The sequence below is a fragment of the Burkholderia latens genome (genome assembly GCF_902499045.1).
GTDB classification, from domain to species: Bacteria; Pseudomonadota; Gammaproteobacteria; order Burkholderiales; family Burkholderiaceae; genus Burkholderia; species Burkholderia latens.
The window spans coordinates 1-56995 of sequence record NZ_CABVPL010000038.1 but is presented as its reverse complement, the minus strand read 5'-3'; the positions used below and the strand labels follow the sequence as shown (position 1 = coordinate 56995).

Genomic DNA, 56995 nt, shown 5'->3' with positions numbered 1-56995 from the left:
TTCTGCTGGTGCTGCCAGTAGATCGCGTAGCGGTCGCGGTGCGCGAGCCGGTCGTCCGGCAGGTAATTGGCCGTAAACGTGCCGGAATACGACGGCGACAGGTAGCGGAACGTCGCTTCCGTCTGCACGCCGCGCCGCGAGATGATGCGCGGCGTGATCGTCAGGTCGCGGTTCGGCGCGATGTTGAAGTAGTACGGCAGCGACAGCTCGAACCCGTTGTTCGAGTTCATCGAGAACGTCGGCGGCAGCAGGCCGCTGCGGCGCTCGCCCGACAGCGGGAACGTCAGCCACGGGCTCGCGAAGATCGGCACGCCCTGGAAGAACAGCACGCCGTTGCGCGCGGTGCCTTCGTCGGCGCCCGTATCGAAGTCGAAGCGGCTGCCCTTGATGTACCACGCCGGATTCGTCGCGCACTGGCACGCGGTGTAGGTGCCGTTGACGAACACCGAGCGCTCGCTGTCGAGCAGGTCGACGCGCTCCGCGCTGCCGGAACCGCCCGTCACGTTGAAGTGATACTTCGGCGCCGTCATGAAGCCCTGGTTCGCCTCGATCTTCAGATGCGCCTCGGGGCCCGCGAACGACGTGCCGCCGTTGACCACCTTGACCTGGCCGTACGCGTCGGCCATGTCGGTATCCTGATCGTAGTGGATCGCGTCGGCCTTCACGACCGCGTCGCCGCGGCGCAGCTCGGCCGAGCCCTTCGCGGCCAGATCCTGCTCGGCCGTGCCGCTCGTGTGGTCGGCAATCACGAAGGCGGCAGGCTTCGCGCCGTCGTTCAGCGGATGATCCTCGAGCTGCGGCGCGAGGCGCAGGTCCCACGGCGAGTCGAGCGGCTGCGGCTGCGCGGCCGCGCCCGACAGCTGCGCGTACGACACGGCCGGCACGAGGCCGGGCACGGCCAGGAGCGCGAGCGCGAGCCGCCGTTTGCGCGGCGCCCCGTCACCGGGGAAGACATTCGGGAATAGCGGTTTGGGCGGCATCTATCGTTTGGCGAATCGCCCCTTGTCAACCGCACCTGCACGGTACATCCGCGCACGGCGGGCCGCACCGTCGAACCGCGACTGCGGCTCTTCGCAAACCGGGGAGGCGATCGGGCGGGCCGCGCGGCAGGCCACGGGCCTGCACGGCGGAAGCTGACGCGGGGCGCGTCAAAAAAGTCGTGGGGTATTATATGGCAAGACGTTCCCCCCTCCGCCGAGTTTCATGACGCCCCCATCCGCCGCATCCCAGCCCGACGCCCGCCTCGAAGCGCTCACCGCGTGGCTGCGCCCGCTCGCCGAGCGCCACGCCCTCGACCTGTCGACCCTCGCGCCCGCATCGTCGGACGCCAGTTTCCGCCGCTATTTCCGCGTCGCGTCGGCCACGAGCCCCGGCGGCTCGCTGATCGCGGTCGATGCGCCGCCGCCCGAGAAGTGCCGCGAGTTCGTGCAGGTCGCGCAGCTGCTCGCCGCGGCCGGCGACCACGTGCCGGACGTGCTGGCCCACGATTTCGACGCGGGCTTCATGCTCGTGACCGACCTCGGCCGCACGTCGTACATCTCGGTGCTCGATCCGGCCGATCCGGTCGCCGCCCGCCCGCTGATGCGCGACGCGCTCGACGCGCTGATCCGCTTCCAGCTCGCGTCGAAGCCCGACGTGCTGCCGCCGTTCGACGAGGCGTTCCTGCGCCGCGAAATGGAGCTGCTGCCCGAATGGTTCATCGGCCGGCACCTCGGCAAGCCCGTCACCGATGCGATGCGCGGCACGCTCGACCGCACGTTCGCGCTGCTGGTCGCGAGCGCGCACGCTCAGCCGCAGGGCTTCATGCTGCGCGATTTCATGCCGCGCAACCTGATGGTGTGCGAGCCGAACCCCGGCGTGCTCGACTTCCAGGACGCCGTGTACGGGCCGCTGACGTACGACGTCGTGTCGCTGCTGCGCGACGCGTTCATCAGCTGGGACGAGGAGTTCGAGCTCGACTGCTTCGCGTACTACTGGGAAAAGGCGAAGAAGGCCGGCCTGCCGGTCGAACCGGATTTCGGCGAGTTCTACCGCCAGCTCGAATGGATGGGGCTGCAGCGCCACATCAAGATCCTCGGCCTGTTCGCGCGCATCAACTACCGAGACGGCAAGCCCCACTACCTCGCCGACCTGCCGCGCTTCCTCGCCTATGCGCGCAAGGTCGCGCTGCGCTACCGCCCGCTCGTGCCGTTCGCGAAGCTGCTCGACGAGCTCGACGGCAAGGGCGCGCCCGACGTCGGCTATACGTTCTGACCGCCTTCACCGTCTTCACCTTCAGCCGAACATGAGCACTACCCTGACCACGGCGATGATCTTCGCCGCCGGCCGCGGCGAACGGATGCGCCCGCTGACCGACACCCGCCCGAAGCCGCTGCTCGAAGCCGGCGGCAAGCCATTGATCGTCTGGCAGATCGAGGCGCTCGCGCGCGCGGGCATCGGGACGATCGTGATCAACCACGCGTGGCTCGGCGAGCAGCTCGAGGCGACGCTCGGCGACGGCGCGCGCTGGGGCGTGCGGCTCGCGTATTCGGCCGAAGGCGAAGCGCTGGAAACCGCGGGCGGCATCGCGAAGGCGCTGCCGCTAATCGAGCGCGACGGGCAGCCGACGGTGTTCGCCGCGGTGGCCGGCGACGTGTACTGCGGATTCGACTACCGGACGCTCGCCGCGCGCGCCGCGCAGATGGCCGCGCTCGACGCACCCGCGATGCATCTGGTGATGGTGCCGAACCCGCCGTTCCATCCGGCCGGCGATTTCGTGCTGCGCGACGACGGCCGGCTCGCGCTCGCCGGCGCGCCGCGCGTCACGTTCGGCAGCATCGGCGTATACGACACGCGGATGTTCCGCGACATCGAGCCCGGCACGCACCGCGCGCTGTCGCCGTACTTCAAGGCGGCGATCGAAGCCGGCCGCGCGACCGGCGAATTGTATGAAGGCATCTGGGAGAACGTCGGCACGCCCGCGCAGCTCGGCGAGCTCGACGCGCGGCTGCGCGCCGCGGGCTGACCAGAGGCGACCGGCGGCGGCACACGGATCGTGCCGCCGTCGCGCTGCGCGCCCTCGGCATGCAGCACGCCGCCGGCCGTTACGCGGCCTCGGCGGCTTCCCCGCCCGCGGCCGCACGCTGCTGCTGCAGCGCCCACATCTGCGCATACAGCCCGTCCGCACGCACGAGTTCGTCGTGCGTGCCGCGCTCTACGATCCGCCCGTGATCCATCACGAGAATCTGCTGCGCGTGCACGACCGTCGACAGCCGGTGCGCGATCACGAGCGTCGTGCGATGCCGCGCGATCTGGTCCAGCTCGTGCTGGATCGCGCGCTCGGAACGCGAATCAAGCGCCGACGTCGCCTCGTCGAACAGCAATATCGGCGGATCCTTCAACAGCGTGCGTGCGATCGCGACGCGCTGCTTCTCGCCGCCCGACAGCTTCAGCCCGCGCTCGCCGACGGGCGTGTCATAGCCTTTCGGCAGGCTCTCGATGAAATCGTGGATGTGGGCCGCGCGCGCGGCCGCGATCACTTCGTCGCGGCTCGCGCTCGGCCGGCCGTACGCGATGTTGTAGTAGATCGAATCGTTGAACAGCACGGTGTCCTGCGGCACGATCCCGATCGACGCGCGCAGCGAGTCCTGCGTGACGTCGCGAATGTCCTGGCCGTCGATCCGGATCGCGCCGCCCGTCTGCCGGTCGAGGTCGTAGAAGCGGAACAGCAGCCGCGACAGCGTCGACTTGCCCGAACCGCTGTGACCCACCACCGCGGTCGTCGTGCCGGCCTCGATCGTAAACGTCACGTCGTGCAGGATCGGCCGCGACGCGTCGTACGAGAAGTTCACGTGCTCGAAGCGCACTTGCGCGCCCGTCACCGCGAGCGGCCGCGCGCCGGGGAGGTCAGCGACTTCCTTCGCGGCCGACAGCAGCCCGAACATCCGGTCCATGTCGGTCAGGCTCTGCTTCAGCTCGCGATACACGACGCCGAGGAAATTCAGCGGAATGTAAAGCTGCAGCATGAACGTGTTGATGAGCACGAGATCGCCGAGCGTGAGCTTGCCGGCCAGCACGCCCTGCGTCGCGCGCCACAGAATGAACACGAGCCCGGTGCCGATGATCGCCTGCTGGCCGAAATTCAGCACCGACAGAGAGTTCTGCGACCGGATCGCGGCCTTGCGGTAGCGCTTCAGATTCTCGTCGTAGCGCTGCGCTTCCCACTCCTCGTTGCCGAAGTACTTCACCGTCTCGTAATTGATCAGTGAATCGATCGCCCGCGAATTCGCGCGCGAATCCAGCTCGTTCATCGTGCGGCGAAAGTGCGTGCGCCAGTTGGTGACCTTCACGGTGAACACGATGTACGTGACGAGCGCCGCGAACGTCACGTACGCGTAGTACGCGTCGTACTTGACGACGAAGAAGCCCAGCACGAGCCCGACTTCGACGAGCGTCGGCAGGATGCTGTACAGCGAATAGGAGATCAGTTGCTGGATGCCGCGGGTGCCGCGCTCGATGTCGCGCGACATGCCGCCCGTCTGCCGCTCGAGATGGAACCGCAGCGACAGCCCGTGCAGATGCCGGAACACCTGCAGCGCGAGCTGGCGCACCGCGCTCTCGGTGACCTTCGAGAACAGGATCTCGCGCAACTCGGTGAACAGCGACGTCGACAGCCGCACGAGCGCATACGCGACGACCAGCAGCCCGACGCCGCCCGCGAGCACGATCCCGGCCGACTGCTCGGCGCGGCCGAGCGCGGTGAGCTGCTGCACGGCGGACAGGTGATCGACGATGCGCTTCATCACGACCGGCACGCCGAGGTTCGCGACCTTCGCACCGATCAGGCAGCCGAGCGCGAGCGCGACGCGCCATTTGTAGGTGGCGAGGTACGGCAGCAGCGACCGGATGGTCTGCCAGTCGTTGCGAGGCCCGGTCGGAGCCGGCGCGGGCTCGCCGGAAGCGGAATATCGGCGCATGGGGGAAGGATCGGCGGCGGTGCGAAGCGCGTGCTGCGGCGCTCGACTCGCGTGCTTTCTCGTACAATTCGCGAACGTTGTATTGTCGCAGAAGCCGCTACGCGCCGCTGCCGGCGGCCTCGCCGGCCGGGCTGCGCGCGGAGGCGCATTTATTACAGGATGAAAGCCCCGCCATGACCGATTCGACCCTCGAACTCCCGCAGAAGCAGCCCGCGCTGCGCGTCGTCCCGCAACCGCACGACGCGAACGTCCACGGCGACGTGTTCGGCGGCTGGATCATGTCGCAGGTCGACATCGCCGGCTCGATCCCCGCGAGCCAGCGCGCGAACGGCCGCGTCGCGACGGTCGCGGTCAATTCGTTCGTATTCAAGCAGCCGGTATTCGTCGGCGACCTGCTCAGCTTCTACGCGACCATCACGCGCACCGGCAACACGTCGATCACGGTCGACGTCGAGGTATACGCGCAGCGCATGCGCCTGATGGGCGAAGTCGTGAAAGTGACCGAAGCGACGCTCACCTACGTCGCGACCGGCCCCGACCGCAAGCCGCGCCAGCTGCCGCCGCTGTAACCGCGCGCGGCGGCGCTCCCAGGGCTCGTCAGTGCGTGGCCGTCAGCCCGAACTCGCGCATCGCCGGCACGAAGTCGTGATTGAGCGCCGGCTTGCGCGACAGCTTCGTCAGCACGTAGCGCTGGAACGGCGCGAGGCGCTGCCACTGCGCGAGCGTCGGCGCCGGCAGCCCGGCCAGCGCGCTCTGCTGCACGAGCGCGTCCGGCACCGTGTCGGTCGCCCGCCAGCTCGGCTGCTCGTCCGGCTGGAACCACGCCGGTTCGACGTCGGCATGCGTGCGCAGCATTTCGAACAGCGCATGATCGAAATTGGGCTCGATCGCGGTGTCGTCGTCGGCCGGAAAGCGCGCGAGCAGCTTGCGATCCTCGAGCGGCAGCAACTGCCACTGCTCGAGGGAAATCCGCAGGCCGAAGCGGTCGAGATTGAAGCGCACGATCATCGGGATGTACGTCAGGTTTTCCGACGAATCGTGTTCGAAATTGAATAGCAGCGGAGCGTCGCTGAGTCCCATGGTCGTTACCCGAGTGGCGGATGCCGGCGCGGCCGGCCTGCCTGGGTTATTTTAGAACCTCTGCGCGCAAGCGGCGCACGCGATCGCCGCCGCTGCTGCGTCGAATCAACGGGAGTGCTCGTGAATCCGACCGAAACAGAAGAGCCGCGCGGCGCGATCGAGCTGTCCGTGCGGCGCACGCGCGGCGGCGCCGTCGAAACCGCGCACGATTACGTCGGCCAGGAGTGGCCGGTCGCGCTGGTCTTCAACGGCATCTCGCATGCGGTGATGATGTGCACGCCGCGCGATCTCGAAGCATTCGCGGTCGGCTTCGCGATCTCGGAAGGGATCGTCGAGCGCGGCAGCGACATCAAGGACATCGACGTGGTCCTGCACGCCGACGCGCCGCTGCCGCACGCGGAGGTGCATCTCGAAGTCGTCCAGCAGGCGTTCGCCGCGCTGAAGGACCGGCGCCGCGCGCTCGCGGGGCGCACCGGCTGCGGCGTGTGCGGGATCGAAAGCATCGATCTGCTCGATCTCGCGCCCGAGCGCGTGCCCGACACCGGCTTCCTCGCGCGCCTCGCGCCCGACGCGCTCGCGCGCGCCGCTCATGCGCTGCCGGCGCACCAGGCGCTCACGCAACTCACCGGCGGCCTGCACGCGGCCGCGTGGTGCGATGCAACAGGCGCGATCCGGATGGCGTTCGAGGACGTCGGCCGCCACAACGCACTCGACAAGCTGATCGGCTCGCTCGTGCTGTCGCGCGCGGACGCGACCGACGGCTTCGTGTTCCTGTCGAGCCGCGCGAGCTACGAGCTCGTGCGCAAGTCGGCGCGGGTCGGCATTCCGATGGTCGCGACCATTTCCGCGCCGTCGTCGCTCGCGATCGCGATCGCGAAGACGGCCGGCCTGCGGCTCGTCAGCTTCTGCCGCGAGACCGGCCACGTGGATTACGGCACGGCCTGATACCGTCCGTGCCGGCGCGCCGGCGTGTAAGCTTTGACCGCCGGCGCGCCGCGCTGCGTCAGTCGAACTGACGGAAATCCGGCTTGCGCTTCTCGAAGAACGCGGTCATCGCCTCGCGCGCCTCGGGTGCGCGCAACATCGCGGAGAAGTGCGCGGCTTCGTCGGCCATCCGCTCGGCAACCGCCACGCCGCCCGTCTCCTTCAGCAGCGCCTTCGTCACACGCAGCGACGACGCCGGCAGCGCCGCGAGCTTCGCGGCCTGCTTCGCCGCGAACGCGTCGAGCTCGGCTGCCGGCAGCACGCGATTGACGATGCCGATCCGGTGGGCTTCCAGCGCGTCGAACGCTTCGCCGAGCAGCAGCTTTTCGGCAGCGATCTGATGGCCGGCCAGACGCGGCAGCAGCACGCTCGACGCGGCCTCCGGGCACAGCCCGAGCTGCGCGAACGGCAGCGAGAACGTCGCGGTGTCGGCCGCGTACACGAGGTCGCAATGCAGCAGCATCGTCACGCCGACGCCGACCGCGATGCCCGGCACCGCGGCGACGATCGGCTTGCTCGCGGTGCTGATTCGCGCGAGGAACTGGAACACCGGCGCGTTCTCGTCGTTCGGCGGCGCCTTCAGGAAATCCTCGAGATCGTTCCCCGCGCTGAAATTGCCGTCGCCGCCGCGCAGCAGGATCACGCGCGTCGCCTTGTCTTCCTGCGCGTCGGCGAGCGCATCGGCCATCGTCTGGTACATCGCCGCCGTCAGCGCGTTCTTCTTCGCCGGGCGCGCGATCGTGATCGTCATCACGCCATTGGCGCGTTCCACTTGAATGTCGGACACCACCGTCTCCTTGTCTTGCCCCTACCGGAATGAAAAACGGTGCGCGAGCTCGCGGCCCGCGCACCGTCGTCGCGTCCCGCTTACAGGCGTTCGATGATGCCCGCGGCGCCCATGCCGGTGCCGACGCACATCGTGACCATCCCGTACTTCAGGTTGCGGCGGCGCAGCCCGTGCACGACGGTCGCCGCGCGGATCGCGCCGGTCGCGCCGAGCGGGTGGCCGAGCGCGATCGCGCCGCCGACCGGGTTGACCTTCGCCGGGTCGAGGCCGAGATCGCGGATCACCGCCAGCGACTGGGCAGCGAACGCCTCGTTCAGCTCGATCCAGTCGAGATCGTCCTGCTTCAGGCCCGCGGCCTTCAGCGCGGCCGGAATCGCTTCCTTCGGACCGATGCCCATGATTTCCGGCGGCACGCCGCGCACTGCGAAGCTCACGAAGCGCGCGAGCGGCGTCAGGTTGAATTCCTTGAGCACCTTCTCCGACACGACGAGCAGCGCGCCCGCACCGTCCGACGTCTGCGAACTGTTGCCGGCCGTGACCGAGCCCTTGTTCGCGAACACCGTGCGCAGCTTCGCGAGGCCTTCGAGCGACGTATCCGCGCGCGGACCTTCGTCGAGCTTGATCTCGCGCGTCTTCACGTCGATCTCACCGGTCGCGAGGTTCGGGAAGCGCTCGGTGATCGTGTACGCGGCGATCTCGTCGCCGAACTCGCCGGCCTGCTGCGCGGCGAGCGCCTTGCGGTGCGATTCGACCGAGAACGCGTCCTGGTCCTCGCGGCTCACCTTCCACTGCTCGGCGACGCGCTCGGCCGTCAGGCCCATCCCGTACGCGATGCCGAAGTCTTCGCTGCGATCGAAGATGTGCGGCGACATCGACGGCTTGTTGCCCATCATCGGCACCATGCTCATCGATTCGCAGCCGCCCGCGAGCAGCGCGTCCGATTCGCCGACGCGGATGCGGTCGGCCGCCATCGCGAGCGCGGTGATGCCCGACGCGCAGAAGCGGTTGACCGTCACGCCGCCGACCGTCTGCGGCAGGCCCGCGAGCAGCGCGCCCATGCGCGCGACGTTCAGCCCTTGCTCGGCTTCCGGAATCGCGCAGCCGATGATCGCGTCCTCGATCACCTTCGTGTCGAGGCCGGGCACCTGCGCGACCGCCGACTTGATCGCGTGAACCAGCAGCTCGTCCGGGCGCGTGTTCTTGAAGACACCGCGCGGGGCCTTGCCGATCGGGGTGCGGCTGGCGGCGACGATGTATGCGTCTTGCAATTGTTTGCTCATTTGAAGCTCCTTATGCGCTCGCTCAGTTACGCACCGGCTTGCCGGTCTGCAACATGCCCATGATCCGTTCCTGCGTCTTCTGCGTGCCGAGCAGCTCGACGAACGCGCGGCGCTCGAGCGCGAGCAGCCATTCTTCGTCGACGAGGCTGCCGGCTTCGACGTCGCCGCCGCACACGGCTTCGGCGATGCGGCTCGCGATCAGGAAGTCGTGATCGCTGATGAAGCGGCCGTCACGCATGTTGACGAGCTGCGCCTTGATCGTCGCGATCGCCGAGCGGCCTGCGACCGGCACGTCCTTCGCGCGCAGCGGTGCGCGGTAGCCGGTGTCGGCCAGCGCGCGCGCTTCCTTCTTCGCGGTGTCGAGCAGTTCGAACACGTTGAAGACGATCGTGTCGGACGGCTTCAGGTAGCCCATCGCGCGCGCATCGTGCGCGGACGACGAGACCTTCGCCATCGCCGCGTTCTCGAACGACTTCGTGACGAACTTCAGTATGTCGGTGGTCGCGTTCGCAGCCGTGGCCGCTTCCGCCGCGCGCAACGCCGCCTCCTTCAGGCCGCCGCCCGCCGGCACGAGGCCGACGCCCACTTCGACGAGACCGATGTAGCTCTCGACGTGCACGACGCGCTTCGCGCTGTGCAGCATCAGCTCGCAGCCGCCGCCGAGCGCGATGCCCGACACGGCCGCCACCACCGGCACGTTCGCGTACTTCACGCGCAGCATGCCTTCCTGGAACTTCTTCACGAACGGCTCGATGCCTTTCGCGCCGCCCATCATGAACGCGGGCATCGCCTCCTCGAGGTTCGCGCCGGCCGAGAACGGGCCGCCCGGCGTGCCGAGCTTCAGCGACGTCGGCTGCCAGATCACCACGCCCTTGTAGTCCTTCTCCGCGAGTTCGATCGCCTGCACGAGGCCGTCGATCACGCTCGGGCCGATCGTGTTCATCTTCGACTTGAACGACACGATCACGACGTCGTCTTCACCGGCACGATCGTCGACCCATGCGCGCACCGCGTCGGTTTCGAACAGCGTCTTGCCATACGTCTTCGGATCGGCGCCGGCTTCGCCGATGAGCGGCGCGCGGAACACCTGCTTGCCGTACACGGCCAGGTCCGAACGCGGCACGAAGCGCTTCGACGCCGGCGCCCACGAGCCTTCGGCCGTGTGCACGCCGCCCTTCTCGGCGACCGGGCCTTCGAGCACCCACGACGGCAGCGGCACGTTCGCGAGCGCCTTGCCGGCCGCGATGTCTTCCTGCACCCACTCGGCGACCTGCTTCCAGCCGGCGGCCTGCCAGCCTTCGAACGGGCCCTCGTTCCAGCCGAAGCCCCAGCGGATCGCGAGGTCGACATCGCGCGCGTTGTCGGCGATCGATTCGAGATGCACGCCGATGTAGTGGAACACGTCGCGGAAGATCGACCACAGGAACTGCGCATGCGGATGGTTCGTCTCGCGCAGCAGCTTCAGGCGCTCCGCCGGCGGACGCTTCAGGATGCGGCCGACGGTTTCGTCCGCCTTCGCGCCCGAGTCGACATAGGCGCCCGTCTTCGCGTCGAGCACCTTGATCGCCTTGCCTTCCTTCTTGTAGAAGCCACCGCCCGTCTTCTGGCCGAGCGCGCCCTGCTTCACCAGTTCGGCGAGCACGGCAGGCGTCTGATAGACCGGGAAGAACGGATCGTCGGCGAGGTTGTCCTGCATCGTCTTGATCACGTGCGCCATCGTGTCGAGGCCGACCACGTCAGCGGTGCGGAACGTCGCCGACTTCGCGCGGCCGAGGCGGCTGCCCGTCAGGTCGTCGACTTCATCGAAGCGCAGGCCGAATTTCGCGGCCTCGGTGATCACCGCGAGGATCGAGAAGATGCCGACGCGGTTCGCGATGAAGTTCGGCGTGTCCTTCGCACGCACGACGCCCTTGCCGACGACGCTCGTCAGGAAGGTTTCGAGCTGGTCGAGGATCTCGGCACGCGTATGCGCGGTCGGGATCAGCTCGACGAGGTGCATGTAGCGCGGCGGGTTGAAGAAGTGCACGCCGCAGAAGCGCGCCTTCAGCTCGTCCGAGAAACCTTCGGACAGCTTCGTGATCGACAGGCCCGACGTGTTGGTCGCGAAGATCGCATTCGGTGCGATGTGCGGCGCGACCTTCTTGTACAGATCGTGCTTCCAGTCCATCCGCTCGGCGATCGCCTCGATCACGACGTCGCATTCGGCGAGCTTCGCGATGTCGTCTTCGTAGTTCGCCGCTTCGAGGTATTTCGCGTCGTCCTTCACGCCGAACGGCGCGGGCGACAGTTTCTTCAGGTTCTCGATCGCCTTCAGCGCGATCGCGTTTTTCGGGCCTTCCTTGGCCGGCAGGTCGAACAGCAGCACCGGCACGCGTGCGTTGACGAGGTGCGCGGCGATCTGCGCGCCCATCACGCCGGCGCCCAGCACGGCGACCTTGCGAATCAGGAAATTGCTCACGGGATGTCTCCGGATAGTGTCGTGCAGCGCGGCATGTGAGGGCTGCACGGCGAAGTGAGTACCAGGAACCGTTGCGTTCGGGCGGTGCGCGGCGCGCACCGCCCGGACTTGCATCAGAACAGCGATTCGTCGACTTCCATCAGCGTCTTCGACCCGGCGCGCGCGGCGCGGATCGTCGCGGCCGTTTCGGGCAGCAGGCGCGCGAAGTAGAAGCGGGCCGTCGCGAGCTTCGACTTGTAAAACGGGTCGCCCGACGCTTCCTTGTCGAGCGCGATGCGCGCCATCCGCGCCCAGAAGTACGAGAACACCAGGTGGCCGACGGTGCGCAGGTACGGCACGGCGGCCGCGCCGACTTCGTCCGGGTTCTGCATCGCCTTCATGCCGATTTCCATCGTCAGCTTCTGCACCTTTTCACCGATGTCGGCGAGCGGGTTGATGAACTCGGCCATCTCCGGCTTCACGCCTTCGGCTTCCGCGAATTCGGTGACGAGCTTGCCGAACTTCTTCAGCTTCGCGCCCATGTCGCCGAGCACCTTGCGGCCGAGCAGGTCCAGCGACTGGATCGAGTTCGTGCCCTCGTAGATCATGTTGATCCGCGCGTCGCGCACGTACTGCTCCATGCCCCACTCGGAGATGAAGCCATGGCCGCCGTAGATCTGCATCGCGTGGTTGGTCGACTCGAACGCGTTGTCGGTCAGGAATGCCTTGATGATCGGCGTGAGCAGCGCGACGAGGTCGGCCGCCTCCTTGCGCACGGCTTCGTCCGCGTGCGACAGCTCCTTGTCGATCTGCAGCGCGGACCAGTACGTGAACGCGCGCGCGCCTTCCGCATAGGCCTTCTGCGTGAGCAGCATGCGGCGCACGTCCGGGTGCACGATGATCGGATCGGCCGGCTTGTCCGGCGCCTTCGGGCCCGTCAGCGAACGCATCTGCAGGCGTTCCTTCGCGTACGCCAGCGAGTTCTGGTACGCGACTTCCGTGAGGCCGAGGCCCTGCATGCCGACGCCCAGACGCGCGGCGTTCATCATCACGAACATCGCGTTCAAGCCCTTGTTCGGCTCGCCGACCATCCAGCCCTTCGCGTTGTCGAGGTTCATCACGCACGTCGAGTTGCCGTGGATGCCCATCTTGTGTTCGATCGAGCCGCACTTGATGCCATTGCGCTCGCCCGGCTCGCCCGCTGCGTCCGGAATGAACTTCGGCACGATGAACAGCGAGATCCCCTTCGTGCCTTGCGGCGCGTCCGGCAGACGCGCGAGCACGAGGTGGATGATGTTCTTCGACATGTCGTGCTCGCCGCTCGAGATGAAAATCTTCGTGCCGCTGATCGAGTACGAGCCGTCGCCGTTCGGTTCGGCCTTGGTGCGCAGGATGCCGAGGTCGGTGCCGCAGTGCGGCTCGGTCAGACACATCGTGCCCGTCCATTCGCCCGACACGAGCTTCGGCAGGTACTGCTTCTGCAGTTCCGGCGCGCCGTGCGCGTGCAGGCATTCGTACGCGCCGTGCGACAGGCCCGGATACATGGTCCATGCCTGGTTCGCCGAGTTCAGCATTTCATAGAGGGCGTTGTTCACGAACGCCGGCAGCCCCTGGCCGCCGTACTCCGGATCGCAGCCGAGCGCCGGCCAGCCGGCCTCGACGTACTGCTGGTACGCTTCCTTGAAGCCGGTCGGGGTCTTCACGACGCCGTCGCCTTCATACGTGCAGCCTTCGCGGTCGCCGACCTGGTTCAGCGGGAACAGCACCTCGGAGCAGAACTTGCCCGCTTCCTCGAGGACCTGGTTGATCGTGTCGGCGTCGAGGTCCGCATGCTTGGGCATTTGCTTGACTTCGGCTTCGACGTTCAGAAGCTCGTGCAACACGAATTGCATGTCGCGCAGCGGCGCGGCGTACTGTCCCATGACTCTCTCCAAAGGTGGGCAAACGGCTCGAGCTCCTGGCGGGCGGATCACGCGCCGCTAACGGCTCTCGCTCTGATACGAAACGATCGTCTTTTCCAGCGCGGCCCACGTGAGGCGCACGGCATCCGGCGAATGCAGGAAACGTGCGTCGTGATGCAGGCCGAGCGTGAAGCTGTACAACTCGAAGAGCATCAGGTCCGGATCGGTATCCGCACGCAGATGGCCTTCTTCCTTCGCCTGCGAAATGGCGCGCAGCAACGCGGCACGCCAGGCGGTCACGCTCGCGATCAACTGCTCGCGCACGGGGCTGTCAGGCCGGTCGTCGTACTCGACGGCACCGCTGATGTAGATGCAGCCAGTCGTCACCTCCTGGATGCGCTTTTCGATCCAGCGCGCCAGCATCGCCCGCAGGCGCGGCAGACCGCGCGGCTCGCGCAGGCTCGGAAAGAACACCTCGTTCTCGAAACGATGGTGATATTCGCGGACGACCTCGACCTGCAGGTCCTCGCGCGATCCGAAGTGCGCGAACACGCCGCTCTTGCTCATCTGCATGCGCTCGGCCAGCAGGCCGATCGTCAGTCCCTCCAGCCCGTCACGGCTGGCGAGGTCCAAAGCAGCTTCGAGTATCGCGGCACGCGTCTGTTCGCCTTTTCGCATAGCTTTTTCTGTAACCGTTCGGGGGTTCGAATAAAATCGAACGGCCGTACTATTATTGAGTGCGGCCGCTCGCGAAACAAGAAAATTATTAGAAACCGGTGTCTAACCGAGCCGCTATTTTGCGCGATTCCGGCGGGGCCGGAGCGGCTTTTCCGCACGAACGTGCGGACGGATTTTGAAGCGAACGCTTAGTCGTAGCCGCCGACCGTCAGCGCCTTCATCACGATGCGGTACGTGTTGTACGCGAGCCAGTTCAGCATACGCTCGACGCGCGGCCGCGCGGCATAGTGCGCGGCGTCGATTTCGCGCCCCTCGGTGAACGCGGCCGCGATCGCATCGCGCAGCTCGTTCGTGACCGTGTCGTAGCGCACCAGCACCACGTTCGCCTCATTGTTGAGCATCAGGCTCAGCGCGTCCAGATTCGACGAGCCGACCGTCGCCCAGTTGTCGTCGATCACCGCGACCTTGCCATGCAGGATCGTCTTGTCGTATTCCGCGACGCGCACGCCTGCGCGCAGCAGCGCGTGATACAGGAACGGCACGGCCGTATCGAGCGCCGTGAACTCCTTGCGGCCGATGAGGATCCGCACGTCGACGCCGCGGCGCGCGGCGCCGGTCAGCGCACGGCGCAGCTTGCGCCCCGGCATGAAATACGGGTTCGCGAGGAGGATCTGCTGCCGCGCCTGGCCGATCGCGGCGAGATACGCCTTCTCGATCGCGCGGCGGTTCACGACGTTGTCGCGCGCGACGAACGCGACGCTCGGCTCGGTCACGACCCGCAGCGCGCCGGCCTTGATCCAGCGGTGGCTGCGCATCCAGCGCCGGAACATGTCCGGGAACGCGTCACCGCCGTGCAACCCGGCCGCGTACTGCGCATACGGTTTGTGGCCGAACTGGATCCGGTGCCACTGCAGTTCGAACGCGGCGCGCACGTCCGACACCGCGGGCCCGGCCATCTCGACCGCGAAATCCCAGCGCGGAAACGGCAGCGTCGCGCTGCCCTGTGTGTAGTCGTCGACGATGTTGATGCCGCCGCAGAACGCGACCGCATGATCGATCACCGCGAGCTTGCGGTGCGTGCGCGAGAAGCCGAAGCGGCCGAACAGGTAGCGGTTGTAGATGCAGTGCTCGACGCCGGCCTCGGCCCACGTTTCGAACAGCGGCAGGCGCGCGGTGCCGACGCCGTCGGTGATCACGCGCACGCGCACGCCGCGCTGCACTGCGCGGATCAGTGCATCGGACACCGGCCGGCCGGCCGCGTCGTCGCAGAAAATGTAGGTTTCGAGCATCACCTGCTCGCGCGCCGCGTCGATCCGCTCGATCAGCGCCTGGAAGAATTCGGCGCCGGTTTCGCAGAGCCGCACCGTATTGCCCGTCGTGAACGCGAGTCGCGACGCGGAGCCGCGCTCCTGCAGGAACATCTGCCGCAATTGCGCGAAGCGCTTGCGGGCTTCCGCATTCATGCGGACGAGCCGTGCGGCGCCCGCGCGAGCGACACGCGCACGGGCAGTTGCAGGATCGCCTCGGCATTCGACGGCGAGAAGCAGCGCGCGGCCGCCTCGCGGTACGGCAGCCACGCATAGTCGACATGCTCGCGCGGCGACAGCGTCACGTCGACGCGGCGCGGCACGCACAGGCCGAACCAGTGCTCGACGTTGCGCGTGACGCCCGGCGCATAGCGATGCAGGTATTGCGGATAGATCGTGTATTCGATCCGGTGATGCCAGTCGATCAGCGCGCTGGCCGGCACGTCCCGCGTGCCGACCGCGATGCCGGTTTCCTCGGCCACTTCGCGCGCGGCCGTGAGCGCGAGCGGCTCGTCGAGCGTGTCCTTCGATCCGGTCACCGATTGCCAGAAATCGGGCTGATCGGCGCGCTTGATCACCAGCACGTCGAGGTCGGGCGTGTAGATCACGACGAGAACGGATTCGGGGATTTTCGGCGGCTTCGTCATCTTTGTTTCATGCGGCACAGGGCCGTTCGCCGGGCCGGCGCCCGAACGTGCGGCAAGTGCTGCGACTGTACCGCAAAAAACGAAAAAGGCGCACGACGGCGCCTTTTTCGCGGGGCATCGTGCGCGCGTCGCCGCGCACACGATCATGGACAAGCGTTACGCCTTCGGCTGCTCGGGCTGACGCAGACGGATGTGCAGCTCGCGCAGCTGACGCTCGTCGACCGGGCTCGGCGCCTGCGTGAGCAGATCCTGCGCACGCTGCGTCTTCGGGAACGCGATCACGTCGCGGATCGAGTCGGCGCCGGCCATCATCGTGACGATGCGGTCGAGACCGAACGCGATACCGCCGTGCGGCGGCGCGCCGTACTGCAGCGCGTCCAGCAGGAAGCCGAACTTCGCCTGCGCCTCTTCCGCGCCGATCTTCAGCGCGCGGAACACCTTGCTCTGCACTTCCTCGCGGTGGATACGCACCGAGCCGCCGCCGATTTCCCAGCCGTTCAGCACCATGTCGTACGCCTTCGCGAGGCAGCGGCCCGGGTCCGTCTCGAGGTATTCGAGATGCTCGTCCTTCGGGCTCGTGAACGGGTGGTGCGCCGCGACGTAGCGCGCGTCTTCGTCGTCGTATTCGAACATCGGGAAGTCGACGACCCACAGCGGCTTCCAGCCGGCTTCGACGAGGCCGTTCGCCTTGCCGAACTCCGAATGGCCGATCTTCAGGCGCAGTGCGCCGAGGCTGTCGTTGACGACCTTCGCGCGATCGGCCGCGAAGAAGATGATGTCGCCGTCTTCAGCACCGGTGCGCTCGAGGATCGCCGCGATCGATGCGTCGTGCAGGTTCTTGACGATCGGGCTTTGCAGGCCGTCGCGGCCCTTCGCCTTCTCGTTGACCTTGATCCACGCGAGGCCCTTCGCGCCATAGATGCGCACGAATTCCGTGTAGCCGTCGATGTCGCCGCGCGACAGCTCGGCGCCCTTCGGCACGCGCAGCGCCGCGACCCGGCCGTCCTTCGCGTTGGCCGGCGTGCTGAACACCTTGAAGTCGACGTCCTTCATCGCATCGGTCAGCTCGGTGAACTCGAGCTTCACGCGCAGGTCCGGCTTGTCGGAGCCGAAGCGCGCCATCGCTTCCGAGTACGGCATCACCGGGAATTTCGCGTCGAGTTCGACGTCGATCGTCGTCTTGAAGATGTGACGGATCATGTCTTCGAACAGGTCGCGGATTTCCTGCTCGCCGAGGAACGACGTTTCGCAGTCGATCTGCGTGAATTCCGGCTGACGGTCGGCGCGGAGATCCTCGTCGCGGAAGCACTTGGTGATCTGGTAGTAACGGTCGAAGTTCGCGACCATCAGCAGCTGCTTGAACAACTGCGGCGACTGCGGCAGCGCGAAGAACTGGCCCGCGTTCACGCGCGACGGCACGAGGTAGTCGCGCGCGCCTTCCGGCGTGCTCTTCGTCAGCATCGGCGTTTCGATGTCGATGAAGCCCTGCTCGTCGAGGTACTTGCGCGCTTCGATCGCGACGCGGTAGCGCAGGCGCAGGTTGTGCTGCATCTGCGGGCGGCGCAGGTCGAGCACGCGGTGCGTGAGGCGCGTGGTTTCCGACAGGTTGTCGTCGTCGAGCTGGAACGGCGGCGTGATCGACGCGTTCAGCACGTTCAGCTCATGGCACAGCACCTCGATCTTGCCGCTCTTCAGGCCGGCGTTGACCGTGCCTTCCGGACGGTTGCGCACGAGGCCCTTGACCTGCACGCAGAACTCGTTGCGCACACCTTCGGCCGTCGCGAACATTTCCGCGCGATCCGGGTCGCACACCACCTGCACGAGGCCTTCACGATCGCGCAGGTCGATGAAGATCACACCGCCGTGATCGCGGCGGCGCTGCACCCAGCCGCACAGCGACACGGTTTGGCCCAGCAGGTGTTCGGTCACGAGACCGCAGTATTCAGTACGCATCGACATGATGTTTGCTTTCGTTCGGTTTGATCAACGGGCGCCGCAACGCGCGGCCCGGGCGATGATTCTTTACTTACAGCGGCGGCTCGACGGGACGGCGGGCGGGCGCCGGAACCGGCGCCGGAGGCGCCACGACGCCCATCGAGACGATGTACTTCAGCGCGGCATCGACCGACATGTCGAGTTCGATGACTTCGCTCTTCGGCAGCATCAGGAAGAAGCCGGACGTCGGGTTCGGCGTCGTGGGCACGTACACGCTCACGTACTCTTCCGTCAGATGGTTGACCACGTCGCCGCCGGGCGTGCCGGTCAGAAACGCGATCGTATACGAGCCGCGGCGCGGGTATTCGATCAGCAGCGCCTTGCGGAACGCGTTGCCGCTGCTCGACAGCAGCGTGTCCGAGACCTGCTTGACGCTCGTGTAGATCGGCCCGACGACCGGAATGTGACGCACGACCGCGTTCCACCACGTGACGAGCTTCTGGCCGATGAAGTTCTGCGTGGCCAGCCCGACGACGAAGATGAACGCGAGCGTCAGCACCGCGCCGATCCCCGGCAGGTGGAAGCCGAGCATCCGCTCCGGCTGCCACGATTCGGGCAGCAGCAGCAGCGTCTGGTCCATCGTGCCGATGATGAGGCCAAGCACCCACAGCGTGATCGCGAGCGGGACGAGAACCAGCAGGCCGGTCAGAAACACCGTTTTCAGGGTCGTCTTTTTCATCATCTGCCGTCAATGAACCGCGCCCGCAGGCGCGGTGTAAGCGCGGCCCGGCGGGGCCGCGACTGTCAACTGCCGGCGGCGGGCGCCGCAGCCGGGGCCGGCGCGGTGCTCGTCGTCGTGCTTTCGGAACTCGCGGCCGCGGGCGCGGCTGCCGGCGCCGCGGCAGGCGCTGCCGCGCCCGCGTCGCCATTGGCCGCCGCCGGCGCGCTGGTGCCGCCCGAGCCACCGCGGAAATCGGTGACATACCAGCCGGAGCCCTTCAACTGGAAGCCGGCGGCGGTGACTTGCTTGCGAAACGCATCCTTCCCGCATTCGGGGCACTGCGACAGCGGCGCGTCGCTCATCTTCTGGAGCACGTCCTTGGCGAAACCGCACGCTTCGCATCGATAGGCGTAGATCGGCATGATATTTTTCCCGCAGAAACTGGAAACGGCTTGCAAAACCTTGAATTATAGCCGAAACCCCGGCGCGCTCCGGCAACCGCCGCAACGCACGGGCTTCAGCAACGGCGCCACGTAAGCCAGCGCTCGTGCCCTTCGAACACGGCCAGCGAATCGGTCACCGGCAGGTCGTCGATCAGCTCGAAGTGCGGCGCGAGCAACGCATCGAGTTCGGCGCGCTCGATCCCGAACGGCGGCCCCTTCGGCTTCTTCGTCACGAAGAAATAACCGGCCAGCAGCGCACCGGCGGGCAGCAGCTCGGCCATCCGTGCCGCATAGCTGACGCGCAGGCTCGGCGGCAGCGCGCACAGGAACGCGCGCTCGTACACCCACTGCACGTCGAACGGCGGCCGGTACGTGAAGAAGTCGGCCTGCTCGACGACGTCCGCATGCGCGCCAAGCTGCGCCTTCGCGGCGGCCACTGCCTGCGCGGCGAAATCGATCGCGCGCACGGACCAACCGGCCCGCGCGAGCCAGCCGGCCTCCTGCGCGCTGCCGCAACCCGGAATCAGCACCGCGCACGGTTCGCGCCGCTGCGCGAACGCGCGGAATCCGTCCGGCACGCCGCCGAATTCCCACGGCGTCACGCCGCGCGCGAAACGCTCATCCCAGAACGACGCGCTGCCGGGGTCGCGCGTCGCGAAATCGGCAGCGCTCGGTGCGGACGGGTGCTTCGGTTCGGACATCGCGCGGCTCCCGTCGGTCAAGCACCCGACGCGAGCGCGAGCAGCACGCGCGCGACGAGCGCGCCGACGCCGACGGCAAGACCGAAGATCAGCAGCGCCTGCAGCAGCCGGTTGGTCCGCTTCTGCTCGACGAGGATCTGGCGCATCAGCTCGTCGCTCGCGGCGCGCGGCGCGTCGTGGCGCGCGGCCAGCGCGTGGTGGATCAGGCGCGGCAACTGCGGCAGCGTCTTGCTCCACTGCGGCGCCTCGACCTTGAAGCGCTCGTACCAGCCGCGCAGGCCGATCTGCTCGGTCATCCAGCGCTCCAGATACGGCTTCGCGGTCTTCCACAGATCGAGCTCGGGATCGAGCGAGCGGCCGAGCCCTTCGACGTTCAGCATCGTCTTCTGCAGCAACACCAGCTGCGGCTGGATCTCGACGTTGAAGCGGCGCGACGTCGAGAACAGGCGCATCAGCACCTGACCGAGCGAGATGTCCTTCAGCGCACGGTCGAAGTACGGCTCGCACACCGCGCGGATCGCACTCTCGAGCTCCTCGACGCGCGTCTCGGGCGGCACCCAGCCGGACTCGAGATGCAGCGTCGCGACGCGGTGGTAATCACGCTTGAAGAATGCGAGGAAGTTCTGCGCGAGGTAGTTCTTGTCGAAATCCGACAGCGCGCCGACGATCCCGAAATCGAGCGCGATGTAGCGGCCGAACGTCTTGGGATCGAGGCTCACCTGGATGTTGCCCGGGTGCATGTCCGCATGGAAGAACCCGTCGCGGAACACCTGCGTGAAGAAAATCTCGACGCCTTCGCGTGCGAGCTTCTTGATGTCGACCCCGGCGGTGCGCAGCGTCTCGACCTGGCTGATCGGCACGCCGGTCATGCGTTCCATCACGAGCACCTGCGACGTCGAAAAATCCCAGAACATCTCGGGCACGAGCAGCAGATCGAGGCCCGCGAAGTTGCGGCGCAGCTGGCTGCCGTTCGCGGCCTCGCGCATCAGGTCGAGCTCGTCGTGCAGGTACTTGTCGAATTCGGCGACGACCTCGCGCGGCTTCAGGCGGCGGCCGTCGGCCCACATGCGCTCCGTCCACGTCGCGATGTCGCGCATCAGCGCGAGATCGGAGTCGATGACCGGCAGCATGTTCGGGCGCAGCACCTTGACCGCGACCGCCTTGCCCGCGTGCACGCCCTGCTTGAGCTTCGCGAAGTGCACCTGCGCAATCGACGCGCTCGCAACCGGCTCGCGCTCGAACTCGTCGAACAACTCGTCGACCGGCGCGCCGAGCGACTTCTCGATGATCGCGATCGCGACCGCCGAATCGAACGGCGGCACCTGATCCTGCAGCTTCGCGAGTTCGTTCGCGAAATCGACCGACAGCAGGTCGCGGCGCGTCGACAGCACTTGCCCGAATTTCACGAAGATCGGGCCGAGGCTTTCGAGTGCGTGGCGCAGCCGCACCGCCGGCGGCGACGAATAGCGGCGGCCGATCGTCGTGATCCGCAGCAGCAGCTTCACGCGCCGGTCGTCGATGCGCGACAGCATCACCTCGTCGAGGCCGAAGCGAATGACGGTGTAGACAATCTTGATGAAACGGAAAATGCGCATGCCCTGCGGCCCTCAGTGCGCGCCGCGCGGGCCGAAACCCGTGCGCGCGCCGATTTTTTGTTCGAGTCGCTCGACCCGTTTTTCGACCCGCGCAAGCGCATCGCGCGCGCGCGCCAGCTCGGCATCGAAGCCGCCGAGCGCCGTGCGCCGGACGACTTGCGGGTTCTCGTCGAGCCAGTACTCGGCGACGGAATCGAGCACGTTGCGGCCGGTGCGGCGCGCACGCGCGCCGGCGTCGCGTACGACCGTCGCGATCCGGTGCGCGGCCGCGTCGCCCACCAGCTTCGCGAGATCTTCCTCAGGTTCCCAGCGCAGGTGCTCGGCCAGCTTCGCGATCTGCGTCGCGAACTCCGCGTCGCCTTCGATCTTCACGTGCTTCATCACGGCCGCCTGGCCGCCCTGCAGGAATGCCGCGACCGTGTCGCCCGCCAGCGCGATCGACACGTCGACCCGTTGCGCGTCGTGCGCGTCGACCGCGGACAGATAGCCGTCGGGCTGCACGAGCAGTGTCAGCGTGACGGGCGGCACGTCGAGCCGGGCGGTCTTGCCCGCATAGGGGATCAGGCGGTCGCGCGCCCACGATTCGCGTGCGAGCAGGTGATTGACAGCAGCGGCAAAAGGCTTGGCGGCAAAGGTCATCGGGCTGGGAAAGAAAAAACCCGCGCAGGCCGGGCGCCCACGCGGGTTTCTATTGTAACGTCGGATCGTCGGCAGACCGCGGCCAACCGCACACCCGGGCGGCAAGCGGTCGCAGTGCGGCGTCCGTCGCCCGGGCGGCGGACGCGCCGCCCGCCGGTCACGCTCAGTGCGTGTTGATCTGCTGGATACCCGCGAGCAACCAGCCCTGGCTGCCCGACTTCGACAGGTTCCACACCTCGTCGAACGGCGCCGCCGACGCATTCGCCGATTCGCGAATCAACCCGTGGAAGCGCACGCTCGCCGACTGCTCGATGCCGCGATCCTCGATCGCGACCAGTTCCGCGTCGAGCTGCACGACGTCGGTCTGGTTCGCGTCGTTGCCGCGCGAGTCGAGGTCGATCTTGATCTCGGCGAACATTTCGGGCGTCGTGAACTCGCGGATGTCGGCCAGATTGCCCTGGTCCCACGCCGCCTGCAGGCGCACGAAGTAGACCTTCGCGCTGCGCAGGAACGCGTCGGTGTCGAAGCCGGCCGGCACCTGCAGCGGTGCCGCGGCCATCGCGCCGGCCGCGCCCGCGGCTGCCGCGCCGCCGCCGAACACGCTTTGCGCCTCGTTCGCATAGCTGCTGCCGCTGCCCGCGTAGTTGCTGCCGGCGCCCTGCTGGAACGACGGGCTTTGCGAGTAGCCGCCCGACGACGATGCCGCGCCGCCGACCGAGTACGCCGGCTCGTGCGGACGGCGACGGCTCATGAACTTGCGGACCAGCCAGATGCCGATCATCGCGAGCAGCGCGATCACGATCACGTTCGCCATCATGCTCGCGAACGCGCCGCCGAGGCCGAAGTGCGACAGCAGCGCCGCGATGCCGAGACCGGCCGCGAGACCGGCGATCGGCCCGAGCCAGCGCGAGCGGTTCGGCTGCGCGGCGGGCGCCGGCGCGGCCGGATTCGGGCGCTGCGCCTGCGACGGCGCGGCCTGCTGCATCGGCTGCTGCGCCGGCGGCGTGGCCTGACGCTGCGTGACGGTCGAGCTCTGGCGGCCGATGCTGCGTCCGCCGCCCATGCGCTTCGCTTCGGCGTCGAGCGATGCGAACGTGCCGGCCGTGAGCAGGCCGACCATCAGCAGCGTGCCGACCCGTCGAGCCCACGGCTTCGACGGCTTGCTACGGTTGAACAACGAACGCGATTCGGACATCAGCTTCTCCAGATGTAAGGCGAATGTATGGAAAGAACCCCTTAGTACTTGGTTCCAAGGTGTAAAGCTACCACGCCACCTGACAAATTGTAATATTTGACGGCATCGAGGCCTGCTTGTTCCATCATCGTCTTCAGCGTGTCCTGATCGGGGTGCATCCGGATAGATTCAGCAAGATACCGATAACTTTCAGCATCTTTCGCGAACTTGTCGCCAAGCCACGGTAATACTTTGAAAGAATACAGATCGTACGCTTTTTTCAGCGGATCCCAGACTTTCGAGAATTCCAGCACCATCACGCGGCCGCCGGGCTTCGCGACGCGGCGCATCTCGGCCAGCGCCGCGTCCTTGTGCGTCATGTTGCGCAGCCCGAACGCGACTGTCACCACATCGAAGTAGTTGTCCGGAAACGGAATTTTTTCGGCGTCGCAGAGGAGCGACGGCGTCACGATGCCCTTGTCGAGCAGCCGGTCGCGGCCGACGCGCAGCATCGACTCGTTGATGTCGGTGTGCCAGACTTCGCCGGTCGGGCCGGCCGCCTTCGCGAACGCCTTGGTCAGGTCGCCGGTGCCGGCCGCGATGTCGAGCACCTTGAAGCCCGTGCGCACGTTCGCCTGCGCGATCGTGAACGCCTTCCACGCGCGGTGCATGCCGGCCGACATCAGGTCGTTCATCAGATCGTAGTTGCTCGCGACCGAATGAAACACGCCCGCCACTTTCTTCGCTTTTTCGGTTTCCTCGACGCTTTCGAAGCCGAAGTGGGTTTTGCTCATCGCGTTGATCCTCAGTAAATGGCAAGACGGCGCCGAGCGGGCGCCGTCGATTTCAGTGGCAGTGGCCGTGCGGCGCGGGGGCCGCCTGCATCGGCGCGTCGCGCTCGACGCCCGCCGCCTTCAGTTTGTCGAAATACTCGCGCCACAGCGCGTCCTGCCGCGTCGCCAGTTCGTACAGCAGATCCCACGAGTAGATGCCGGTCGAATGGCCGTCCGAGAACGTCGGCTGCAGCGCGTAGTTGCCGACGCCCTCGAGCGCGGTGATCGTCACTTCGCGCTTGCCGGTCTGCAGCGTCTCCTGACCGGGCCCGTGGCCGCGCACCTCGGCCGACGGAGAATAGACGCGCATCAGCTCGAACGGAATCCGGTAATTCTCGCCGTTCGGATACTGCAATTCGAGCACGCGCGACACCGCGTGCACGACGACGCCGGACGGAATCGGCGTCGTGGAAGTCAAACCGCTCATGGCTGCCTCGAATCGGTCGTTCGTTGAATTTCCTCGCGCACCGCATTGTGCAGCAGCGAGGCCTGCGCCGCGCGCGAGCGCAGCAGCGCCTCGGACACGCTGCGCTGGCGCGGCGCCCACACGGGCTGCGGAAAATGGGCGTCGTTCGAGAAGCGCGGGATCACGTGCCAATGCACGTGCGGCACCATGTTGCCGAGGCTCGCGAGATTCACCTTGTTCGGCTGCATCACGCGGCGCACCGCCCGCTCCACCGCGTACACCACGCGCATCAGATGTGCCCGCTCGGGCTCGCCGAGATCCGAGAACTCGGCCACGTGCGCGCCCCAGATCACCCGGCAGAAGCCCGGGTAGTCGTGCTCGCCCGTCGCAAGGACGACGCGCAGCACGTCGTCCTGCCAGAGCACGTCGCCGCCGTCTTCACGGCAAAACACGCATTCCATCGTCGCTCCCATGTGCACGGGCGCCGGCGCATCAGCGCCAGCGCCCGCTCTCGTCCAGTGCCCGGCCGGGCGGTCGTCATGCCCGCATTAGACCAGCACGCGCTCGATCCCGCCATTGTTCGCGTGTGCGACATAGTCGGCCATCCAGTTCTCGCCGAGCACCTGGCGCGCGATTTCGACCACGATGTAGTCGGCCTCGAGGTTCGCGTCCTCGTTGTAGCGCGACAGGCCCTGCAGGCACGACGGGCAGCTCGTCAGGATCTTCACGTCCGGGCCGTTCGCGCTCGCGGCGGCCGGCGCCGGCGCGTCGCCGGCCACGACCGGGATGCTGCGCAGCTTCGCTGCGCCCTTGCGGATTTCCTCTTCCTTGCGGAAGCGGACCTGCGTCGAGATGTCGGGGCGCGTGACCGCGAGCGTGCCCGATTCGCCGCAGCAGCGCTCGTTCTTCTCGATCTTGTAGCCGTCCTTCTCCGCGCCCATCAGCTCGTTGACGAGCTTGACCGGGTCCATCGTCTTGATCGGCGTGTGGCACGGGTCGTGATACATGTAGCGTGTGCCCGTCACGCCGTCGAGCTTCATCCCCTTCTCGAGCAGGAACTCGTGGATGTCGATGATCCGGCAGCCCGGGAAGATCTTGTCGAATTCATATCCGGCGAGCTGGTCGTAGCAGGTGCCGCACGACACGACCACCGTCTTGATGTCGAGGTAGTTCAGCGTGTTCGCGACCCGATGGAACAGCACGCGGTTGTCGGTGACGATCTTCTCGGCCTTGTCGTACTGGCCCGAGCCGCGCTGCGGATAGCCGCAGCACAGATAGCCCGGCGGCAGCACGGTCTGCACGCCCGCTTCCCACAGCATCGCCTGCGTGGCCAGCCCGACCTGCGAGAACAGGCGCTCGGAGCCGCAGCCCGGGAAGTAGAACACCGCCTCCGAATCGACGGTCGTCGACTTCGGGTTGCGGATGATCGGCACGATCTTGTTGTCCTCGATGTCGAGCAGCGCGCGCGCCGTCTTCTTCGGCAGGTTGCCCGGCATCTTCTTGTTGACGAAGTGAATCACCTGCTCGACCGCGGGCGGCTTGCCGGTCGTCGCGGGCGGATGCTGCGTCTGCTTCGTCACGACCTTCTTCAGCATGTCGTTCGCGAAGCGCTGAACCTTGTAGCCGACGCCCATCATCACGCTGCGCGCGGCGTTGATAGTCTGCGGGTTGGTCGCGTTCAGGAAGAACATCCCCGCCGCATTGCCGGCGTTGAATTTCTTCTTGCCCATCTTGCGCAACAGGTTGCGCATGTTCATCGTCACGTCGCCGAAGTCGATCTTCACCGGGCACGGCGTCGCGCACTTGTGGCACACCGTGCAGTGGTCGGCCACGTCGTTGAACTCGTCCCAGTGCTTGATCGACACGCCGCGGCGCGTCTGCTCCTCGTACAGGAACGCCTCGACCAGCAGCGACGTCGCGAGAATCTTGTTGCGCGGGCTGTACAGCAGGTTCGCGCGCGGCACGTGGGTCGCGCACACCGGCTTGCACTTGCCGCAGCGCAGGCAGTCCTTCACCGAATCGGCGATCGCCCCGATATCGGACTGCTGCATGATCAGCGACTCGTAGCCCATCAGCCCGAAGCTCGGCGTGTACGCGTTGCGCAGGTCGGCGCCGTCGAGCAGCTTGCCCTTGTTGAAGCGGCCGTTCGGGTCGACGCGCTGCTTGTACGCGCGGAATTCGGCGATCTCGTCGTCGGTCAGGAACTCGAGCTTCGTGATGCCGATCCCGTGTTCGCCGGAGATCACGCCGTCGAGCGAGCGCGCGAGCGTCATGATGCGCGCGACCGCCGCGTGCGCGTCCTGCAGCATCTCGTAGTTGTCGGAGTTGACCGGGATGTTGGTGTGGACGTTGCCGTCGCCCGCGTGCATGTGCAGCGCGACGAACACGCGGCCGCGCAGCACGCGCTTGTGGATCGCCTGCGCTTCGTCGAGGATCGGCTTGAACGCGCCGCCGTTGAAGATCGCGCGCAATTCCGCGCGGATCTCCTGCTTCCACGAGATGCGGACCGTGCGATCCTGCGTGACGTGGAACACGGTCGCGCCCGGCTGCTCGTCCGCGCGATCGGCGAACTTCTCGGCGAGCGCCTCGTAGCCGAGCTGCACGAGATAGTGCTGCGCCTCGCGCAGCGGCTGGTCGAGCCGGTCGCGCACGAATTCCCACCGTGCGCGCACGCGCTTGAGCAGCTCCAGCGCCTGCTGCACGCGGTCTTCCAGCAGCTCCGCGCTCGGGATCTCGTTCGCGTCGTCGGTCTTGCCGAGCGGCAGGTTGCCGCCGCGGAAGAACGCTTCGAGCGCGTCGACCAGCTGCAGCTTGTTCTTCAGCGAGAGCTCGATGTTGATCCGCTCGATGCCGTCGGTGTACTCGCCCATCCGGTTCAGCGGGATCACGACGTCCTCGTTGATCTTGAACGCATTCGTGTGCTTCGCGATCGCGGCCGTGCGGCTGCGGTCGAGCCAGAAGCGCTTGCGCGCCTCCGCGCTGACCGCGACGAAGCCTTCGCCGCTCTTGCCGTTCGCCATCCGGATCACTTCGGATGTCGCCTGCGCGACCGCATCGGCGTCGTCGCCGACGATGTCGCCGATCAGCACCATTTTCGGGAATGCGTTGCGCTTGCTCTTGGTCGCGTAGCCGACCGCGCGCAGGTAACGCTCGTCGAGGTGCTCGAGGCCGGCAAGGATCGCGCCGCCCTGCTTCGACGTCTCGAACAGGTAGTCCTTGATTTCGACGATGCTCGGGATCGCCTCGCGGGCCTGGCCGAAGAATTCGAGGCAGACGGTGCGCGTGTGCGCGGGCATCTTGTGCAGCACCCAGCGCGCGGACGTGATGAGCCCGTCGCAGCCTTCCTTCTGCACGCCCGGCAGGCCGGCGAGGAACTTGTCGGTCACGTCCTTGCCGAGGCCTTCCTTGCGGAAGCGGCGGCCTTCGATCTCGAGCATTTCCGTCTTCAGCAGCTTCTCGCCCGGCGCGTATGCGCCGTCGAACCACTTCAGCTCGAAACGCGCGACGTCGACGTCGTGGATCTTGCCCTGGTTGTGCTCGTGGCGCGTGACTTCGAGCCAGTTGCCGTCCGGGTCGACCATCCGCCACCAGGCCAGGTTGTCGAGCGCGGTGCCCCACAGCACGGCCTTCTTGCCGCCCGCGTTCATCGCGACGTTGCCGCCGATGCACGACGCGTCGAGCGACGTCGGATCGACCGCGAACACGTAGCCGGCCGCCTCCGCCGCCTCGGTCACGCGGCGCGTCACGACGCCCGCGCCGGAGAAGATCGTCGGCACCTTGTGCGCGACGCCCGGCAGTTCGGTCAGCTCGACCGCGCCGAGCTGCTCGAGCTTCTCGGTGTTGATCACCGCGGAGAACGGCGTGAGCGGCACCGCGCCGCCCGTGTAGCCGGTGCCGCCGCCGCGCGGGATCACCGTCAGGCCGAGCTCGAAGCACGCCTTGATCAGCGCGGCGATCTCGGCTTCGGTATCGGGGGTCAGCACGACGAACGGGTATTCGACGCGCCAGTCGGTCGCGTCGGTCACGTGCGACACGCGCGACAGCCCGTCGAAGCGGATGTTGTCCTTCTGCGTGCAGCGGCCGAGCGCCTTCGTCGCACGGCGGCGCAGGTCGGCCATCTTGTCGAATTCGTCTGCGAATTCGTCGACCGCGCGCTGCGCGGCGGCCTCGAGCATCTCGACGCGCCCCGCGCGTTCGCGGCCGGCGTCGTCGTGGTGCTCGGTCAGGTCGGCGCGGCGGCGCTTGCCGATCTCGGTCAGGCGGTGGTTCAGCGCCTCGATCAACAGCGCGCGACGCTTCGGGTTGTCGAGCAGGTCGTCCTGCAGGTACGGGTTGCGGCGCACGACCCAGATGTCGCCGAGCACTTCATACAGCATCCGTGCCGAGCGGCCCGTGCGGCGTTCCGCGCGCAGCTCGTCGAGCACCGACCATGCGTCGGCGCCGAGCAGGCGGATCACGATCTCGCGATCGGAGAACGACGTGTAGTTGTAGGGAATCTCGCGCAGGCGGGGCGCGGGGTCGGCGGCGACGGCGGCGGCCGCGCCATGCGGATCGAAAACTTGTGGTGCGTTCATGTTCGGACGACTCGGAGGGCCGATACACCGTGCACGGGCGTCGGCAAGCGCGTGGGCGCAATCTTGGGGAAATCTGTTCTCGTGCCAGGCGGGCGACTATCTCGCATGGGGCCGGAGCGGGCGGGGACTCACCGTTCCTGGCCGGCAGGGCCTGGCGGCACTCGGAGCCATCAGCACGATCGCGCGCGGCGCGCATGCCGTTCCGCCGCCGGGCTGGCTGCGCGCGGCGACGGCTTCAACGGAGCGATCCGAGGGTGCCTCTGCATCTTCCGATCCTTGATCCAAAACGGAATTCTAACCCATGATCGGCCCATGCGTGGGACGCCGGACAGGTCGTGGGGCTTTCGCCGCAACCCGCGCCACGCCTGGCTCGGCGCGGTTTCGCGCCGGCATTCGCCGTCCGTCCGGTCGGTAACTATGCGGTTAAACCGGTAAAAGGGGCTGCGCCGTGTGACCGACGCCCTCGCCGCGCGGGTTGCCGGCGGCGCGCCCGGCATGCGGCTTGCGTGCGGACGGACCCTTGGCGCTATCATTGATCCTTTACCGTCTGCTTCCGCACCGCACGCGAGCGCCCATGGCATCCCACGATTACCTGAAGAAAATCCTCACCGCGCGCGTCTACGACGTCGCGCTCGAGACGGAACTCGAACCCGCCCGCAACCTGTCGGCCCGGCTGCGCAACCCCGTGTACCTGAAGCGCGAGGACAACCAGCCGGTGTTCTCGTTCAAGCTGCGCGGCGCGTACAACAAGATGGCGCACATTCCGGCCGACGCGCTCGCGCGCGGCGTGATCACCGCGTCGGCCGGCAACCACGCGCAGGGCGTCGCGTTCTCGGCGGCGCGGATGGGCATCAAGGCCGTGATCGTCGTGCCCGTCACGACGCCGCAGGTGAAGGTCGACGCGGTGCGCGCGCACGGCGGCCCGAGCGCCGAGGTGATCCAGGCGGGCGAATCGTACAGCGATGCGTACGCGCATGCGGTGAAGGTGCAGGCCGAGCGCGACCTCACGTTCGTCCATCCGTTCGACGATCCGTACGTGATCGCGGGCCAGGGCACGATCGCGATGGAAATCCTGCGCCAGCACCAGGGGCCGATTCACGCGATCTTCGTGCCGATCGGCGGCGGCGGCCTCGCGGCCGGCGTGGCCGCGTACGTGAAGGCGGTGCGCCCCGAGATCAAGGTGTTCGGCGTGCAGGCCGAGGATTCGTGCGCGATGGCGCAGTCGCTGCAAAAGGGCGAGCGCGTCGAGCTGCCCGAAGTCGGCCTGTTCGCGGACGGCACGGCCGTGAAGCTCGTCGGCGAGGAAACCTTCCGGCTCTGCCGCGAATTCCTCGACGGCGTCGTGACGGTCGACACCGACGCGCTGTGCGCGGCGATCAAGGACGTGTTCCAGGACACGCGCAGCGTGCTCGAACCGTCGGGCGCGCTCGCGGTCGCGGGCGCGAAGCGCTATGCGGAACGCGAAGGGATCGAAAACCAGACGCTCGTCGCGGTCACGTCGGGCGCGAACATGAACTTCGACCGGATGCGTTTCGTCGCGGAACGGGCCGAAGTCGGCGAGGCGCGCGAAGCCGTGTTCGCGGTCACGATCCCGGAGGAGCGCGGCAGCTTCAAGCGCTTCTGCTCGCTCGTCGGCGACCGCAACGTGACCGAGTTCAACTACCGGATCGCCGACGAGAAGTCCGCGCACATCTTCGTCGGCGTGCAGATCAAGCGGCGCGGCGAATCGGCCGAGATCGCCGCGAACTTCGAGTCGCACGGCTTCAAGACCGTCGACCTCACGCACGACGAGCTGTCGAAGGAGCACATCCGCTACATGGTGGGCGGCCGTTCGCCGCTCGCGCACGACGAACGGCTGTTCCGCTTCGAGTTCCCGGAGCGGCCGGGCGCGCTGATGAAGTTCCTGTCGTCGATGGCGCCGGACTGGAACATCAGCCTGTTCCACTACCGCAACCAGGGCGCGGACTACAGCTCGATCCTCGTCGGGTTGCAGGTGCCGCAGGCCGATCATGCCGAGTTCGAACGCTTCCTCGCGGCGCTCGGCTATCCGTATGTCGAAGAGAGCGCCAATCCGGCGTACCGCCTCTTCCTGTCGTAAAGGCTTCGTCCCATGAATCCCGAACATTCCCCGCTCGGCAAGGCCACCGTCTACGCGGCGCAGTACGATGCGTCGCTGCTGTTCCCGATCCCGCGCGCGGGCGCGCGCGAGCAGCTCGGCATCACGTCGGCGCTGCCGTTCTTCGGCACCGACATCTGGAACGCGTACGAGCTGTCGTGGCTCAACGCGCGCGGCAAGCCGCAGCTCGCGATCGCGACGTTCTACGTGCCGGCCGAATCGCCGAACATCGTCGAATCGAAGTCGTTCAAGCTGTATCTCGGCTCGTTCGCGCAATCGAAGTTCGACTCGGTCGACGCGGTGCGCGACGTGCTCAAGCGCGACGTGTCGGCCGCGTGCGGCGCGAGCGTGTCGGTGCAGCTCGTGTCGCCGCACGATTTCGGCAAGCTCGAGATGGAAGAGCTCGACGGGCTGTCGCTCGATCGGCTCGATCTCGACACCGACGTGTACGAACCCGATCCGTCGCTGCTGTCGGCCGCCGACGCCGAAATCGAAGCGCCGGTCGAGGAAACGCTCGTGTCCGACCTGCTGCGCTCGAACTGCCCGGTGACCGGCCAGCCCGACTGGGGCAGCGTGCAGATCCATTACGTGGGCCCGCAGATCGATCATGCGGGGCTGCTGCGCTACATCATCTCGTTCCGCAATCACACGGGCTTTCACGAGCAGTGCGTCGAGCGGATCTTCCTCGACATCCTGCATGCGTGCAAACCGGTGAAGCTCGCGGTGTATGCGCGGTATACGCGCCGCGGCGGGCTCGATATCAATCCGTTCCGCACCAACTACAACCAGCCGATGCCGGACAACGCGCGGACGGCGCGGCAGTGAATGAGTGTGTTGGCGGGTATGTCGAGGCCGCCAACACCGCCTGCTTGCGGAAGGCGCGCCTCTCTAATTCGGTGCGAATACGTCGGCTCGGCACTTCGGACAATACAGGTAGATTGTTCGACCATCGTGCAGGGAAATGAAGCCTCGCCTTGCCTGGTCTATCCTCCATTTCGCCGCGACGCCACCCGCTAGACGCGCTTCGCCTTCGGCATAGCAACGCGCGGCGTCCAAGTCATGGCTGTATGCCCGTTCCGTTACGCGGCCCGCACGCTTGAAAAACGCGCTGACATCCGCACGCCGAAGAACGAACGTACGACACATATCCGCCGTTTCGTCCCCGCTGATGTCGGCCGACCACGCACCGTTCTTCACGATATCGACTGACGCCGGCACAACAGGTGGTACCTCGCCGCCAGGCGATACCCTGCTGGACAGCGTGTCCGCCACCGCACCGTGGTTGAGCACGAGTGCCGACATCAAAACTGCGATCCGATTCACCATTGCACCCTAGCCGCCTCCGCCCGGTTCTTCCGCGATACTACCGGGTGACGAAAAACCTCTGTCATCGGAACACCCAGCGTTACCGAAAGGGAGTGGATGAGCCATCGCAACGAATCATTCTGAGCCTCGGGCGCCGCGACGTAGCTTCGTCGATCAGGGTTGGGCTCATTGAGCGGCAGAGCTTCACCGACCAGTTCCACCCCGATGCTGTCTGTATTGGAAGGGTAACGGTCCGGGACCGCCTTGCGCATCTCCCGCCGGTCTTCCCCGACGGGTCAAAACGACGAAGTTGCTCCAGTTCGACGGGCGTGCAACGCATTTCGGCAACACAGCGCGCCTTGATTCGACCAACATGCCAAGTCTGCTTCTTCAAAGATGCGGTCTGATAAATCGTTGTCACACAATGCAAAGTTTCGGTGCCGCGCATACCTACTTCAATCGAAGTGTATTTGAACGCCCCCCGCCCCTCCACTCGCCCTCGCATCAACTTCGCCAAATGCAACAAGGCCGGTGCACGTCAATGCACCGGCCGTGTTGTACAGCTTCCACCCCCGCCGCGTTACTTCGCCGGCGCCTTGTAAGCGATGCAATCGACCTCGACCTTGCAGTCGATCACCATGCTCGACTGCACGCAGGCCCGCGCCGGCGGGTTCTCGCCGAAGTAGGAAATGAACACCTTGTTGAACGACGCGAAATCGCGCGCGTCGTCGAGCCACACGCCGCAGCGCACGACGTGCTCGAGGCCGTAGCCGGCTTCCTTCAGGATCGCGATCACGTTCTCGATCGCCTGCTTCGACTGCGTGACGATCCCGCCTTCGACGACCTCGCCGTTCACCATCGGCGTCTGCCCCGACACGTACAGCCAGCCGTCGGCCTCGACCGCACGTGCAAACGGCATCACCTGGCCGCCGGTGCCCTTCGCTTCGCCTACGCCATATCGCTTCATCGTTTCACTCCTTGTTGGTCGACCGGCCTCGGCGCGCAAGCGCCGGCGCCAGTCCCATGCAACGCACGGTTGCGGATGCGCGCGCCGGCATGGCGCACGCGGCAAATCAAATCAGGACCGCGCTCAGAACGCGGCGTCGGCACTCGCCGGCACGCGTTCGCCGCGCGCGACGAAACCGCCCGCGCGCTCGCCGGTCGCCTGCCCGTTCTCATAGGTCAGCACGCCGTTCACCCACACCGCGTCGATCCCGTGCGCGGGCTGCTGCGGCTTCTCGAACGTCGCCGCATCGAGCACGCGCGCCGGATCGAACAGCACGAGATCCGCGTGATAACCGACGTGCACTTCGCCGCGCTTCGCGATCCCGTAGCGGCGCGCGGACAGCGACGTCATCTTGCGGATCGCTTCCTCGAGCGGCAGCAGGTTCGTGTCGCGCACGTAATGGCCGAGCACGCGCGGGAACGCGCCCCACAGCCGCGGATGCGGGAGCGGATCGTTCGGCAGGCCGTCCGAGCCGACCATCGTCGCCGGGTGCGACAGGATCCGCCGCACGTCGTCCTCGGACATGTTGTGGTACACGGCGCCGGCCGGGCGAATCCGCTGCGCGGCCTCCTGCTCGGTCACGCCCCAGTCGGCGGCGATCGCCTTCAGCAGCTTGCCGGCGACTTCCGGATGCGGCTCCGACCACGTGATCGTGATGTCGATGTCGCCCGTCACCTGCTTCAGGTCGAGCGTCGACGAGCTACGGCTGTACGGATAGCAGTCGCAGCCGACCGGCTGGTAGCGGCGCGCGCCTTCGAGCGACGCGAGCACCTCGGTGCTGCGCCCCCAGTTCGACGGGCCCGCGCACTTCAGGTGCGAGATCACGACCGGCACCTGCGCGTGACGGCCGACGCGGTAGGCCTCGTCCATCGCGTCGAGGATCGCGTCGAACTCGGTACGCATGTGCGTCGTGTACAGCGCACCGGCATTCGCGAGCGGCTCGGCGAGCGCCATCACTTCCTCGGCCGGCGCCGCGAACGCGGACCCGTACGCGAGGCCCGACGACAACCCGAGCGCGCCGTTCGCGAGCGCCTCCTCGAGCTGCGCGCGCATCCCGGCGATCTCGCCGTCGGTGGCCGCGCGGTCGAGGCGGTCCATCTGGTTGTTGCGCAGCGCGGTGTGGCCGACGAGCGCCGCGACGTTCACGGCCGGGCGCGCGTCGTTGACGGCCGCGACATAGGCGGCGAAGGTCGGATAGCGGAACGCGTCGCGATCGCCGAGCAGGTTCATCGGGTCGGGCGGATCGCCGGCGAGCGTCACCGGCGACGCGCTGATCCCGCAGTTGCCGACGATCACGGTCGTCACGCCCTGCGAGATCTTCGGCAGCATCTGCGGCGCACGGACCACGTGCGTGTCGTCGTGCGTGTGCACGTCGACGAAGCCCGGCGCGAGCGCGCGGCCGTCCGCATCGACGACGGTCTCGGCAAGCCAGTTCGACAGGTTGCCGATCGCCGCGATCACGCCGTTGCGGATCGCGACGTCGCGCGTGACGGGCGGCGCGCCGGTGCCGTCGTACAGCTGCGCGCCGACGATCAGCGTATCGGCGGCTTCGGGATGCGAATGCATGGTCAGTCTCCTACCGGTTGACGGTCTCCGCCGCCGCGGTGCGCATCGAGCGCATGCTTGATGCGGCGCAGCGATTCTCGGCCCGCATCGCCGAGCCGCAGCGCGACTCCGGTGACGAGCACGTCGATCGCCATCATCATCGCGTAGCGCGATGTCGACGGCTTGTAAATGAAATCGGTTTCGAACGCGACGACCGGAATCAGATGGTCGGCGAGCGTCGCGAGCGGCGACGCCGGCGCGGTGATCGCGATCAGCGTCGCGCCATAGCGCTTCGCGAGGCGGCAGCTTTCGAGCAGCTCGGGCACGCGCCCGCTCACCGACAAAGCGACGACCACGGCGTCGCGCGACAGCGTCGCCGACACCATCCGCTGCAGCAGGCTGTCCTGATAGCTCGCGACCGGCCGGCCGAAGCGCACGAGCCGGAAGCGCAGTTCGTCGGCGAGCGCGGTCGAGCCGCCGCCCTGCCCGTATACGTAGATCATCTTCGCGCCCGCGAGCAGATCGGCGGCCGCGTCGAACGACGTATTGCGCAGCAACTGGTGGTTGTGCGCGAGCGCGACGCGAATCTCGTCGTAGACGACCGATGCGGCGCTCGCGTCTTCGCCGGGATGCTCGCCGGATGGCGCGAGAAAGCGCTGGCCGACGGCCGCGGCCTGCGCGACGAGCAACTTCAGTTCGCGCACGTCGCGGCAGCCGACGGCCTTCGCGAAACGCGTGACGGTCGCGACGCTGACTTCCGCGTCGCGCGCGAGCGTGCCGATGCTCGCATGCGCGGCACGCGCGAGATCGGCGAGGATGAACGCGGCGACCTTGCGCTCGGCTTCGCGCAGCTCCGGCGCACATTCGGCGATCCGCGCGACGATGTCGAGGACCGGCTGGGCGGCCGGCGCGGACGGCGGATCGGCTGCGAACGGAGCGGACGGAGTCACGGGCGTATTCATCTGCGGAAAAGGGTGCGAAGCCTGATGTTACTAAATAACATCACCGCGCAGATGCTACTTTCTGTACCATCTGCATGTCAACTTCAATGCAATGCATAGTGATGATGGAGCGGGATGACATGAAAGTTACAAACTATCAGGAACCGACAATCAATCCGTTGGGCAAGGGCCTCGGCAACGTGCCGAGCGCGAGCGTGCCGCTCGACGACGCAGGCCGCCTCGAATGGAACCTGCTCGCGGAAGACGTGAGCCTGCCGGCTGCCGTACTGTATGCGGATCGCATCGAACACAATCTGAACTGGATGCAGGCGTTCGTCCAGCAGTACGGCGTGCAGTTCGCGCCGCACGGCAAGACGACGATGGCGCCGCAACTGTTCCGCCGCCAGCTCGCCGCGGGCGCATGGGGCATCACGCTCGCGACCGCGCACCAGACGCAGGCCGCGTATCACGGCGGCGTGCGGCGCGTGCTGCTCGCGAACCAGTTGGTCGGCCGCCACAACATGACGATCATCGCCGGGCTGCTGTCCGATCCCGACTTCGAATTCTTCTGCCTCGTCGATTCGGCCGACGGCGTCGACCAGCTCGGCCGCTTCTTCGGCGACGCGAAAAAGACGCTGAACGTGCTCATCGAACTGGGCGTGCCGGGCGGCCGCGCGGGCGTGCGCGATGCCGCGCAACGCCAGGCCGTGCTCGACGCGATCGCACGCTATCCGGACACGCTGAAGCTGGCCGGCATCGAACTCTACGAAGGCGTGCTGAAGGAGGACGGCGAGATCCGCGCGTTCCTGCAAGATGCCGTCGCGCTCACGCGCGAGCTCGCGGAAGCCGGCCGTTTCGCGCGCACGCCGGCGATCCTGTCGGGTGCCGGCTCGGCGTGGTACGACGTGGTCGCCGAGGAATTCGCGAAGGCGTCCGATGCGGGCTTCGCGGAAGTCGTGCTGCGTCCGGGCTGCTACCTGACGCACGACGTCGGCATCTACAAGAAAGCGCAGACGGACGTGTTCGCGCGCAACCCGATCGCGCGCCGGATGGGCGAAGGCTTGCTGCCGGCGCTGCAGCTGTGGGCGTACGTGCAGTCGGTGCCGGAAGCCGACCGCGCGATCATCGCGCTCGGCAAGCGCGACGCGGCGTTCGACGCGGGGCTGCCGGAGCCGGCGCGCCACTTCCGTCCGGGCCGCGACGCCGCGCCGCGCGACGTCGCCGCGAGCGAAGGCTGGGCCGTCACCGGGATGATGGACCAGCACGCGTACCTGCAGATCCCGCCCGGCGCGGACGTGAAGGTGGGCGACATGGTCGCTTTCGACATCTCGCACCCGTGCCTGACGTTCGACAAGTGGCGCCAGCTGCTCGTCCTCGATCCGCAGTTCCGCGTGACGGAAGTCGTCGAGACGTTCTTCTGACGCATCGCACAGGTGCCTGACCGCCCCGCGGCCGCGCGGGGCGGTCGTCACGCGCGCTTCAATCTGCCGGAGTACACTGCGCTTTCGTCCTCGGAGCCGCTTCGCCGCCGTTGCTCCCGTCTGCCGTACACGGCGCGAACGGACCCTCAACGCTGTTCAATGGAGAAAGCCATGGCCGCGAAGAAGATCCTGTTCCTGACCGGCGATTTCGCCGAAGACTACGAAACGATGGTGCCGTTCCAGGCGCTGCAGGCCGTCGGCCACCACGTCGACGCGGTCTGCCCGGGCAAGCGCGCGGGCGACAAGGTCAAGACCGCGATCCACGATTTCGAAGGCGATCAGACCTACACCGAAAAACCGGGCCACAACTTCACGCTGAACGCGACGTTCGACGACGTCGACGTATCGGGCTACGACGCGCTCGCGATCGCGGGCGGCCGCGCGCCCGAATACCTGCGCCTCGATCCGAAGGTGATCGCGCTGGTGCGCGCGTTCGCGGAAGCCGGCAAGCCGATCGCCGCGATCTGTCACGCGGCGCAGCTGCTCGCGGCCGCCGACGTGATCCGCGGCAAGCGCATCTCGGCCTACCCGGCCTGCGCGCCCGAAGTGAAGCTCGCCGGCGGCGAATATGCGGATGTTCCGGTCGACGCGGCCGTGACCGACGCGCCGTTCGTCACCGCGCCCGCGTGGCCCGCGCATCCGGCATGGCTCGCGCAGTTCCTCGCGCTGCTGGGCACGCGCATCGAGCTGTGAACGGCGCTCGCACGAATTGAAATGATGTGAAGTGAAACGCCGGCCGGCGGCGGGTGCGTTCGCGCACTCGCGTTCGCCAGCGCGGGTTGCGACCGGCCGGCAGAGTGCCCCGCCGTCGCGCGCTGCCGTCTTCAGTGCGGCGCCGGCGCCGAGCCGACGTCCGCGATCCGCGATTCCAGCATTGCCAGCGCGCCCGACAGCGCGGTCAGCACGTCGTCCGGCAATTGCGCCATCGTCTGATCGATGAACGCCTTGCGGCGCGGCAGGCACGCTTCGAACGCGGCGCGGCCGTCCGCGGTCAGCGTGACGTTGGTCACGCGGTTGTCGCGCGCATCGGACGCGCGCTCGATCCAGCCGAGCGCGTCGAGCGACTTCAGCTGGCGCGTGAGCGCGCCCGGATCGATGCGCAGCACCTCGACGAGCTTCTTCTGCGACGCATGCCCGCCCATCGCGTTCAGCGCGACCATGATCCGCCAGCGCGGCATCGGCTGCCCGACGTGCGTTTCGAATGCGGTCATGAACGCGCGATACGTGCGGCCGAATTGCTGCAAGATCGCGACGCGGTCCTGTTCTTCCATGCGCTCAGTTCTGTTCGTTCAATCGGTCAATCGGCCGCGACATGCGGTTCGATCCTGCGCCGCAGCGCGATCGGCGGCACGCGGCGGCACTGCCACACCGACACCACGGCGACGACGGCCGCCATCGCGACACCGACGTGGATCGCGCCGACCAGCGATTCGCGGGCCGCTTCCAGCAGCAGCGCGCCATTATGCCCGGCGCGCGTCAGCTCCGCGACGAGACCGCCCTGCGCGGCGCGATCGATCAGGATCTGCGGATCGGCGAGCCGCGCATGCCATTGCAGCGCGTGGTCGCCCGACAGCGCATCGCGCACGCCGCTCGAATACAGCTGGTTGACGAGCGTGCCGGTCAGCGCGGTGCCGATCATCCCGCCGACCATCCGCAGCGACTGCAGCAGCGCGGTCGCGATGCCGAGATGCTGGCGGCCGGCCGTCTGCTGCGCGAACACGGTGAGGTTCGGCAGCACGAAGCCGAGCCCGATGCCGCCGGCGACCATCAACGCCATCAGCACCCAGCTCGGCGTGGCGTGCGTCGCCACGACGATCCCCGCGCATGCGATCGCGAACAACACGAAGCCGACGTGCAGCATCGCGTTCGGATTGCGGATGCGCGTGACGACGCGGCCGTTCATGATGCTGCCGATCGTGATGAACACGACGAGCGGCGTGATCACGAGCCCGGCCTCCTTCGGCGACATCCCGAAGCCGCCCTGGAACAGCAGCGGCGCGTAGAACAGCAGCGAGAACATCGAGAAGCCGGCGAGGATCGCGAGCACGAACAGCGCGGACAGCGCACGGTTGCCGAACATGTCGAACGGGAGAATCGGCTGCGCTGCGCGCTTTTCCCAGTGCCACAGGCCGATGCCGGCACCGGCCGCGACGATCAGCAGCAGCGACGCCCAGCTCGTCGCGCCATACTTCGGCAGCCATTCGACGAACAGTTGCAGCGCGCCGAGCGAGACCGCGATCAGCAGCGCGCCGGGCCAGTCGAGCCGCATCTTGCGGTCGTGCTCGACGTGCCGCAGGTGCGGCAGGTAGCGCCACACGAAGAACAGCGACAGGATGCCGATCGGCAGGTTCACGTAGAACACCGAGCGCCAGCCGAACGACTGCGTGAGGAACCCGCCGAGCGACGGCCCGATCGCGTTCGCGATGCCGAAGGCCGAACTCATCAGCACCTGCCAGCGCAACCGCACGACGGAGTCGGGGAACAGGTCCGGAATGCAGGCGAACGCGGTGCCGACCAGCATCCCGCCGCCGATCCCCTGCAGGCCGCGCGCGAGCACCAGATACAGCATGTCGTTGGCCATTCCGCACAGCACCGACGCGCCGGTGAACACGACGATCGACGCGATGACGAACGGCTTTCTGCCGTAGTAGTCGCCGAGGCGGCCGAAGATCGGCACGGTGATCACGGAACTGAGCAGGTACGAGGTGGCGACCCACGCGTACAGGTCGAAACCACGGAGTTCGGCGACGATGGTCGGCAACGCGGTGCCGACGACGGTCTGATCGAACGCGACCAGCATGGTGACGAACGAGATTCCGATCATCGCGAGCAGCGATTCGCGGAACGGCAGAAGTTGCCCGCTCGAATGGTGGGCGGCAGTATGGACGGCCATTTTTTGTTGACGCAACTTTTGACGAGTCAAATAATCTCAAAATTCTAGCACGCCGGAGTAATCTAGGCCGGAGGGGTTCGGGCCCGCTCCCCCGCCGCCAAGGAGAAAGATGGAACCGATTTCGATCATGCCCGCGACGACGCTGTCGCCGGAAGACCAGGATGCGCTGCGGCGCGCGAAACAGGTGCTGGAAAGCCCGTCGCTGACGATGAAGCTCACGGGCGTACTGGGCGCGCCGGTCGAGAAGATGATCGCGCGGCTGCCCGATTTCGCGACCGGCAAGATCAACGACGCGACGCAGCTCGCGTTGCGCAAGTGCCTGAACATCGCGCTGCGCACGCTCGGCAAGCCGCAGACGCCCGATGCGGAACCGGAGAAGCCGAGCAACCTGCTGCACAAGCTCGCGGTCGCGACCACCGGCGCCGCGGGCGGCGCATTCGGCTTCCTCGCGCTGCCGGTCGAACTGCCGGTGACGACCACGCTGATCTTCCGCTCGGTGTGCGACATCGCGCGCAGCGAGGGCGAGGATCTCGGTTCGGTCGATACGCAGCTGCAATGCCTGGCCGTGCTCGGAATGGGCGGCGCCGCGGACAAGCAGGACGAGGACGCCGATCTCGGCTATTTCGTGCTGCGTGGCGCGCTCGCGCAGGCGATTTCGAAGGCGTCGTCGGACATCACGGCGAAAGGAATCACCGCGCACGGCTCGGCGGCGGTGTTCAAGCTCGTGCAGACGGTCGCGTCACGCTTCTCGGTGCAGGTGACCGAGCAGATGGCCGCGAAGTCGATCCCCGCGATCGGCGCGGTGCTCGGCGCGACCGTCAACACGCTGTTCATCGACCACTTCCAGCAGATGGCGCACGGCCACTTCACCGTGCGCCGGCTGGAGCGCAAGTACGGCTCGGTGGCCGTGAAGGCCGCGTATCAGGCGATCGACGGCTCGTCCGCGCGCTGAACCGCCCGCTCGACCGCAACGCGGCGCAGGAATGCGGCCGCACGGTCGAGCGCGTCGCGCGACTCCGGCACCATCGGCGTGTACAGCTGCCACACGTGCGGCATGTCGGGCCACACCTCGAACTCGACCGGCACGCCGGCCGCCTTCGCGTTGTCGGCGACGCCCCGCGCATCGTCGAGCAGCACCTCGGTGCTGCCGGCCTGGATGAACAGCGGCGGCAGCCCGGCGAGATCCGCATAGAGCGGCGACGCGTACGGATGCGTCGCCGGCGCATCGCCCAGATACAGCTTCGCCGCCTTCGGCAACGCGGCCGCCGAGAACATCGGGTCGCGGCCGTCGTTGCTGCGCATCGTGCCGCCGGTACCGGCGAGATCGGTCCACGGCGAAAACAGGATCGCGCCCGCCGGCAGCGGCTCGCCGCGATCGCGCAGCGCGACGAGCGTCGCGAGCGCGAGGCCGCCGCCCGCCGAATCGCCGCCGAACACGATCGACTCCGGCGGCGTGCCGAGCGCGAGCAGTTGGCGGTACGCGGCCAGCGCGTCGTCGAGCGCGGCCGGGAAGCGGTTTTCGGGGGCGAGCCGGTAGTCGAGCGAGAACGAACGCACGCCCGCGCGCCGGGTCAGCCGGAACACGAGCGGCCGATGGGTTTTCGTCGAACAGAAGTAGTAGCCGCCGCCGTGGAAATACAGCAGCATGCGGCCGGGCCCGCGAGACGCGACCGCGTCGGCGCGCTCGAGCCATTCGCCGCGCAGCGGCGCGTCGCCGGGTGCGTAGCATTCACGCAGCCGGTAGCCCGACGGCGCGCGGCGCGGGATATACATTCTGAGCTCGGTGAAGCGCCGCGCGCGGGCAGGATCGAGCACCGGACGCATGGTCTCGGGACGAAACTGCCAGCGCAGCAGCCAGCACGCGAACTTGCTTTGCCAACTCATCGGACACACTCCGTCATCGCGGTGTGACGATGGTACGTGCGATCGCCGCCGCGCCGCTCGACGGGAGCCTCTATATCAAACGGCAAACGCGCGCGGGCGCCGGCTCGGCGGCGTCAGTTCGCCGGCATCATCTGGCCGCGAATCTCGCCAGCCGGATGTTCCTTCGTGTGCACGTTGAAATACCACTTGCCGCCCATCAGGTCGGTCACTTGCGCGTCGGTCAGCTCCTTCTCGCCCTTGATGGGGCTCGCGAGCTGGTCCTTCGGAATCGGCACCTGCACGCCCGCGTTCTGGCCGACCGGCGCGGGCCCGTGGAAGTGCGCGGCGGTCGCCGGGCCGGTGAGGTGATCGTAAGTCACCGTCCACCGCAGCATGCGGGTGGCCGTGTCGTACGTGGCATCGACCGTGCCGGAGCCTTTCGTCGCGGTGGGCGGCACCTCGCTCGACGGCTGGAGGCTGGCGGACAGGCGCACCGTTTCGGCGGCGGCGCTGCCGGCAGCCAGGACGCCCGCGAGCAACGCAACCTGGAGCAAACGCAGCTTCGGCATGAATCCTCCTTGTACGACGTGGTACGCCGCCCGGCCGGGGGGCGCTTCATGATGGTAGTCGATTGCCGCCGATCCGGCAGCACCTGCGCGGCGCGCGAGCGTGCCGGAACCTGGAAGAGACCTTTTCACCGCAAGCGCTGAATCCGCACGCGGCCTTTCGCTACACTTCATCTCACAGTTGCTTGTTTCCTTCGTCCGAAGGATTCTGCGAGTATTCACGCGGCCGCCCGGCCGCGTTTTTTTTGCCGGCGTCGCGCCGCCGCCGGCGTCACCATGCGAATTCGTTACCGCGAATCACCCAGCATCGTGAATCGATTTTTCGGGACCGGCCGGCGTGCGGCGCCACGATGCGCGATGAGCAATGTCACGATGCGTAACAGGTTGTTGTGCGAACCCGCGTCGACATCGGCGGGCCCGCACGGGAAAATGGCCGCGTGTTGTCGTGACTGGAAAGCGAACCGTGCCGGCCCGCCTCCCGATGCCCTCCCCACTCCGCCCCGTCCGTGTTCGCCCGCTGCTGGCGAGCCTCTGCTCCGTTGCCGCGCTTTACGGCGCCCCCGCCGACGCGCAGGAGTTCTCGCTGTTGGCCGGCTCGCTGTGGGGCGGCGGCAACCGCACGTATGCGTGGGCGTTCGACTATCAGGAAGGTCTGAGCGCGCATACCGCTCTCGGCTTCACGTGGTACAACGAGGGCCACATTCCGAATCACCACCGCGACGGCCAGGCCGTGCAGTTCTGGGGCCGCGTGCCGCTCGAGAACCGCCGCTTCGTGCTGTCGGCCGGCGTGGGCCCGTATCGCTACTTCGATACCGTACCGGCCGTCGAGGGCCGCGGCTACTCGAACGCGCACGGCTGGGGCGTGCTGATGAGCGTGCGCGCCGCGTATTACACGTCGCATCGCTGGATTGCGCAGCTCCAGCTCAATCGCGCGCACGTGTTCAGCGGGCCGGACACGACGTCGGTGATGTTCGGCGTCGGCTACCAGCTCGACGCCCCCGACACGCCGGGCCCGCGCGATGCCGCGCTGCCGCGCACGCGCAAGGTCACGAACAACGAAGTGACCGCGATGCTCGGCGAAACGATCCTGAACAGCCGCTCGTCGCCGTCGACGCTCGGCGGCAGCCTCGAATACCGGCGCGGCCTCACGCGCTCGATCGACTGGACCGCGACGTGGCTGTACGAAGGCGCGAAACAGGGAATCCGCCGCAACGGCGTCGCATCCGAGCTGTGGCTCACGCGCGCGTTCCTGAACGACAAGGTCACGCTGTCGGCCGGCGCGGGCGCGTATCTCACGGTCGACCAGCGCAACCGCGAAGGGCAGCCCGGGCCCGGCGACGGCCGCCTGTCCGGCATCGTGTCGATCTCGGCCAGCTATCGGCTCTCCGATCGCTGGCTCACCCGCATCACGTGGAACCGCGTGGTCACGCGCTACGACCGCGACACCGACGTGATCCAGGCCGGCCTCGGCTATCGCTTCTAGCCGGCGCGCGGCGGTCGCGCGTCACGCGCGATAACCGGGATCGATGCGATCGACGATGCGCTGCAACGCGTCGAACGCGTCCTGCCCCGCGCCATGCTTCGGATCGAAATTCAGCGAATCGCGCACGCAGCCGTCGAGCACCGACGGCGCGATCGGCAACGCGTCGCCGATCGCATGCGTTGCGACCTGCACCTCGCACGCGCGATTGAGCAGCCACATCAGCGAGAACGTCTGCGCGAGCGTCGCGCCGATCGTCACCGGCCCGTGGTTGCGCAGCAGCAGCACGGGCCGCCCGCCGGCGCTGGCGACGATGCGCCGCCCTTCGTCGAGATGCACGGTAATGCCCTCGAAGTCGTGATACGCGACCTTTCCGTACAGTTGCGCCGAGTAGAAGTTCGAGAACGACAGCCCGTCGCGCGAACAGCACACGGCCATCGTCGGCGTCGTGTGCACGTGCATCACGCAGTGCGCGTCCGGCAGCGCCGCGTGGATCGCGCTGTGGAACGTGAAGCCCGCCGGGTTGATCGGCCAGTCGGAATGGCCGATCACGTTGCCGTCGATGTCGATCTTCACGAGGTTCGATGCGCAGACTTCGCGGTAATGGAGCCCGAACGGATTGATCAGGAAATGGCCGTCCTCGCCCGGCACGCGCAGCGAGATATGGTTGTAGATCAACTCGGTCCAGCCGAGATGGTCGAAGATCCGGTACGCGGCCGCGAGCTGCACGCGCGCCTGCCATTCGGCTTCGGAGAAACGGGCGGGCCGCGTAAACGGCTGGTTCGGTACACGTTGCATGGGGCACTCCGGTTGCGGGCGGGCGCGCCCGCATGAGCGGCGGCGCACCGCGTCCATCGTCGGCTGGCGCCGGACTCGCGCATGGCCTGCATCGCGCGTTCGGCGCGGCGTTCGGCAGGGTTCCGACCCGCATTGCGCGCGCCGTCCGCCGGTGCCGTCACGATACGCATATCGTTGCGCATGCAACCATATCATCTTTGCCCGCGCACCGGTATCGCGGGTTTTGCCGGAGCCGTTCGCGCCCTTACAGCTGGTCGTCGACCGGCAGCAGCGTGAACAGGCCCGTCATCACGTTGCGCAGCAGCCCCGCATGCGGATCGACGTGGTAGGTGGTCGTCTGACCGCCGTCGGTACCCGTCCATTCGAGCGCCGGCGCGCTGCCGGCCGTCTGCTTCGCGAGCGTCACGCGGTAGCTTTCGTCGGGCTGCGTCACGCGCGCGAAGATCGCCGCGGCCTGCTGCGCGAGCACCGGGCTGTGGATCACGAGCGCGAGCTCGGTGTTCAGGTGCGCGGAGCGCGGGTCGAGGTTCAGCGAGCCGATCACGAGGATTTGCCGGTCGATCACGTACGCCTTCGTATGCAGGCTCGCACGCGAGCGCGAGCCGAACAGGCGTGCCGGCCGCTGGTCCGGCTGCGACTTGAATTCGTACAGCTCGATGCCGCGCTGCAGCAGCGGGATGCGGTACGGCGCATAGCCGGCCTGCACCGCGACCGCGTCGGTCGCGGCGAGCGAATTCGTGACGATCGCGACGCGCACGCCGCGCGCGGCCGTGTCGCCGAGGATCTTCACGCCGGCGTCGTGCGGCACGAAATACGGCGAAAACGCGAGGAATTCCTTGCGCGCGCCGCGCGTCAGATCGGCCAGCCGCTGCATCGGCGGGCTCACGTACGTGCCCGTCGGCCGCGCGATCTTGTCCGGCGTATCGACCTTGAATTCGGCCGGCGCCCACACGAGTTCGAGCTCGTCGCGCGCAATCTGCCGCGCAAGCGGCGTCGCGTTCAGCGGCTTCGCGTTGTACGGATCGGCGTTCTTGCGCCAGTGCTCGCGCAGCTCGTCGCGCATCGCGTCGAGATCCTTCGGATCGAACTTCTGATGATTGAGCACGCGCAGCGGGTAGCTGCTCGCGCTCGCCCAGTAGTCGTCGAAGCTCTTCGAGATGTCGTGCGTCACGGGCCCGGCCGAGAGCACGTCGAGATCGCGGAACTGCAGCGTCGGGCTCGCGCTGAAGTATTCGTCGCCGAGGTTGCGGCCGCCGACGATCGCGAGCTGGTTGTCGGCGATCATCGCCTTGTTGTGCATCCGGCGCGTGAAGCTGTCGATCCGCGTGAAGAAGTTGGCCGTGCGCTCGACCATCCCGCGCTGCGACGCGCCGAACGGATTGAACACGCGGATCTCGATGTTCTGATGCGTATTCAGCGCGGCCATCACGCGGTCGATGTCGTCGAAGTTCAGGTCGTCGACCAGCATTCGCACGCGCACGCCGCGATCGGCCGCGTACAGCGCCGCGGCGAGCAGCAGCTTGCCCGTCGTATCCTCGGTCGCGATGTAGTACTGCATGTCGAGCGTCTTCGTCGCCGCACGCGCGAGCGCGATGCGCATCTGCAACGCGGTCGCGCCGTCGGCCAGCAGCCGGAATCCGGACTGCCCCGGATGCGCGGCCTCCTGCGCGGCCAGCGCGTCGCGCAGCGGCGTCGCGGTATCGGCCGACAGCGCGTGGGACACGGGACGATCGAGCGACGTGGCGGGCGGGTGCGTCGCGCAGGCGACGAGCGGCAGCAACGCGCACACGACGAGTGCGCGGGCCGGGCGGCACACGGCGCGCCACGACAGCGCGGCCGGTGCGCGCCGGATCAAAGACGTGAGCACGGAGGCTTCCTCGACAATCGGATCAATGGGCACGTAAGCGCCGCGGCGCGCGGCTGACGGGCAGTTCCGGCCGATTCTAGTGGCCGCCCGACGAACCGGTCAATCGCTCGGCTCGCACAGGCGCCGCCGCGCCGCGCCAGCGGGCGCCGCGCACGCCGGCGCGTGATGCGCGCCCGGCTGCCGCGCGGGCCAGCGGCAATCGTGGTCCGACCAATTTCACGATAGCTGACCGCTTCGCTCGAAATGGCTGCGCACGTAGTCGATATGGGTCTGCATCGCGGTGCGCGCCTCCTCAGGCCGGTGCGCGCAGATCGCGTCGCAGACCACGCGGTGCTGCTGCAACAGCAGCTCGGACGCCTGCTCGTCGCACGTCGTCATCCCCGCGACGTTGATCGAAATGTGCTCGCGCAGCATCCCGATCACGCTCGTATGCAGATGCAGGAACATCGTGTTGTGCGACGCGCGCGCGATCGCTTCGTGCAGCTTCGCGTCGGTCGACGCCTCGACGGCCGCATCGTCGTTCGCGTGCGCGGTTTCGAGCTCGCGCAGCAGCGCGCGGATCCGGCGCCGGTCGTTCGCATCGGCGCGCAGCGCGGCGAAATATGCGGTCGCGCCTTCGAGCACGCGGCGGAATTCGAGGATGTCGTCGCGCAGCGCCGGGTGGTCGGCGACCAGCTGCCCCCACGGCGACGCGATGCCCGCGCGCAACTGGTCCGTCGCGTACACGCCCGCGCCGCGCCGGCTCTGCAGCAGCCCGCGCGCGACGAGGCGCTGCGTCGCCTCGCGCACCGTGTTGCGCGCGACGCCGTACTGCTGCGCGAGCACGCGCTCGGCCGGCAGCCGCGCGCCGGCCGGCCACGTGCCGTCGAGCAGCGCCGTCTCGATCTTGCGCATCACCACTTCCGTCCGGCCCCGTGCCGCCATCGCCGCCATCGTCGTGTCTCCATCCGAATGCTGTCCGCGCCGATTGGCCCAACCAATTTGAGCTGCGGCGCCGTCGCGGGAATTATGCAGCGAAATCGTCGTCCCGCCTTCATGCCGGGCGGCGCATCTGGAGCGAGACATGAACGAAAGGCACTACCCCGCCGCCCCCGCGCACGTGTATCTGTTCGCGACCTGCCTGGTCGACCTGTTCGTCCCCGAAGCCGGGCTCGACGCGGTGCGCCTGCTCGAACGCGAAGGGCTGACCGTCCACTATCCGCGCGGCCAGAGTTGCTGCGGGCAGCCGGCGTACAGCAGCGGCAATCCCGACGAAGCGCGTCGCGTCGCGGCCGCGCAGCTCGACCTGTTCGCCGGCGCGTGGCCGGTGATCGTGCCGTCGGGCTCGTGCGCGGGCATGATCCGGCACCATTGGCCGGCGCTGTTCGCGGACGATCCGGTGCACGGCCCGAAAGCCCGCGCGATCGCGGAGCGCACGTACGAGCTCGCCGAATTCCTCGTCAACGTGCTCGACATGCGGCTCGACCGCGCCGCCGCGAACCCCGGGCCCGACGAGCGCGTGGTCCTGCACACGTCGTGCGCGGCGCGCCGCGAGATGGGCACGCGCGTGCACGGCGTCGCGCTCGTCGACGCGCTGCCGGGTGTCACGCGCATCGAGCACGAACGCGAATCCGAATGCTGCGGCTTCGGCGGCACGTTCTCGCTGAAACATCCCGACATCTCCGGCGCGATGGTGCGCGACAAGGTCGCGTCCGCCTGCGCGACCGGCTGCGACCGGCTCGTGTCGGCCGACTGCGGTTGCCTGCTGAACATCGGCCACGCGGCGGCCAAGGCCGGCACGGCGCTGCCCGTCGAGCATCTCGCGAGCTTCCTGTGGCGCCGCACGGCCGGTGCCGGCTCGCTGCGCGGAGACTCGCAATGAGCGCCCGCGACGCGATCCTCGCGCGGCTGCGCGCCGCCGCACCGGGCGTCGCGACGAACGCCGCGCGTGCGCTCGATGCACGCATCGGCATGCACTACGCGGCGCGGCGCGCGCCGGTCGTCCCCGCCCGTCATGCGCTCGCGCAGGCGATGCAGGCCGCGCTCGCCGCGTCGCATGCCGACGTGTGGTGCGCGAGCGCCGACGCATGGCCCGCGCAGCTTGCCGCGCGTCTGGCGGACGCCGGCGTGCGCCGCCTGCTGCTCGACCCGGCCCGCGCCGAGTCCGCGGCGCTCGCGCGGGCGCTGCCCGATGCCGTCGCGCCGGTGCCGTTCGACCGCCCGATCGACGCATGGAAAAGCGAACTGTTCGACACGATCGACGCGGGCTTCACCGTCGCACGCTCGGGCATCGCGGCGACCGGCACCGTCGTGCTCGCGCCCGATGCGGGCACGCCGCGCACGGTGTCGCTGGTGCCCCCGCTACACGTCGCACTCGTGCATGCGAGCACGCTGCATGCGGACCTGCACGCGGCCATGCAGGCGGAGCGCTGGCACGCCGGCATGCCGACCAACGTCGTGCTGGTGTCGGGTCCGTCGAAGACGTCCGATATCCAGCAGACGCTGGCTTACGGCGCGCACGGCCCGCGCCATCTGTGGGTCGTGATCGTCACCGAATCGGCCGGCGGATCGGCCGGCAATACCGACGAAAGCGACGAAACCGACGCCCCGGCCGCAACCGCTTGCCAGGATCTGCCGCGATGAGCGACCAACCACTGCGATTCGTCGCCCCCGGCGACTTCAAGGCCCGCGCGCGCGCGGCGCTCGACGATCCCGCGCTGCGCCGCAGCTTCCGCGGCGCGATGGACTTCCTGCAACACAAGCGCGCGACCCAGTTCCCCGACGACATCGAGCTGCAGCAGCTGCGCGATCTCGGCGAAGCGGTGCGACAGCATGCGCTCGCGCAACTGCCCGCGCTGCTCGAGCGGCTGGAGGCGAAGCTCACCGCGGCCGGCGTGCACGTGCACTGGGCCGAGACGGCCGCCGACGCGAACGCGATCGTGCTCGGCATCGCGCAGGCGAAAAAGGCGCGCCGCGTGATCAAGGGCAAGTCGATGGCGAGCGAGGAAATCGAGCTGAATCATTACCTCGCCGAGCACGGCGTCGACTGCATCGAGTCCGACATGGGCGAGTTCATCGTGCAGCTCGCGGGCGAGAAGCCGTCGCACATCGTGATGCCGGCGATCCACAAGACGCGCGGCGACATCGCCGAGCTGTTCGAGGAACACATCGAGAACGCGCGCTACACGGAAGACGTCGACGAGCTGATTCAGACCGGCCGGCGCGCACTGCGCCGCGCGTTCGCGGACGCGGACATTGGCCTGTCCGGCGTGAACTTCGCGGCGGCCGACACGGGCACGCTGTGGCTCGTCGAGAACGAGGGCAACGGCCGGCTGTCGACGACGGTGCCCGACACGCACGTCGCGATCATGGGGATCGAGAAGGTCGTCGACAAACTCGAGCACGTCGTGCCGCTGTCGAGCCTGCTCACGCGCTCGGCCACCGGCCAGGCGATCACGACCTACTTCAACCTGATCTCGGGCCCGCGCCGCGACGGCGAACGCGACGGCCCGCGCGAACTGCATCTCGTGCTGCTCGACAACGGCCGCACGCAGGCTTACGCGGACGAACAGCTGCGCGCGACGCTGCAGTGCATCCGCTGCGGCGCGTGCATGAACCACTGCCCCGTCTATACGCGGATCGGCGGCCACGCATACGGAACGACCTACCCCGGCCCGATCGGCAAGATCATCTCGCCGCACCTGCTCGGGCTCGATGCGACGGCCGATCTGCCGACCGCGTCGACGCTGTGCGGCGCATGCGGCGACGTATGTCCGGTCCGCATTCCGATTCCGCAACTGCTCGTGCGGCTGCGCACCGAGGCGAACCGCGCGCCCGACGAACCCGTCGCGCATCCGCTGCGCGGCCAGGGCGCGAACTACACCGTTGCGGAAGACCTCGTGTGGCGCTTCTGGTCGGGCGCGTTCGCGCATCCGCGCGCGTATCGCGCGTTCCGCTGGGCCGCGACGCGGCTGCGCACGCTCACGCCAGCGAAACAGATGGGCTGGACCCGGCATCGCACGCCGCTCGAACCGGCGCCGCGCAGCCTCGCCGACCTGTTGCGCGCACGCGGCCAGCCCGAATAGACCATCCGTTTTTCAGACCCGTACCGATAGCAATCCATGGAGGAGACACCCATGCAGGTTTGGCATCAGATCTACACGCCGCTCGGCAGCCTCGGGCTGTCGGCGTTCGTCGCCGCGATTCCGATCATCTTCTTTTTCGTCGCGCTCGCCGCATTGCGGATGAAGGGGCACGTCGCCGCCGCGATCACGCTGCTGCTGGCGCTCGGCGTCGCGATCGTCGCGTACGGGATGCCCGTGCCGCACGCGCTCGCGGCGGCCGGCTTCGGCTTCGCGTACGGACTGTGGCCGATCGCGTGGATCATCGTCGCGGCGGTGTTCCTGTACAAGATCGTCGTGAAGACCGGCCAATTCGACGTCATCCGCGCGTCGGTGCTGTCGATCACGGACGACCAGCGGCTGCAGATGCTGCTGATCGGCTTTTCGTTCGGCGCGTTCCTCGAAGGCGCGGCCGGTTTCGGCGCGCCCGTCGCGATCACGGCCGCGCTGCTCGTCGGCCTCGGCTTCAAGCCGCTGCATGCGGCGGGATTGTGTCTGATTGCAAACACCGCGCCGGTCGCGTTCGGCGCGATGGGCATTCCGATCATCGTCGCCGGGCAGGTGACGGGCATCGACGCGTTCCACATCGGCGCGATGGCCGGCCGCCAGCTGCCGCTGCTGTCGCTCGCGGTGCCGTTCTGGCTCGTGTTCATGATGGACGGGCTGCGCGGCGTGCGGCAGACGTGGCCGGCCGCGCTCGTCGCCGGCGGCAGCTTCGCGATCACGCAGTACTTCACGTCGAACCACATCGGGCCCGAGCTGCCGGACATCACGTCGTCGCTCGTCAGCCTCGTCGCGCTCGCCGCGTTCCTGAAAGTCTGGCAGCCGAGCAGCGCGACGCAGACGGCAGGCGGGATCGTCGTGTCCGGCGGCGGTGCGGCGCTCGCGGGGTTCGGCGCGGGCGGCAACGGGCCGGGCACGAGCCGCCAGGCGTCGCCGTACACGCTCGCGCAAACCGTGCGCGCGTGGTCGCCGTTCCTGATCCTGACGGCCGTCGTCACCGTGTGGAGCATCGCGCCGTTCAAGGCGCTGTTCGCCGCGCACGGCGCGCTCGCGCCGACCGTGCTGAAGTTCCACGTGGCCGGGCTCGATCAGCTGGTCGTGAAGACCGCGCCGATCGCCGCGACGCCGAAGGCGCTCGACGCGGTGTTGAAGCTCGATCTCGTGTCGGCGGTCGGCAGCGCGATCCTCGTGACCGCGCTGATCTCGATCGCCTTGCTGCGGATGAAGCCGCGCGACGCGGTCGTCACGTTCGGCGAGACACTGAAGGAGCTCACGCGCCCGATCCTGTCGATCGGCCTCGTGCTCGCATTCGCGTTCGTCGCCAACTATTCGGGGATGTCGTCGACGCTCGCGCTGATGCTCGCCGCGACCGGCGCCGCGTTCCCGTTCTTCTCGCCGTTCCTCGGCTGGCTCGGCGTGTTCCTGACCGGTTCCGACACGTCGTCGAACGCGCTGTTCTGCTCGCTGCAGCAGGCAACCGCGCACCAGCTCGGCGTGCCGGAGACGCTCGCAGTTGCCGCGAACACGACGGGCGGCGTGACCGCGAAGATGATCTCGCCGCAGTCGATCGCGGTCGCATGCGCGGCGACGGGCCTCGTCGGCAAGGAGTCGGATCTGTTCCGCTTCACGGTCCGCCACAGCCTGCTGTTCGCGGTGATCGTCGGTTCGATCACGCTGGTGCAGGCATACGTGCTGCCGGGGATGGTGCCGTAAGCGGCCGGTGCGAGCGCGTGTTCGGGCGCCTTTCCGGCTGCCCTTCCGGCCGCAGAAAGAACGAAACCCCCACGCCCGCGAGAGCGTGGGGGTTTCCGCTTCGACATCGTCATCGCGGGGCACCCGATCATCCCGGCGCCCCGCCCGGCGATCAGCTGCCCTTGGCGATGCGATCCTGGATGTGCTGCGCACGGCTCGTCGACGACGGGTGCGAGCTCATCATCGAGCTCTTGCCGCCGTCGAGCTGCGCGAGCTTCTGGAACGCGGTGACGAGGCCCTTCTGGTTCATGTTCTTCTGCTTCATCAGGTCGAACGAGTAGTCGTCGGCCGCGCTTTCCTGCGTCTGCGAGAACTGCGCGTTGATGAACTTCTCGGTGATGTCGCCGAGCTGCGAGCTCGTCAGCGCCGCGACGCCCGGCGAAGCCGCGCCGGCGGCGGTACGCGCCGCGCTCACCGCGTAGGCGGTCTGCATCGCCTTCTTCGAGTGACCGAGTGCGACGTGGCCCATTTCATGGCCGATCACGCCGCGCAGTTCGTCGTCGTTCATCATGTCCATCAGGCCGCTGTACACGCGCACGCAGCCGTTGCCCATCGCCCACGCGTTGACGTCCTTGGTCAGGTAGACCTTGTAGTTGATCTTCTGGCCGTTCAGCGTCATGTCGCCGAAGCCCTTCATCACCTTCGTCAGGCGCTTCGCATACGCGCTGTTCGGCGCGGCGATCTTCGATTCGGCGTCGCTCGCCTTGCACGAGTCGTTCGACAGTGCCGCGATGTCGCTGTCCGACAGCGTCGCCGCCTTGAACAGATTGGTCCCCGCCGACGTGAGGCTGTTCGCGTCGAGATTCTGCACGCCGCCGCATGCGCTCAACAGGAACGCCATGCCACACGCTGCCGCCGCTTTCTTGATATGCATCCCGGATCCCTCGGTAGTTAGTATTTGGGAGCGGCGATTTTGCATAATCCGGCAGAAAATTACCAGATGTTTACATCGAATGACAGGTCGATTACTGACCGAGCCGCAACGAACGTTGCAATTGTTGCGAGCATTGTTGACGAAGCCGTGATCAATCGCCGTGGCCGGGCGACCGGCTGAGCGTCGAACGCGACCGGCGCGCGAGCCGCCGCGCGGCCAGCATCGGCAGCCGCACGACGAAACCGGCGAAGAGCCGCAGGTGCATCCACACGAGCAGCGCGTTGTCACGGCCATAGTGGAAATGCGACACGCCGCCCTCGTGCGCGCGGAAGTAGCGCACCGGCGCCTCGATCCGTATCGGCCGCACGCCGGCCCAGCAGAGCCGGACCGCCGCTTCCGGGTCGAAGTCGAAACCGCGCATCCACGGCTGCCGATGCATGATCGCCGCGAGCGGCGCGATCGGATACACGCGAAAGCCGTACAGCGAATCGCCGATCCCGGCCCACAGCGTCTCGAGGTCGGCCCAGCCGTTCGACAGCCGCCGCCCCTGCACGCGCAGCCGCGGCGCGCTTTCGTCGAATTTCGGCAGGCCGAGCACCATCGCGTCCGGCATCGCCTGCGACGCGGCCATGAATTCGGGAATCAGGCCGGCCGGATGCTGGCCGTCGGAATCCATCGTCAGCACGTGCGTGAAGCCGGCGGCCGCCGCCGCGTCGAGCCCGGCGAGCACCGCGGCGCCCTTGCCGCGATTCTCCGGCAGCACGATCACACGCAAGCCGGGATCGCGTTCGGCCATCGCCAGCAGCCGCTCGGCGCTGCCGTCGGTGCTGCCGTCGACGACGACCCACACCGGATTCCACTGCGCGCGGGCGTTGCGCACGGTCGTGTCGACCTTGGCGCCGGGGTTGTAGCTCGGGATCAGCACGAGATGGGTGGACGAGGCGTGCAGCTTGGACATGGGAACGGCCGATGGCGAAGACGATGATCCTGACAAAAGTGTATGACCTGCGGGAGAGCGCCGACAGGCTTCGGCGCCGCCGCCTGCAGGCGGCGGCGGTTCGCGCAGCGCCAGGCCCGCGCGCTTCACGACAGCTGCTCCAGCGGATGGCCCGCGCTCGCTTCGATCTCGACCAGCAGATCGTCGCGCGCACGTGCGCGGCCGCCCGCACCGATCAGCGCCATCTGCACCGGCGCAAGCGGCACGCGCGGCGCGGCGCCGATCAGCATGTTCGCCAGCGCATCGGCCGCCGAATCCGCGCCGGCCGCACCGATGCACACGGCGCCGAGCGCGCCGGGAAACAGCTGGTCGAATGCGTCGCCGCGTCGTTGCGCGTCGCGCAGCAGCGCGGCGAGCCGCGCATGATCGATCTGGACGAGCCTCAGCGCACGGTTGCCGCCGTCCGCCGCGCGCCCGATGCGCATGTGCGACGCGGCGCGCGCGACCGCGGCCGTCGCGGGCGACACGGCGCACGCTCGCCGTTCGGCGTCGACTGGATGCACTGACACTTCGATTTCCTCACTATGCTGCGCAGACTCGCGGCACCGCGCCGCGCTGCACGACGTCGCGCCGCGTCACGCGGACGCTGCACGCATCGTCGTCATGCAAGCCCGCCGTTGACGGACAGCACTTGCCCCGTCACATAGGCGGCCGCATCGGATACCAGATACGCGACCATCGCCGCGACTTCATCGGGCCGGCCTGGGCGCTGCGCCGGCACGAGCTGCTTGATCCGTTCGGCCGGAAACGCGTGCTCGGCCATCGGCGATTCGATGATGCCCGGCGCGACCGCGTTCACGGTGATGCCGCGCGACGCGAGCTCCAGCGACAGCGACTTGGTCGCGCCGATGAGCCCCGCCTTCGCGGCCGCGTAATTGACCTGCCCGCGGTTGCCGGTCACGCCGGCGACCGACGCGATGTTGACGATCCGGCCGCGGCGCGCGCGGATCATCGGCAGCAACAGCGGCTGCGTGACGTTGAAAAAGCCGTCGAGCGTCACGTCGATCACGCTGTGCCACTGCCGGCGCGACATGCCGTCCATCGGCGCGTCGTCGTGAATGCCCGCGTTGTTGACGAGGATCTGCACCGGCGCGCCGTCCATCAGCGGCGCGAGCGCGGCGAGCGTCGCGTCGGCATCGGTCACGTCGAACGCGATCGGATGCGCGCTGCCGCCCGCGTCGACGATCCGCCGCGCGACGGCTTGCGCGTGCGCGAGATTCCGGTTCGCGTGCACCCACACTTCGTGGCCGGCCTGCACGAGCGCCGCGCAGATCGCCTGCCCGAGTGCGCCGCTGCCGCCGGTTACGAGCGCCCGCATCGAATGGTTCCGTTCATCGCATTTCACCTCGCTCGGCGCGGCCGCGTGCCGTCCCTGACTGCCGCCGCGCGCATCGACCCGTTGCCTGCCGCGCCGCGCGTACACGCCGCGCCGTCACTTCGTGCGATGCGCGGCGACGTATGCGGCAAGCGCGCCGAGCGTCGCGAAGATCTTTTGGTTGTCCGGATTGTCCGAGCGCAGCTCGAAGCCGTACTTCCTGGAGATCAGCAGCGCGATTTCGAGGATGTCGATGGAGTCGAGCCCGAAGCCCTCGCCATACAGCGGAGTGCCGGCCGTCACCGTATCGAGCGGGACGTCTTCGAGATTCAGTTCGCCGATGATCAGCGCGGCGAGCTCTTGTTCCAGTGCGTTCATCATGCTTGGGGCAGGCGGCGCGGCGCAGCGGGAAGCGCGCGGAAAAGGGCAACAGTCTTGCCTGCCCGGCCCCTGCGGCGCGCGCGAGCGAATCTCCGTCCCTTCGGCGTCTGCCGGCGTCCCCGCCTGCGTGATTGGGGGTCGCTTGTAAAAGTTACGCGGATTCTAGACGATGGGTATGGGGGCGTATACCGCGAATGGTTACAGACTGAAGGGCCTGCGCCGCAACGGGTTTCGAGCCCCGATCGCACGAGACGCTTGAGCCGCTTCGGATGGGAATGAATCGCCGCCGCGAAAGCGTCAGTGCGCCGCCATACATTCGGTTACAAAACCCGGCCGCGCCTGCCTCGTACCGCCACGCCGCGGCCCTAAAATGTGCGGGCACGACAGCCGGCCCGGACATGCGTCCCGGCCGCCATTCATATGATGTTTGACGGCCCGACCGACGCGTCCGGCCACGATCCGCTCCGATGTTTCCAGCAGCCATGCCGCGTCCGTTCGTTCGCCCCGCTTCGGTCAACCCACCGCCCGTCCGCCGCCGTGCCGCGGCCGCCGGCGGCCATGCGCGCCCGTGCGTGCACCTGCGTCGCGCGCCGGGAGCGTCGCGATGAGCACGCCGCTCGGCATCGCGCGCGGCG

The 56995-nt window shown here is 67.8% G+C and carries 50 protein-coding genes (1 of these 50 cut by a window edge); 14 read left to right on the top strand and 36 right to left on the bottom strand.

The window, feature by feature from the left end; genetic code table 11:
* A protein-coding gene (locus tag BSE24067_RS22760) for an LPS-assembly protein LptD (RefSeq protein WP_151066398.1) crosses the window boundary here: on the bottom strand, positions 1-980 show its start. Its footprint begins 1381 nt before the window's first position; the window shows 980 of its 2361 coding nt (coding positions 1-980); its start codon is at positions 978-980; its stop codon lies off the left edge, out of view.
* Between the two features lie 223 nt (positions 981-1203).
* Here BSE24067_RS22760 and BSE24067_RS22755 point away from each other — a divergent pair, with 223 nt between their 5' ends.
* Both BSE24067_RS22755 and murU read left to right on the top strand, forming a co-directional pair.
* Positions 1204-2253 (top strand): aminoglycoside phosphotransferase family protein, encoded by a 1050-nt coding sequence (locus tag BSE24067_RS22755; protein WP_151066399.1) that lies wholly within the window; start codon positions 1204-1206, stop codon positions 2251-2253.
* A gap of 31 nt (positions 2254-2284) precedes the next feature.
* On the top strand, positions 2285-3004 hold the full coding sequence (gene murU, locus BSE24067_RS22750) for an N-acetylmuramate alpha-1-phosphate uridylyltransferase MurU (protein ID WP_151066400.1): 720 nt from the start codon (positions 2285-2287) through the stop codon (positions 3002-3004).
* A gap of 79 nt (positions 3005-3083) precedes the next feature.
* Here murU and BSE24067_RS22745 read toward each other — a convergent pair whose 3' ends face one another.
* Entirely contained in the window at positions 3084-4955 is a 1872-nt protein-coding gene (locus BSE24067_RS22745; protein WP_151066401.1) for an ABCB family ABC transporter ATP-binding protein/permease, read from the bottom strand.
* Positions 4956-5128: 173 nt separating this feature from the next.
* Here BSE24067_RS22745 and BSE24067_RS22740 point away from each other — a divergent pair, with 173 nt between their 5' ends.
* The gene (locus BSE24067_RS22740) at positions 5129-5524 is read left to right on the top strand and encodes an acyl-CoA thioesterase (RefSeq protein WP_059533053.1); all 396 of its coding nucleotides are present in this window, start codon (positions 5129-5131) and stop codon (positions 5522-5524) included.
* Between the two features lie 28 nt (positions 5525-5552).
* Here BSE24067_RS22740 and BSE24067_RS22735 read toward each other — a convergent pair whose 3' ends face one another.
* Positions 5553-6035, bottom strand: a complete 483-nt coding sequence (locus BSE24067_RS22735; RefSeq protein ID WP_151066403.1) for a nitrate reductase associated protein — start codon at positions 6033-6035, stop codon at positions 5553-5555.
* A 114-nt stretch (positions 6036-6149) separates the two neighbouring features.
* On the opposite strand from BSE24067_RS22735, the gene fdhD reads away from it, so the two are divergent.
* Positions 6150-6980, top strand: coding sequence for a formate dehydrogenase accessory sulfurtransferase FdhD (gene fdhD / locus BSE24067_RS22730; RefSeq protein ID WP_151066404.1), 831 nt, complete (start codon positions 6150-6152; stop codon positions 6978-6980).
* A 58-nt stretch (positions 6981-7038) separates the two neighbouring features.
* On the opposite strand, the gene BSE24067_RS22725 is transcribed toward fdhD, so the two are convergent.
* From BSE24067_RS22725 to BSE24067_RS22640, 18 genes are all read right to left on the bottom strand, one after another.
* Positions 7039-7806, bottom strand: a complete 768-nt coding sequence (locus BSE24067_RS22725; protein ID WP_151066405.1) for an enoyl-CoA hydratase — start codon at positions 7804-7806, stop codon at positions 7039-7041.
* A gap of 80 nt (positions 7807-7886) precedes the next feature.
* Positions 7887-9086 (bottom strand): acetyl-CoA C-acyltransferase, encoded by a 1200-nt coding sequence (locus tag BSE24067_RS22720; protein ID WP_151066406.1) that lies wholly within the window; start codon positions 9084-9086, stop codon positions 7887-7889.
* A 22-nt stretch (positions 9087-9108) separates the two neighbouring features.
* The gene (locus BSE24067_RS22715; protein WP_151066407.1) at positions 9109-11544 is read right to left on the bottom strand and encodes a 3-hydroxyacyl-CoA dehydrogenase/enoyl-CoA hydratase family protein; all 2436 of its coding nucleotides are present in this window, start codon (positions 11542-11544) and stop codon (positions 9109-9111) included.
* Positions 11545-11657: 113 nt separating this feature from the next.
* Positions 11658-13445 carry an acyl-CoA dehydrogenase C-terminal domain-containing protein gene (locus BSE24067_RS22710; RefSeq protein ID WP_151066408.1) on the bottom strand — a complete coding sequence of 596 codons (1788 nt, stop codon included), beginning with the start codon at positions 13443-13445 and terminating at the stop codon, positions 11658-11660.
* Between the two features lie 57 nt (positions 13446-13502).
* On the bottom strand, positions 13503-14102 hold the full coding sequence (locus BSE24067_RS22705) for a TetR/AcrR family transcriptional regulator (RefSeq protein ID WP_040141903.1): 600 nt from the start codon (positions 14100-14102) through the stop codon (positions 13503-13505).
* A 188-nt stretch (positions 14103-14290) separates the two neighbouring features.
* Complete coding sequence (gene clsB, locus BSE24067_RS22700) at positions 14291-15565, bottom strand: cardiolipin synthase ClsB (RefSeq protein ID WP_151066409.1); 1275 nt, start codon at positions 15563-15565, stop codon at positions 14291-14293.
* Positions 15562-16056, bottom strand: coding sequence for a dihydroneopterin triphosphate diphosphatase (nudB, locus tag BSE24067_RS22695; RefSeq protein ID WP_151066410.1), 495 nt, complete (start codon positions 16054-16056; stop codon positions 15562-15564). The genes clsB and nudB overlap by 4 nt, the downstream gene beginning before the upstream one ends.
* Before the next feature lie 156 nt (positions 16057-16212).
* Entirely contained in the window at positions 16213-18015 is a 1803-nt protein-coding gene (aspS, locus tag BSE24067_RS22690) for an aspartate--tRNA ligase (protein ID WP_151066411.1), read from the bottom strand.
* Positions 18016-18082: 67 nt separating this feature from the next.
* Positions 18083-18733 (bottom strand): DUF502 domain-containing protein, encoded by a 651-nt coding sequence (locus BSE24067_RS22685; protein ID WP_170297526.1) that lies wholly within the window; start codon positions 18731-18733, stop codon positions 18083-18085.
* A gap of 62 nt (positions 18734-18795) precedes the next feature.
* The gene (locus BSE24067_RS22680) at positions 18796-19134 is read right to left on the bottom strand and encodes an FmdB family zinc ribbon protein (protein WP_174904859.1); all 339 of its coding nucleotides are present in this window, start codon (positions 19132-19134) and stop codon (positions 18796-18798) included.
* A 95-nt stretch (positions 19135-19229) separates the two neighbouring features.
* Complete coding sequence (locus BSE24067_RS22675; RefSeq protein ID WP_151066824.1) at positions 19230-19856, bottom strand: class I SAM-dependent methyltransferase; 627 nt, start codon at positions 19854-19856, stop codon at positions 19230-19232.
* A 17-nt stretch (positions 19857-19873) separates the two neighbouring features.
* Positions 19874-21451 carry a ubiquinone biosynthesis regulatory protein kinase UbiB gene (gene ubiB / locus BSE24067_RS22670; RefSeq protein WP_151066826.1) on the bottom strand — a complete coding sequence of 526 codons (1578 nt, stop codon included), beginning with the start codon at positions 21449-21451 and terminating at the stop codon, positions 19874-19876.
* A 12-nt stretch (positions 21452-21463) separates the two neighbouring features.
* Positions 21464-22090 (bottom strand): ubiquinone biosynthesis accessory factor UbiJ, encoded by a 627-nt coding sequence (locus BSE24067_RS22665; RefSeq protein ID WP_151066828.1) that lies wholly within the window; start codon positions 22088-22090, stop codon positions 21464-21466.
* Between the two features lie 163 nt (positions 22091-22253).
* Positions 22254-23285 carry a Tim44 domain-containing protein gene (locus tag BSE24067_RS22660; protein ID WP_151066830.1) on the bottom strand — a complete coding sequence of 344 codons (1032 nt, stop codon included), beginning with the start codon at positions 23283-23285 and terminating at the stop codon, positions 22254-22256.
* A gap of 41 nt (positions 23286-23326) precedes the next feature.
* Positions 23327-24058, bottom strand: coding sequence for a bifunctional demethylmenaquinone methyltransferase/2-methoxy-6-polyprenyl-1,4-benzoquinol methylase UbiE (ubiE, locus tag BSE24067_RS22655; RefSeq protein ID WP_151066832.1), 732 nt, complete (start codon positions 24056-24058; stop codon positions 23327-23329).
* A gap of 52 nt (positions 24059-24110) precedes the next feature.
* A complete protein-coding gene (locus BSE24067_RS22650; RefSeq protein ID WP_151066834.1) occupies positions 24111-24524 on the bottom strand; it encodes a gamma-butyrobetaine hydroxylase family protein in 414 nt (137 codons plus the stop codon).
* Positions 24521-24964, bottom strand: coding sequence for an HIT family protein (locus BSE24067_RS22645; RefSeq protein WP_151066836.1), 444 nt, complete (start codon positions 24962-24964; stop codon positions 24521-24523). Before BSE24067_RS22645 ends, BSE24067_RS22650 begins: the two co-directional genes overlap by 4 nt.
* An 87-nt stretch (positions 24965-25051) precedes the next feature.
* Positions 25052-29077, bottom strand: coding sequence for a DUF3683 domain-containing protein (locus BSE24067_RS22640; RefSeq protein ID WP_151066838.1), 4026 nt, complete (start codon positions 29075-29077; stop codon positions 25052-25054).
* 574 nt (positions 29078-29651) lie between these two features.
* Here BSE24067_RS22640 and ilvA point away from each other — a divergent pair.
* Positions 29652-31175, top strand: a complete 1524-nt coding sequence (gene ilvA / locus BSE24067_RS22635; RefSeq protein ID WP_151066839.1) for a threonine ammonia-lyase, biosynthetic — start codon at positions 29652-29654, stop codon at positions 31173-31175.
* A 12-nt stretch (positions 31176-31187) separates the two neighbouring features.
* Positions 31188-32018, top strand: a complete 831-nt coding sequence (queF, locus tag BSE24067_RS22630; RefSeq protein WP_151066841.1) for an NADPH-dependent 7-cyano-7-deazaguanine reductase QueF — start codon at positions 31188-31190, stop codon at positions 32016-32018.
* 1060 nt (positions 32019-33078) lie between these two features.
* On the opposite strand, the gene BSE24067_RS22625 is transcribed toward queF, so the two are convergent.
* The 3 genes from BSE24067_RS22625 to BSE24067_RS22615 all read right to left on the bottom strand — a co-directional run bounded on the left by BSE24067_RS22625 (position 33079) and on the right by BSE24067_RS22615 (position 36011).
* A complete protein-coding gene (locus tag BSE24067_RS22625) occupies positions 33079-33465 on the bottom strand; it encodes a RidA family protein (RefSeq protein WP_006497391.1) in 387 nt (128 codons plus the stop codon).
* A gap of 123 nt (positions 33466-33588) precedes the next feature.
* Positions 33589-35070 (bottom strand): N-acyl-D-amino-acid deacylase family protein, encoded by a 1482-nt coding sequence (locus BSE24067_RS22620; RefSeq protein ID WP_151066843.1) that lies wholly within the window; start codon positions 35068-35070, stop codon positions 33589-33591.
* 2 nt (positions 35071-35072) lie between these two features.
* Complete coding sequence (locus BSE24067_RS22615; RefSeq protein WP_151066845.1) at positions 35073-36011, bottom strand: MurR/RpiR family transcriptional regulator; 939 nt, start codon at positions 36009-36011, stop codon at positions 35073-35075.
* 119 nt (positions 36012-36130) lie between these two features.
* Here BSE24067_RS22615 and BSE24067_RS22610 point away from each other — a divergent pair, with 119 nt between their 5' ends.
* Positions 36131-37411, top strand: coding sequence for an amino acid deaminase (locus BSE24067_RS22610; RefSeq protein WP_151066847.1), 1281 nt, complete (start codon positions 36131-36133; stop codon positions 37409-37411).
* Between the two features lie 171 nt (positions 37412-37582).
* Complete coding sequence (locus tag BSE24067_RS22605; protein WP_151066849.1) at positions 37583-38164, top strand: DJ-1/PfpI family protein; 582 nt, start codon at positions 37583-37585, stop codon at positions 38162-38164.
* Between the two features lie 131 nt (positions 38165-38295).
* On the opposite strand, the gene BSE24067_RS22600 is transcribed toward BSE24067_RS22605, so the two are convergent.
* Positions 38296-38742 carry a MarR family winged helix-turn-helix transcriptional regulator gene (locus tag BSE24067_RS22600; protein ID WP_151066851.1) on the bottom strand — a complete coding sequence of 149 codons (447 nt, stop codon included), beginning with the start codon at positions 38740-38742 and terminating at the stop codon, positions 38296-38298.
* 26 nt (positions 38743-38768) lie between these two features.
* Positions 38769-40364 carry an MDR family MFS transporter gene (locus BSE24067_RS22595; RefSeq protein WP_151066853.1) on the bottom strand — a complete coding sequence of 532 codons (1596 nt, stop codon included), beginning with the start codon at positions 40362-40364 and terminating at the stop codon, positions 38769-38771.
* A gap of 109 nt (positions 40365-40473) precedes the next feature.
* Between BSE24067_RS22595 and BSE24067_RS22590 the strand changes: the two genes are divergently transcribed.
* Positions 40474-41316: an EcsC family protein gene (locus tag BSE24067_RS22590; RefSeq protein WP_151066855.1), complete on the top strand. Its 843-nt coding sequence runs from the start codon at positions 40474-40476 to the stop codon at positions 41314-41316.
* Here the strand turns inward: BSE24067_RS22590 and BSE24067_RS22585 are convergent.
* Together BSE24067_RS22585 and BSE24067_RS22580 are read right to left on the bottom strand one after the other, a co-directional pair.
* Positions 41286-42248, bottom strand: a complete 963-nt coding sequence (locus tag BSE24067_RS22585) for an alpha/beta hydrolase (protein ID WP_151066857.1) — start codon at positions 42246-42248, stop codon at positions 41286-41288. The two genes, BSE24067_RS22590 and BSE24067_RS22585, sit on opposite strands and share 31 nt — an antisense overlap.
* A gap of 113 nt (positions 42249-42361) precedes the next feature.
* Entirely contained in the window at positions 42362-42796 is a 435-nt protein-coding gene (locus BSE24067_RS22580) for a CHRD domain-containing protein (protein WP_151066859.1), read from the bottom strand.
* Positions 42797-43274: 478 nt separating this feature from the next.
* Here BSE24067_RS22580 and BSE24067_RS22575 point away from each other — a divergent pair, with 478 nt between their 5' ends.
* Positions 43275-44276: a hypothetical protein gene (locus tag BSE24067_RS22575; RefSeq protein WP_151066861.1), complete on the top strand. Its 1002-nt coding sequence runs from the start codon at positions 43275-43277 to the stop codon at positions 44274-44276.
* Positions 44277-44297: 21 nt separating this feature from the next.
* Here BSE24067_RS22575 and BSE24067_RS22570 read toward each other — a convergent pair whose 3' ends face one another.
* From BSE24067_RS22570 to BSE24067_RS22560, 3 genes are all read right to left on the bottom strand, one after another.
* Entirely contained in the window at positions 44298-45071 is a 774-nt protein-coding gene (locus BSE24067_RS22570) for a class II aldolase/adducin family protein (protein ID WP_151066863.1), read from the bottom strand.
* Positions 45072-45315: 244 nt separating this feature from the next.
* Positions 45316-46938: a phospholipase D family protein gene (locus BSE24067_RS22565; RefSeq protein ID WP_151066865.1), complete on the bottom strand. Its 1623-nt coding sequence runs from the start codon at positions 46936-46938 to the stop codon at positions 45316-45318.
* 216 nt (positions 46939-47154) lie between these two features.
* The gene (locus BSE24067_RS22560; RefSeq protein ID WP_151066867.1) at positions 47155-47871 is read right to left on the bottom strand and encodes a FadR/GntR family transcriptional regulator; all 717 of its coding nucleotides are present in this window, start codon (positions 47869-47871) and stop codon (positions 47155-47157) included.
* A gap of 130 nt (positions 47872-48001) precedes the next feature.
* On the opposite strand from BSE24067_RS22560, the gene BSE24067_RS22555 reads away from it, so the two are divergent.
* Genes BSE24067_RS22555 through BSE24067_RS22540 form a run of 4 tightly spaced genes read left to right on the top strand, consistent with a single transcriptional unit; the run spans position 48002 to position 52754 of the window.
* Positions 48002-48799, top strand: a complete 798-nt coding sequence (locus BSE24067_RS22555) for a (Fe-S)-binding protein (RefSeq protein ID WP_151066869.1) — start codon at positions 48002-48004, stop codon at positions 48797-48799.
* Positions 48796-49560, top strand: a complete 765-nt coding sequence (locus BSE24067_RS22550; protein WP_244130533.1) for a LutC/YkgG family protein — start codon at positions 48796-48798, stop codon at positions 49558-49560. The genes BSE24067_RS22555 and BSE24067_RS22550 overlap by 4 nt, the downstream gene beginning before the upstream one ends.
* On the top strand, positions 49557-51002 hold the full coding sequence (locus BSE24067_RS22545; protein WP_151068599.1) for a LutB/LldF family L-lactate oxidation iron-sulfur protein: 1446 nt from the start codon (positions 49557-49559) through the stop codon (positions 51000-51002). Before BSE24067_RS22550 ends, BSE24067_RS22545 begins: the two co-directional genes overlap by 4 nt.
* A 51-nt stretch (positions 51003-51053) precedes the next feature.
* The gene (locus BSE24067_RS22540; protein ID WP_151068598.1) at positions 51054-52754 is read left to right on the top strand and encodes a lactate permease LctP family transporter; all 1701 of its coding nucleotides are present in this window, start codon (positions 51054-51056) and stop codon (positions 52752-52754) included.
* Between the two features lie 151 nt (positions 52755-52905).
* On the opposite strand, the gene loiP is transcribed toward BSE24067_RS22540, so the two are convergent.
* The 5 genes from loiP to BSE24067_RS22515 all read right to left on the bottom strand — a co-directional run bounded on the left by loiP (position 52906) and on the right by BSE24067_RS22515 (position 56357).
* Positions 52906-53667 carry a metalloprotease LoiP gene (gene loiP, locus BSE24067_RS22535; RefSeq protein WP_040141963.1) on the bottom strand — a complete coding sequence of 254 codons (762 nt, stop codon included), beginning with the start codon at positions 53665-53667 and terminating at the stop codon, positions 52906-52908.
* Positions 53668-53818: 151 nt separating this feature from the next.
* A complete protein-coding gene (locus BSE24067_RS22530; protein WP_151068597.1) occupies positions 53819-54625 on the bottom strand; it encodes a glycosyltransferase family 2 protein in 807 nt (268 codons plus the stop codon).
* 125 nt (positions 54626-54750) lie between these two features.
* Complete coding sequence (locus tag BSE24067_RS22525; protein WP_244130534.1) at positions 54751-55173, bottom strand: hypothetical protein; 423 nt, start codon at positions 55171-55173, stop codon at positions 54751-54753.
* 92 nt (positions 55174-55265) lie between these two features.
* Positions 55266-55982, bottom strand: coding sequence for a 3-oxoacyl-ACP reductase FabG (gene fabG, locus BSE24067_RS22520; protein WP_151068596.1), 717 nt, complete (start codon positions 55980-55982; stop codon positions 55266-55268).
* A gap of 114 nt (positions 55983-56096) precedes the next feature.
* Positions 56097-56357 carry a phosphopantetheine-binding protein gene (locus tag BSE24067_RS22515; RefSeq protein ID WP_151068600.1) on the bottom strand — a complete coding sequence of 87 codons (261 nt, stop codon included), beginning with the start codon at positions 56355-56357 and terminating at the stop codon, positions 56097-56099.
* Between the last annotated feature and the right edge of the window lie 638 nt (positions 56358-56995).

Bases quoted from the DNA above. Each gene is read 5' to 3' on its own strand.
- BSE24067_RS22755 (WP_151066399.1), top strand. From the start codon at position 1,204: ATGACGCCCCCATCCGCCGCATCCCAGCCCGACGCCCGCCTCGAAGCG.
- murU (WP_151066400.1), top strand. From the start codon at position 2,285: ATGAGCACTACCCTGACCACGGCGATGATCTTCGCCGCCGGCCGCGGC.
- BSE24067_RS22745 (WP_151066401.1), bottom strand. From the start codon at position 4,955: ATGCGCCGATATTCCGCTTCCGGCGAGCCCGCGCCGGCTCCGACCGGG.
- BSE24067_RS22740 (WP_059533053.1), top strand. From the start codon at position 5,129: ATGACCGATTCGACCCTCGAACTCCCGCAGAAGCAGCCCGCGCTGCGC.
- BSE24067_RS22735 (WP_151066403.1), bottom strand. From the start codon at position 6,035: ATGGGACTCAGCGACGCTCCGCTGCTATTCAATTTCGAACACGATTCG.
- BSE24067_RS22720 (WP_151066406.1), bottom strand. From the start codon at position 9,086: ATGAGCAAACAATTGCAAGACGCATACATCGTCGCCGCCAGCCGCACC.
- BSE24067_RS22710 (WP_151066408.1), bottom strand. From the start codon at position 13,445: ATGGGACAGTACGCCGCGCCGCTGCGCGACATGCAATTCGTGTTGCAC.
- BSE24067_RS22705 (WP_040141903.1), bottom strand. From the start codon at position 14,102: ATGCGAAAAGGCGAACAGACGCGTGCCGCGATACTCGAAGCTGCTTTG.
- clsB (WP_151066409.1), bottom strand. From the start codon at position 15,565: ATGAATGCGGAAGCCCGCAAGCGCTTCGCGCAATTGCGGCAGATGTTC.
- nudB (WP_151066410.1), bottom strand. From the start codon at position 16,056: ATGACGAAGCCGCCGAAAATCCCCGAATCCGTTCTCGTCGTGATCTAC.
- aspS (WP_151066411.1), bottom strand. From the start codon at position 18,015: ATGTCGATGCGTACTGAATACTGCGGTCTCGTGACCGAACACCTGCTG.
- BSE24067_RS22685 (WP_170297526.1), bottom strand. From the start codon at position 18,733: ATGATGAAAAAGACGACCCTGAAAACGGTGTTTCTGACCGGCCTGCTG.
- BSE24067_RS22680 (WP_174904859.1), bottom strand. From the start codon at position 19,134: ATGCCGATCTACGCCTATCGATGCGAAGCGTGCGGTTTCGCCAAGGAC.
- BSE24067_RS22675 (WP_151066824.1), bottom strand. From the start codon at position 19,856: ATGTCCGAACCGAAGCACCCGTCCGCACCGAGCGCTGCCGATTTCGCG.
- ubiB (WP_151066826.1), bottom strand. From the start codon at position 21,451: ATGCGCATTTTCCGTTTCATCAAGATTGTCTACACCGTCATTCGCTTC.
- BSE24067_RS22665 (WP_151066828.1), bottom strand. From the start codon at position 22,090: ATGACCTTTGCCGCCAAGCCTTTTGCCGCTGCTGTCAATCACCTGCTC.
- BSE24067_RS22660 (WP_151066830.1), bottom strand. From the start codon at position 23,285: ATGTCCGAATCGCGTTCGTTGTTCAACCGTAGCAAGCCGTCGAAGCCG.
- ubiE (WP_151066832.1), bottom strand. From the start codon at position 24,058: ATGAGCAAAACCCACTTCGGCTTCGAAAGCGTCGAGGAAACCGAAAAA.
- BSE24067_RS22650 (WP_151066834.1), bottom strand. From the start codon at position 24,524: ATGAGCGGTTTGACTTCCACGACGCCGATTCCGTCCGGCGTCGTCGTG.
- BSE24067_RS22645 (WP_151066836.1), bottom strand. From the start codon at position 24,964: ATGGAATGCGTGTTTTGCCGTGAAGACGGCGGCGACGTGCTCTGGCAG.
- BSE24067_RS22640 (WP_151066838.1), bottom strand. From the start codon at position 29,077: ATGAACGCACCACAAGTTTTCGATCCGCATGGCGCGGCCGCCGCCGTC.
- ilvA (WP_151066839.1), top strand. From the start codon at position 29,652: ATGGCATCCCACGATTACCTGAAGAAAATCCTCACCGCGCGCGTCTAC.
- queF (WP_151066841.1), top strand. From the start codon at position 31,188: ATGAATCCCGAACATTCCCCGCTCGGCAAGGCCACCGTCTACGCGGCG.
- BSE24067_RS22625 (WP_006497391.1), bottom strand. From the start codon at position 33,465: ATGAAGCGATATGGCGTAGGCGAAGCGAAGGGCACCGGCGGCCAGGTG.
- BSE24067_RS22620 (WP_151066843.1), bottom strand. From the start codon at position 35,070: ATGCATTCGCATCCCGAAGCCGCCGATACGCTGATCGTCGGCGCGCAG.
- BSE24067_RS22615 (WP_151066845.1), bottom strand. From the start codon at position 36,011: ATGAATACGCCCGTGACTCCGTCCGCTCCGTTCGCAGCCGATCCGCCG.
- BSE24067_RS22610 (WP_151066847.1), top strand. From the start codon at position 36,131: ATGAAAGTTACAAACTATCAGGAACCGACAATCAATCCGTTGGGCAAG.
- BSE24067_RS22605 (WP_151066849.1), top strand. From the start codon at position 37,583: ATGGCCGCGAAGAAGATCCTGTTCCTGACCGGCGATTTCGCCGAAGAC.
- BSE24067_RS22600 (WP_151066851.1), bottom strand. From the start codon at position 38,742: ATGGAAGAACAGGACCGCGTCGCGATCTTGCAGCAATTCGGCCGCACG.
- BSE24067_RS22595 (WP_151066853.1), bottom strand. From the start codon at position 40,364: ATGGCCGTCCATACTGCCGCCCACCATTCGAGCGGGCAACTTCTGCCG.
- BSE24067_RS22590 (WP_151066855.1), top strand. From the start codon at position 40,474: ATGGAACCGATTTCGATCATGCCCGCGACGACGCTGTCGCCGGAAGAC.
- BSE24067_RS22585 (WP_151066857.1), bottom strand. From the start codon at position 42,248: ATGAGTTGGCAAAGCAAGTTCGCGTGCTGGCTGCTGCGCTGGCAGTTT.
- BSE24067_RS22580 (WP_151066859.1), bottom strand. From the start codon at position 42,796: ATGCCGAAGCTGCGTTTGCTCCAGGTTGCGTTGCTCGCGGGCGTCCTG.
- BSE24067_RS22575 (WP_151066861.1), top strand. From the start codon at position 43,275: ATGCCCTCCCCACTCCGCCCCGTCCGTGTTCGCCCGCTGCTGGCGAGC.
- BSE24067_RS22570 (WP_151066863.1), bottom strand. From the start codon at position 45,071: ATGCAACGTGTACCGAACCAGCCGTTTACGCGGCCCGCCCGTTTCTCC.
- BSE24067_RS22560 (WP_151066867.1), bottom strand. From the start codon at position 47,871: ATGGCGGCGATGGCGGCACGGGGCCGGACGGAAGTGGTGATGCGCAAG.
- BSE24067_RS22555 (WP_151066869.1), top strand. From the start codon at position 48,002: ATGAACGAAAGGCACTACCCCGCCGCCCCCGCGCACGTGTATCTGTTC.
- BSE24067_RS22550 (WP_244130533.1), top strand. From the start codon at position 48,796: ATGAGCGCCCGCGACGCGATCCTCGCGCGGCTGCGCGCCGCCGCACCG.
- BSE24067_RS22545 (WP_151068599.1), top strand. From the start codon at position 49,557: ATGAGCGACCAACCACTGCGATTCGTCGCCCCCGGCGACTTCAAGGCC.
- BSE24067_RS22540 (WP_151068598.1), top strand. From the start codon at position 51,054: ATGCAGGTTTGGCATCAGATCTACACGCCGCTCGGCAGCCTCGGGCTG.
- loiP (WP_040141963.1), bottom strand. From the start codon at position 53,667: ATGCATATCAAGAAAGCGGCGGCAGCGTGTGGCATGGCGTTCCTGTTG.
- BSE24067_RS22530 (WP_151068597.1), bottom strand. From the start codon at position 54,625: ATGTCCAAGCTGCACGCCTCGTCCACCCATCTCGTGCTGATCCCGAGC.
- fabG (WP_151068596.1), bottom strand. From the start codon at position 55,982: ATGCGGGCGCTCGTAACCGGCGGCAGCGGCGCACTCGGGCAGGCGATC.
- BSE24067_RS22515 (WP_151068600.1), bottom strand. From the start codon at position 56,357: ATGAACGCACTGGAACAAGAGCTCGCCGCGCTGATCATCGGCGAACTG.